Annotated in this window: 39 protein-coding genes (1 of these 39 only partly in view); 15 read left to right on the top strand and 24 right to left on the bottom strand. The window is 36.0% G+C overall.

Annotated elements, in window-relative coordinates:
* Nucleotides 1–453: 453 nt before the first annotated feature.
* From BW946_RS17475 to BW946_RS17440, 7 genes are all read left to right on the top strand, one after another.
* Complete coding sequence (locus tag BW946_RS17475) at nucleotides 454–1,929, top strand: hybrid sensor histidine kinase/response regulator (RefSeq protein ID WP_076597384.1); 1,476 nt, start codon at nucleotides 454–456, stop codon at nucleotides 1,927–1,929.
* A gap of 5 nt (nucleotides 1,930–1,934) precedes the next feature.
* Nucleotides 1,935–5,543 carry a response regulator gene (locus BW946_RS17470; RefSeq protein WP_076597383.1) on the top strand — a complete coding sequence of 1,203 codons (3,609 nt, stop codon included), beginning with the start codon at nucleotides 1,935–1,937 and terminating at the stop codon, nucleotides 5,541–5,543.
* 15 nt (nucleotides 5,544–5,558) lie between these two features.
* Complete coding sequence (locus BW946_RS17465) at nucleotides 5,559–5,924, top strand: response regulator (RefSeq protein WP_076597382.1); 366 nt, start codon at nucleotides 5,559–5,561, stop codon at nucleotides 5,922–5,924.
* The gene (locus BW946_RS17460; RefSeq protein ID WP_076597381.1) at nucleotides 5,925–6,755 is read left to right on the top strand and encodes a CheR family methyltransferase; all 831 of its coding nucleotides are present in this window, start codon (nucleotides 5,925–5,927) and stop codon (nucleotides 6,753–6,755) included.
* An 11-nt stretch (nucleotides 6,756–6,766) separates the two neighbouring features.
* Entirely contained in the window at nucleotides 6,767–7,336 is a 570-nt protein-coding gene (locus BW946_RS17455; protein WP_076597380.1) for a chemotaxis protein CheB, read from the top strand.
* A gap of 19 nt (nucleotides 7,337–7,355) precedes the next feature.
* On the top strand, nucleotides 7,356–7,727 hold the full coding sequence (locus BW946_RS17450; protein WP_076597379.1) for a response regulator: 372 nt from the start codon (nucleotides 7,356–7,358) through the stop codon (nucleotides 7,725–7,727).
* Nucleotides 7,728–8,167: 440 nt separating this feature from the next.
* The gene (locus BW946_RS17440) at nucleotides 8,168–8,848 is read left to right on the top strand and encodes a MarR family winged helix-turn-helix transcriptional regulator (protein WP_076597377.1); all 681 of its coding nucleotides are present in this window, start codon (nucleotides 8,168–8,170) and stop codon (nucleotides 8,846–8,848) included.
* 315 nt (nucleotides 8,849–9,163) lie between these two features.
* On the opposite strand, the gene BW946_RS17435 is transcribed toward BW946_RS17440, so the two are convergent.
* The 3 genes from BW946_RS17435 to uvrA all read right to left on the bottom strand — a co-directional run bounded on the left by BW946_RS17435 (nucleotide 9,164) and on the right by uvrA (nucleotide 13,686).
* Nucleotides 9,164–9,934, bottom strand: coding sequence for an alpha/beta hydrolase (locus BW946_RS17435; protein WP_076597376.1), 771 nt, complete (start codon nucleotides 9,932–9,934; stop codon nucleotides 9,164–9,166).
* A 99-nt stretch (nucleotides 9,935–10,033) separates the two neighbouring features.
* On the bottom strand, nucleotides 10,034–10,801 hold the full coding sequence (locus tag BW946_RS17430) for a methyltransferase domain-containing protein (protein WP_076597375.1): 768 nt from the start codon (nucleotides 10,799–10,801) through the stop codon (nucleotides 10,034–10,036).
* A 92-nt stretch (nucleotides 10,802–10,893) separates the two neighbouring features.
* Nucleotides 10,894–13,686, bottom strand: a complete 2,793-nt coding sequence (gene uvrA, locus BW946_RS17425; protein ID WP_076597389.1) for an excinuclease ABC subunit UvrA — start codon at nucleotides 13,684–13,686, stop codon at nucleotides 10,894–10,896.
* Between the two features lie 633 nt (nucleotides 13,687–14,319).
* Here uvrA and BW946_RS17420 point away from each other — a divergent pair.
* Entirely contained in the window at nucleotides 14,320–16,131 is a 1,812-nt protein-coding gene (locus BW946_RS17420; protein ID WP_076597388.1) for a TonB-dependent receptor plug domain-containing protein, read from the top strand.
* Between the two features lie 71 nt (nucleotides 16,132–16,202).
* Nucleotides 16,203–16,919 (top strand): DUF2490 domain-containing protein, encoded by a 717-nt coding sequence (locus BW946_RS17415; protein WP_076597374.1) that lies wholly within the window; start codon nucleotides 16,203–16,205, stop codon nucleotides 16,917–16,919.
* On the opposite strand, the gene BW946_RS17410 is transcribed toward BW946_RS17415, so the two are convergent.
* The 13 genes from BW946_RS17410 to BW946_RS17345 form a co-directional block, all read right to left on the bottom strand.
* Complete coding sequence (locus BW946_RS17410; protein WP_076597373.1) at nucleotides 16,916–18,964, bottom strand: M48 family metallopeptidase; 2,049 nt, start codon at nucleotides 18,962–18,964, stop codon at nucleotides 16,916–16,918. The genes BW946_RS17415 and BW946_RS17410 overlap by 4 nt on opposite strands.
* A 26-nt stretch (nucleotides 18,965–18,990) precedes the next feature.
* On the bottom strand, nucleotides 18,991–19,437 hold the full coding sequence (locus BW946_RS17405; RefSeq protein WP_034694511.1) for a phosphohydrolase: 447 nt from the start codon (nucleotides 19,435–19,437) through the stop codon (nucleotides 18,991–18,993).
* A 79-nt stretch (nucleotides 19,438–19,516) separates the two neighbouring features.
* Nucleotides 19,517–19,852: a YegP family protein gene (locus BW946_RS17400; RefSeq protein WP_076597372.1), complete on the bottom strand. Its 336-nt coding sequence runs from the start codon at nucleotides 19,850–19,852 to the stop codon at nucleotides 19,517–19,519.
* Between the two features lie 27 nt (nucleotides 19,853–19,879).
* The gene (locus BW946_RS17395) at nucleotides 19,880–20,194 is read right to left on the bottom strand and encodes a hypothetical protein (protein WP_076597371.1); all 315 of its coding nucleotides are present in this window, start codon (nucleotides 20,192–20,194) and stop codon (nucleotides 19,880–19,882) included.
* A 148-nt stretch (nucleotides 20,195–20,342) separates the two neighbouring features.
* A complete protein-coding gene (locus tag BW946_RS17390; RefSeq protein ID WP_076597370.1) occupies nucleotides 20,343–22,121 on the bottom strand; it encodes an acyl-CoA dehydrogenase family protein in 1,779 nt (592 codons plus the stop codon).
* 50 nt (nucleotides 22,122–22,171) lie between these two features.
* Entirely contained in the window at nucleotides 22,172–22,528 is a 357-nt protein-coding gene (locus BW946_RS17385) for a four helix bundle protein (RefSeq protein WP_076597369.1), read from the bottom strand.
* 36 nt (nucleotides 22,529–22,564) lie between these two features.
* Nucleotides 22,565–23,743 carry a thiolase family protein gene (locus BW946_RS17380; protein WP_076597368.1) on the bottom strand — a complete coding sequence of 393 codons (1,179 nt, stop codon included), beginning with the start codon at nucleotides 23,741–23,743 and terminating at the stop codon, nucleotides 22,565–22,567.
* A gap of 103 nt (nucleotides 23,744–23,846) precedes the next feature.
* Nucleotides 23,847–24,311, bottom strand: a complete 465-nt coding sequence (gene tnpA / locus BW946_RS17375) for an IS200/IS605 family transposase (protein ID WP_076597367.1) — start codon at nucleotides 24,309–24,311, stop codon at nucleotides 23,847–23,849.
* An 83-nt stretch (nucleotides 24,312–24,394) separates the two neighbouring features.
* Nucleotides 24,395–26,788: a 3-hydroxyacyl-CoA dehydrogenase/enoyl-CoA hydratase family protein gene (locus tag BW946_RS17370; protein WP_076597366.1), complete on the bottom strand. Its 2,394-nt coding sequence runs from the start codon at nucleotides 26,786–26,788 to the stop codon at nucleotides 24,395–24,397.
* Nucleotides 26,789–26,841: 53 nt separating this feature from the next.
* Nucleotides 26,842–27,294, bottom strand: coding sequence for a MarR family winged helix-turn-helix transcriptional regulator (locus tag BW946_RS17365; RefSeq protein ID WP_062671553.1), 453 nt, complete (start codon nucleotides 27,292–27,294; stop codon nucleotides 26,842–26,844).
* Between the two features lie 165 nt (nucleotides 27,295–27,459).
* On the bottom strand, nucleotides 27,460–28,383 hold the full coding sequence (locus tag BW946_RS17360) for an ABC transporter ATP-binding protein (RefSeq protein ID WP_076597365.1): 924 nt from the start codon (nucleotides 28,381–28,383) through the stop codon (nucleotides 27,460–27,462).
* A gap of 501 nt (nucleotides 28,384–28,884) precedes the next feature.
* A complete protein-coding gene (locus BW946_RS17350) occupies nucleotides 28,885–29,856 on the bottom strand; it encodes a FecCD family ABC transporter permease (RefSeq protein WP_076597363.1) in 972 nt (323 codons plus the stop codon).
* Between the two features lie 24 nt (nucleotides 29,857–29,880).
* Nucleotides 29,881–30,441 carry a TlpA family protein disulfide reductase gene (locus BW946_RS17345; protein WP_076597362.1) on the bottom strand — a complete coding sequence of 187 codons (561 nt, stop codon included), beginning with the start codon at nucleotides 30,439–30,441 and terminating at the stop codon, nucleotides 29,881–29,883.
* 33 nt (nucleotides 30,442–30,474) lie between these two features.
* Here BW946_RS17345 and BW946_RS17340 point away from each other — a divergent pair, with 33 nt between their 5' ends.
* Both BW946_RS17340 and BW946_RS17335 read left to right on the top strand, forming a co-directional pair.
* Entirely contained in the window at nucleotides 30,475–31,599 is a 1,125-nt protein-coding gene (locus tag BW946_RS17340; RefSeq protein WP_076597361.1) for a ferredoxin--NADP reductase, read from the top strand.
* A 56-nt stretch (nucleotides 31,600–31,655) separates the two neighbouring features.
* The gene (locus BW946_RS17335) at nucleotides 31,656–32,213 is read left to right on the top strand and encodes a SanA/YdcF family protein (RefSeq protein ID WP_410493465.1); all 558 of its coding nucleotides are present in this window, start codon (nucleotides 31,656–31,658) and stop codon (nucleotides 32,211–32,213) included.
* Here BW946_RS17335 and BW946_RS17330 read toward each other — a convergent pair.
* Nucleotides 32,210–34,819, bottom strand: coding sequence for a translocation and assembly module lipoprotein TamL (locus BW946_RS17330; protein WP_076597359.1), 2,610 nt, complete (start codon nucleotides 34,817–34,819; stop codon nucleotides 32,210–32,212). The genes BW946_RS17335 and BW946_RS17330 overlap by 4 nt on opposite strands.
* On the opposite strand from BW946_RS17330, the gene BW946_RS17325 reads away from it, so the two are divergent.
* Nucleotides 34,805–35,530, top strand: a complete 726-nt coding sequence (locus BW946_RS17325; RefSeq protein ID WP_076597358.1) for a TrmH family RNA methyltransferase — start codon at nucleotides 34,805–34,807, stop codon at nucleotides 35,528–35,530. The genes BW946_RS17330 and BW946_RS17325 overlap by 15 nt on opposite strands.
* 79 nt (nucleotides 35,531–35,609) lie before the next feature.
* On the opposite strand, the gene BW946_RS17320 is transcribed toward BW946_RS17325, so the two are convergent.
* From BW946_RS17320 to porQ, 5 genes are all read right to left on the bottom strand, one after another.
* Nucleotides 35,610–36,110 carry a phosphoribosyl-ATP pyrophosphatase gene (locus BW946_RS17320; protein ID WP_076597357.1) on the bottom strand — a complete coding sequence of 167 codons (501 nt, stop codon included), beginning with the start codon at nucleotides 36,108–36,110 and terminating at the stop codon, nucleotides 35,610–35,612.
* A gap of 3 nt (nucleotides 36,111–36,113) precedes the next feature.
* The gene (locus BW946_RS17315; RefSeq protein ID WP_076597356.1) at nucleotides 36,114–36,422 is read right to left on the bottom strand and encodes a phage holin family protein; all 309 of its coding nucleotides are present in this window, start codon (nucleotides 36,420–36,422) and stop codon (nucleotides 36,114–36,116) included.
* Nucleotides 36,423–36,502: 80 nt separating this feature from the next.
* Nucleotides 36,503–36,853 (bottom strand): YtxH domain-containing protein, encoded by a 351-nt coding sequence (locus BW946_RS17310; protein ID WP_034694334.1) that lies wholly within the window; start codon nucleotides 36,851–36,853, stop codon nucleotides 36,503–36,505.
* A gap of 96 nt (nucleotides 36,854–36,949) precedes the next feature.
* The gene (cmk, locus tag BW946_RS17305) at nucleotides 36,950–37,624 is read right to left on the bottom strand and encodes a (d)CMP kinase (RefSeq protein ID WP_076597355.1); all 675 of its coding nucleotides are present in this window, start codon (nucleotides 37,622–37,624) and stop codon (nucleotides 36,950–36,952) included.
* Nucleotides 37,625–37,708: 84 nt separating this feature from the next.
* Nucleotides 37,709–38,701: a type IX secretion system protein PorQ gene (porQ, locus tag BW946_RS17300; protein ID WP_076597354.1), complete on the bottom strand. Its 993-nt coding sequence runs from the start codon at nucleotides 38,699–38,701 to the stop codon at nucleotides 37,709–37,711.
* A 167-nt stretch (nucleotides 38,702–38,868) separates the two neighbouring features.
* On the opposite strand from porQ, the gene pyrH reads away from it, so the two are divergent.
* The 3 genes from pyrH to BW946_RS17285 all read left to right on the top strand — a co-directional run bounded on the left by pyrH (nucleotide 38,869) and on the right by BW946_RS17285 (nucleotide 41,789).
* Nucleotides 38,869–39,576, top strand: a complete 708-nt coding sequence (gene pyrH / locus BW946_RS17295) for a UMP kinase (protein ID WP_076355472.1) — start codon at nucleotides 38,869–38,871, stop codon at nucleotides 39,574–39,576.
* Nucleotides 39,577–39,975: 399 nt separating this feature from the next.
* Nucleotides 39,976–40,530 (top strand): ribosome recycling factor, encoded by a 555-nt coding sequence (frr, locus tag BW946_RS17290; RefSeq protein WP_076597353.1) that lies wholly within the window; start codon nucleotides 39,976–39,978, stop codon nucleotides 40,528–40,530.
* Nucleotides 40,531–40,727: 197 nt separating this feature from the next.
* The gene (locus tag BW946_RS17285; RefSeq protein WP_076597352.1) at nucleotides 40,728–41,789 is read left to right on the top strand and encodes a 3-oxoacyl-ACP synthase III family protein; all 1,062 of its coding nucleotides are present in this window, start codon (nucleotides 40,728–40,730) and stop codon (nucleotides 41,787–41,789) included.
* Between the two features lie 59 nt (nucleotides 41,790–41,848).
* Here BW946_RS17285 and BW946_RS17280 read toward each other — a convergent pair whose 3' ends face one another.
* Entirely contained in the window at nucleotides 41,849–42,493 is a 645-nt protein-coding gene (locus BW946_RS17280; protein ID WP_076597351.1) for a hypothetical protein, read from the bottom strand.
* Between the two features lie 84 nt (nucleotides 42,494–42,577).
* On the bottom strand, nucleotides 42,578–42,659 hold the 3' portion of the coding sequence (locus BW946_RS17275) for a hypothetical protein (protein ID WP_076597350.1). The gene runs 710 nt beyond the window's last position; only the last 82 of its 792 coding nucleotides appear in the window; its start codon lies beyond the right edge, outside the window; it ends in the stop codon at nucleotides 42,578–42,580.

The following is a 42,659-nucleotide window of genomic DNA, read 5'->3' as shown; positions in this document are numbered from 1 at the left end:
TAATAAAAAGTTATTTCCGTAAAATTTTTTGAGCTATGAGGGCTCAAAATTTTCCAGAATAACTTTTTAACTTACACAGTTAGTGAAACACTACCTTTTATATAGTTTATTTGTATTCTATATTCTGATGCGTTTTATCTTTCCAGCATTGTTATGCTAACCTGATATAAAATTTCACACTCTTCATAGAGTTTATCAATAAAAATAAGCGGATTCCCCAAAATTTGATTTTACCCCAAATATTTTGAATACATATTCTTTTGTTTTCATAAACTTCTTCTCTTTATCCTGCCAATTATAATCTGAAAAATGATAATGCGAATGCATAGTTTCCGGGGAAAAAATGTGGTATGAAATACTTACTCATAATCCTTTAAAAATTGCTATTTTTTGAAATATTGTGAGTATTTTTGAGGTTTAAATATCTGTAACTAATTATTGATTTTAACTTCTATGATTTTAATTGTTGATGACAATCAAAGTAATCTTTATTCACTGCAAAAATTACTTGAATCCAAGGATTTTCAGGTGGAAACAGCCAATTCCGGTGAAGAGGCTCTGGGCAAAGCCCTCAAAAACGACTATGCCCTCATTATTCTGGATGTTCAAATGCCTGATATGGACGGCTTTGAAGTGGCGGAAACACTGGCAGATTATAGCAAGACAAAAGAAGTTCCCATTATATTTTTATCGGCTGTCAGCACAGACAAAAAATTCATAACGCAAGGCTATGCTTCCGGTGCTAAAGACTATGTAACTAAACCTGTGGATCCTGAGATCCTTTTGCTTAAGGTGAAAACCTTCTACAATCTTCAGGAACAGAATATAGCCATGAAAAAGACCCAGCAGAATCTTGAACTGGAGGTTAAAGGAAGACGTGCATCACAAGTGACGATGAAGTCTCAGATAGACCATTTTCACTTAATGCTGGAATCGCTTCCACAAATTGCATTTACGCTGAATGAAGCAGGAGCCGTTGATTTTGTGAATGGTAAGTGGTACGAATATTCAAAAACCGAACAGAATTTCCCTGAAATACATCCGGATGATCCTGATATCACAGACGAGTTTGCAAGATGCAGGAAAAAAGGAAAAGCTCTTGAGCTGGAGATTAGAATTAAAAATGTCATTTCAGGTAATTACCGCTATCATTTGCTAAGAGTAACTCCGGTTTATGATGAAGGTCGTATTAAAAACTGGGTTGGAACTTTTACTGATATTGATGACCAGAAGAAAATCGAAAAAGAAAAGGACGAATTTTTAAGTATTGCAAGCCATGAGCTGAAGACACCTCTAACGAGTATTAAAGCATATGTGCAGTTATTAGAAAGAAAGTTGAAACTTGATAAAGAAAGCTCAGAAGCAGGATTTGTTATGAAAGTTCAGGGACAGATTGAAAAGCTGAATACCCTTATTACAGATCTGCTGGATGTTTCCAAAATAGAAAATGGTAAGCTTAAAATTAATAAAAAACCGGTTAACCTCGAAAATTTGATCAATAATGCTATTGAAACAATATTGCAAACCCATGATCAGCGCGAAGTGAAAATTGAGCGTCATGGAACAAAACCTGATATTTTAATTCCTTTAGATGAGATCCGTATAGAGCAGGTTCTCATTAATTTTCTCACAAATGCCATTAAATATTCACCAGATAACAATCAGGTTATAGTTACCACTTTTGTAGACAAGGAAGCGGAAGAAGTACGAGTGAATGTAACCGACTTTGGGATTGGAATTCCTGATTTTAAACAGGATGCTGTATTTAAGAAATTCTATCGTGTAGAAGAATCTTCATTGCAGTTTCAGGGTATGGGGATCGGATTGTTCATTTGTTCTGAAATCATCAAGCAGCACCATGGAAGTGTTGGCGTTTCCAGCATTCTAGATGAAGGCTCTACTTTTTATTTTACATTACCACTAAATTAATTTTAATGCCCAAAAAAATAATACGAAATCTTCAGTTTGGAGTAGGTCTTTCGCTTTTGATTTTAATCGCAAGTTCACTGGCTTCCTATTGGAGTATCCGGAACCAGATGAATCATCGGGAGAATCTTTCTAAAAGCAGACGTTCTGTAACAGCAGTGAAAGATGTGCTGGTTGCTTTACTGGATGCAGAAACCGGAAACAGAGGTTATCAGCTTACCGGAAGAGAAGACTTTCTTGAACCCTATAAAAGGGGATTGAAAGAATATCCTGAAGCTTTGATACGCGCTGAATCTTTGGGTATCAATGATCAGAATCAATTACAAAGACTTGCCGGTCTGAAAGCTGCAGTGGATCGGGTAATGGATAATCTGAAGCATTTGGTTGAGAGCAGACGAAGAGGTATTATAATGACTCAACAGCAGATTATTGAAGGCAAGGCCTATATGGATCAATCCCGGAAAATTGTTAATGATTTTGTACAATACGAAGAAAGGCAGCTGCAAATTAAAAATAAGGATCTTAACCGTTCATCCCAGACAACGGTTCTGTTTATCATTTTTTCCGCAATTGCTGCAGTTGTTGTAACTGCATTTTTCTATATAAAAATGCGCGCAGATCTTATCCGAAGAGATAAACTGGAAAAAATGCTTAAGGAGAAGGATGAAGAAACAACGCGTCGTGTAAGTGCTATTCAAAAAATTGCCAACAGAGTAGCTAACGGTGATTATAGTGAAAAAGTAGTGGATAACGCTCAGGATGATCTCGGAGACCTTGTTGAATCTCTGAATAATATGACAGAGTCTCTCAAAACCTCCTTTGATAAAATTAATAGAAGTGACTGGCGTCAGAAAGGTCTTGCTTTGCTGAATGAATCACTGGTAGGAAATAAATCGGTGCAGGAAGTTTCTGATAAAGCTTTAATGCAATTGATTGAATATGGAAACTGTATCAACGGTTCGCTGTATTTATATGATGAAGGCCTCTTAAAGCTTAATAAAGCTTACGGACTGGAATCCAATATGAAAAAATCTTTTGAACCTGGAGAAGGAATGGTGGGGCAGGCTTTTGTTAAAACTAAAACACAGGTTTATAATAATCTTCATGAAGATGATTTTGTAGTGACTTTTGCCAGCAGTACGATTAAAATTTATGGAATTATACTGCTTCCACTCTTTTCAGACGGTCATATAATCGGAGTTCTGGAACTTGGCTCCACTTCTAACTTTGATGAAGACAGAATAAGTTATTTTGAAGAATGTTGCGTTAATATAGGAATTGCCCTGAGTGCTGCAAAAGGCCGGGAAAAAGAACAACAGTTACTGGAAGAAACCCAGGCACAGTCTGAAGAACTGCAGGTTCAGCACTCTGAACTTGAAAATCTGAATACTGAACTTGAAGCACAAACACAGAAACTTCAGGCTTCGGAAGAAGAGCTCAAAGTACAGCAGGAAGAACTGATGCAGGCCAATGCAGAACTGGAAGAGCGTTCCAGATTGCTGGAAGAGAAAAATCATTTGATTGCTGAACGTAATAATGAGATTCAGAAGAAGGTAGAGGAGCTGGCATTAAGTACCAAATACAAATCTGAGTTTTTAGCCAATATGTCTCATGAATTGAGAACTCCGCTGAATTCAATCCTTCTTTTATCACGACTAATGACGGAAAATCCGGATGAAAACCTCAATGAAGATCAAGTAGAATCTGCAAAAGTAATTCATAGTTCCGGAACCAGTTTATTAACCCTTATTGATGAAATCCTGGATCTTGCAAAAATAGAATCCGGTAAAATGACTCTTGAATATCAGGAGGTGATTATCGAAGAAGTGGTAAAAGATCTAAAGAGTCTTTTTAACCCTGTCTTTCAGGAGAAAGCCCTTCCGTTTAACATTGAAATTGAAGCAGACGTTCAGAACGTTATCGAAAGTGACCGTCTTAGAATTGATCAGGTCTTAAGAAATCTATTGTCCAATGCTTTAAAATTTACCACAAAAGGGAGCATCGATTTACACATCAAAAAACATTCTGAAAAACCTGATTTCATAATATTTTCAGTTAAAGATACAGGTGTTGGTATCGCAGAAGATAAGCAAAAGATCATCTTTGAAGCATTCCAGCAGGCAGATGGTTCTACCAAACGAAAATTTGGAGGGACAGGCCTTGGTTTATCAATCAGCCGTGAAATTGCCAGGCTTCTGGGAGGAGAGCTGGCTCTGAAAAGTGAGGTAGACAAAGGAAGTGAATTCAGTTTTATCATTCCTGTACATGCCGTAACGGAAATTGCTCATTCTGAGACGGATCAGAATCTTGTAGAAGTGATACGTGAAGATGTGGAAGAAATCCAAAATATACTTGATGATGGAGAAGAAAAAAACACTCTGTTAAATACCCTTGAGATTCCTGATGATGTGGCGGATGACAGAGAAAATATTCAGGAAGGGGATAAAGTTATTTTAATTATTGAAGATGATATCAATTTTGCTAAAGCCTTATTGAAATATGCTCATTTGCAAAACTATAAAGGAGTTGTTGTAGTGAGAGGAGATTATGGTCTTTCAGCAGCTCAGAAGTACCACCCACATGCCATTTTACTGGATGTTCAGCTTCCTGTAAAAGACGGTTGGGAGGTAATGGACGAACTGAAATCTGATCCTTATATCAAACATATTCCGGTTCATATGATGTCTGTCCTTCATCTTAAAAAGGAAAGCCTGATGAAAGGTGCTGTAGACTTTATTAACAAGCCGGTAGCGCTGGATAAAATGACTGATGTATTCAGAAAAATCGAAGAAGCCTTAAAAAAAGGATCTCAAAAAGTGCTGATTGTAGAAGAAAACGCCAAGCATGCCAGTGCATTGTCTTATTTCCTGAGCAATTTCAATATCTCTTTATCAGTAGAACATACGGTGGAAGATAGTGTAAAAGCTCTGACTTCGGATCTTGTTGACTGCGTTATTCTGGATATCGGAAGCTCAAAAGGAAATGATTATCATGTAATAGAATCAATCAAAAGTCATGAAGGGCTGGAAAATCTTCCTATTATCATTTTTACAGAACACCATTTATCTAAAGAAGAAGAGCTTAAAATAAAACAGTATGCAGATTCAATTGTTGTAAAAACAGCACATTCATACCAGAGAATTTTAGATGAAGTAGGGTTGTTCCTGCATTTGGTGGAAGAAAAAAATAATTCCTCAGAAAATACCACAGGCAGAATGTTGGGATCTCTTACCGAAGTGCTGAGTGGTAAAAAAGTACTCATTACGGATGATGATGTCCGTAATATTTTTTCTTTAACCAAAGCCCTGGAAAAATATAAGGTGGAAGTGATTGTAGCCATGGATGGAAAGCATGCCCTTGAGCAAATTCACCACAATCCTGATATAGATGTGATCTTAATGGATATGATGATGCCGGAAATGGATGGCTATGAAACCATAAAGCAGATAAGAAAAATGCCGGCATTTAAAAAGCTTCCTATCATAGCCGTAACTGCAAAATCAATGATTGGAGATCGCGAGAAATGTATTACAGCCGGAGCTTCGGATTATATCTCAAAACCCGTGGATATTGATCAGCTATTGTCGCTTCTTCGCGTTTGGTTATATGAAAGTTAAACAGATAAAATTCTGATGAATAAGAAAATTTTAATTGTGGATGATGATCCACGCAATATATTCGCATTGAAGCTAACCCTTAAGGCTCGTGGATATGCGGTTGAAACCTGTACTATGGCTCAGGAAGCCTTAGATATGCTAAAGGCTGATGCTCAGTTTTCAGTGGTACTGATGGATATGATGATGCCTGGAATAGATGGCTATGAGGCGGTAAGGATTATAAGAAACACCCCTGAAATCAAAGATATTCCCGTTGTTGCCGTTACTGCACAGGCAATGCCTGAAGACCGTCAGAAATGTATTGAGGTAGGGGCTGATGATTATGTTTCGAAACCCATTGATGTAGACCTTTTAATAATGGCAATAGAAAAACTTTCATAGATGCTGGAACCAAGTATCATAAAAGATAAAGAAGTAGAATATCTGATCAACGATGTTTATGAGATGTATGGCTATGACTTTTCCGGTTATAGCAGGGCTTCGTTTAAAAGAAGGGTGAATCGTATATGCCTTTTAGACCGGTTTACCAGCTTCGCGGAACTGAGATATACCATCATGAATGATGCCGAATATTTAAAACGTTTTGTAGAGGAAGTTACAGTAAATGTCACAGAAATGTTTCGCGATCCTTCTTTTTTTAAAGCATTAAGGGAGAAAATTTTGCCTCAATTAGGAACCTATCCTTTGATCAGGATCTGGATTGCAGGATGCTCCACGGGGGAAGAAGCATACTCTATTGCTATTTTGCTGAAAGAAGCAGGTCTTTATCATAAATCCCTTATCTATGGTACTGATTTAAACCCTGCAGTTCTTGAGACGGCCAGAGCCGGAGTTTTTCCGCTGCAGCAGATGAAATTGTACTCCGAAAATTATATGCTTTCAGGTGGGAAAAGTGATTTTTCTGATTATTATACGGCCAATTATGACAGTGTAAAGTTTGATAAAAGCTTACAGGAAAAACTTATTTTGTCTACTCACAATCTGGTGTCAGACAGTTCTTTCAATAGTTTTCAGCTGATTATATGCAGAAATGTTCTGATTTATTTCGATAGAGACTTGCAGGAAAGGGTATTCAGCCTTTTTGACAACAGTCTGGAAAATTTAGGCTTTCTGGCTCTTGGAGCTAAAGAAACACTTAGGTTTTCTACCATTGAAAAGAATTATCATCAGGTGGAAGACCAGAAAATCTGGAAAAAGCTTGATCACCATTAATAAATACTGCTATGAAATCACTGACGAACATTGAACTCATTGTTATAGGAGGATCGGCAGGAAGTCTGCAGGTCATTATTGAAATGATCAAAAATCTTGATGATACTTTGAAAATCCCAATAGTTGTTGTGCTTCACCGTAAAGCCCAATCCGGAGATATTTTGCGGACTTTACTACAGCAGTTTACTAAAATACCGGTTATAGAAGCAGAAGATAAAACTGAATTAAATGATAACGCCATATATATTGTTCCTGCTGATTATCATTTACTGTTTGAGAATAAGAAAAATATGTCATTAGACAGCTCAGAAAAAATGAATTATTCCCGCCCTTCAATAGACGTTACCTTCAGATCTGCAGCGGAAATTTTTGGAGAGCATATGATTGGAATGCTTTTATCAGGTGCCAATGCTGATGGAGTAGAAGGTTTGTGCTACATAAAAAAAAATAACGGACAGGTGTGGATTCAGGATCCGGCCACGGCAGAAGTAGAATATATGCCCAAACATGCCGTAGAAGAAATTAATTATGATCTCATTATCAGACCGGATAATTTGGCAGATTATATCAATCAATTGTAATAAGAATAACCTAAATAATATGAACAAAAAGAAAATTTTAATTTTTGATGATGATGCTGCTATTTTGGAAGTAATTACCATCATATTTGAAGAGAATGGCTACGAAGTTAAGATTTCAGAAACTTCACATGACATTCTGGAGAAAGTAGCAGAATATCATCCTGATGTTATTCTGATGGATAACTGGATTCCGAAAATAGGAGGAGTAGAAGCTACAAAACTTCTTAAAAGCAGTGAAGAATTTAATCATATTCCTGTCATCTATATTACTGCAAATAATGATATCGCGGCTTTAGCTTCCGAAGCACAGGCAGATGATTATGTATCAAAACCTTTCAATCTGGATGACCTTGAAGAAATGGTGGCAAAACATCTAAAAGAACAGGTATAAATACCATATACTTTTCCAGGCATCAATAATCTCTCAAATTTTGAGGGATTATTGATTTTTCAGAGTAGAAATTATTTCATTTTTTGTCAGATAATAGCTGTTGATATTATGAATTAAAGAGCGTAATAAAAGATATAACTGCGGGTTGTCCATTATCGTATTTGAGAATGTCTGCACAAGAATTAATTTTTTTGAAACTATATTATGTGCAGTAATATATTCAGAACTAAGATCAATGTCGATATTCAATTCCCTCTTTATTTTGAAATTAAAATATTCATCTATTAAATGCTTATCATTAATCAGATCCAATAATTCTATTTTTGTTTCATCCATACTATTGATAATTATACTTTAAAGTACAAATGTTATACCGTATAAGGGGAAAATACTTAACATTATAATAAAATAAGGTATATTTGTATACTATTTTAATCAACATGAATTTTGCCCTTATTAAAGATTTTATGACGCTCCTCGAGCAATTTGAATCAGAAGCTAATATATATCCGGATGTCTATCCTGCTACAATAGAAGGCTTTAAGACCTGGATTTCTGATCAGGAGACTACCCAACAGACTGATACTTTTGATGAGCCTTATTGGGAAGGTAAAGAAAATGGAAGAACACCGGAAAGTGCAATCAATACATTACTTGTTCATCTTAACCGATATGCAAAAACTTACTCAAAATCTGCGATATCAGATTCTGAATTTTCTACCCAGGAAGACTTTATTTATTTAATCAATTTGAAGGCATTTGGTGAAATGACCAAAATGGCCCTTATCAAAAAGAATATTCATGATAAACCGGTAGGCATGCTTATCATTACAAGACTATTGCGTCAGGGGCTTGTTGAGCAAACAGATTCTGATCTGGATAAGCGAAGCAAATTAATCCGTATTTCTGAAAGAGGGTTGTTGACCCTTGAAAAACAAATGGAGAAGATCCGGCAGGCTACCAACATTGTGGCAGGAAATCTTAACCATAAAGAGAAGATGGATCTGATTCGTATTCTCAATAAACTGGATCGTTTTCATTATCCTATTTTTTCGCGAAACATCAACTCAGATCAGCTTATTAACACTGTTTATGACGAATATGCATTTGAAAATTCATAGTAAATTCTTACAAGTACTATTTGCAAAACTACCTAAATAAAAGAATCTGCCCTTTAGGGGCAGATCCAGTAGATAATACATCTCATTTTTTTAATTAGACAACAATAAAAAGCACAGCCGACAATGCTGTGCTTAAATTTTTATTTCAAATTTAATTGCAATTTCAAGAGTAGTAAGAAAAGCAAATAAAGTTTCCACTTCGATGTTTATTACATAGTAAATGTAGTAATAATTTTAATACGGAATATGAATTTAATGTTAAAATTCACAAGTTATCCACAAAAAAATGTGGATAACTTATTGGGTTTTCTGAAATCATGGTTCAGAAAGGTATTGTAAAACAAAATCATTCAAGTTTTTTTTCTCTTCATCAGTTCCTTTATCGTCCATATGTCCATGATTGATCTGCGTAGGCTGTACGGTGATATGGTACTTATCCCGGTTCTCTTCATCAGGCAGAACGCCTTCATCAGCAGGGTAATCATTGGAGCGTAATGTGTAAATCCTGGGAAGGGAAGTTCTCGGCAGGAACATTCTGCGGTTATCCATTGTAATCAGTTTATATACCAGGTTAGGATGCTGATTGGTGAATAATGCTGCCATATCCCCTCCATTAGAATGGCCTATAAGAGTCAGATGCGGGTAATCCAGTTCCGGGTGAGTCTTTTTGAGTTCATTCAGTACAAACAGAATATTATCAGAACCACTTTGCCAGAAAGGTCTTCTTACAATCTGCAAATTTCCTTCGGTTGGTAAAAGACTGTCTGTTGTAAGTTCATGTTGAATGCTTACTGTAAAATAGCCTTTTGAAGCCAGTTTTTTCGTTAAATAAGAATATACAAAATAATCTCCACCTTTGTTGGCTCCATATCCATGACTAAAGATAACGACTGGCTGATGTAGGATTTTTTTAACAATTTTAGGATGGTAAAAAGCAACAGGAATCTTCCGGTTTCTGCTCTGGTCAAATAAGGTTAATGTATCCAGCTTTACTTCATAATCATTATTTCCAGTATTTTTCTTTTGTACGGAACAGTTGAATATGAAGAGAGGAATGGCGCAAGTAATGATTTTAGAGTATTTCATGAATTGTTTTTTTATAATCCGGAATTTAGTTCATCTGCCAATATAGGAGGTAGTTCCGGTGAGGAAAATCATCTTCCTTTTTAGCTTTTTAAAGCTGTTTTATTTCTTACGGCCATACATCAGGATACGCTTAAATGCATAGATGGCCGGATATTTTGTAAATCTTTTTGCGATGCGTGATTTAAATTCTGAAATGAAATTTTCTTTCTGTTCCCCTTCCAGACGTTCTAAATAAGGTAACAATGCTGTTCCGGAAATAAAGGTGTATAAAGCCTCGGAATCATCTGCAATAATAGGGTATACCTTCTGAAATATTTCAATATCCTGAATTCCGTTATCAAATAATATCTGGGCATAATCATCCATTGAAAGCACCGGAGAATCACGGTTGAAATGATTTAACTGGGATACGTAGGGTTCTTCATCTGCCATTTCTGTAAGAATCTGATTGAGAATATTTTCTTTCTGAACAGGCATTTGTATGGCTAATTGTCCTTTTTGTGAAAGCAATCCAATAAGTTTAGGAAATAGGGCTTGGTGATCATCAGCCCATTGTAAAGCGGCATTACTGAACACAAGATCCCATTTCTGGTCAGACTGTGCTGTTTCTTCAATAGACTGAAGCTTAAAATGAAGGTTTTTATTTTCATACTTCTTTGATTTTTCAAGCATTTCTGCTGATGAATCAATTCCTAAGAATGTGGAACCTGTCAGTTTTTCCGTAAGGATAGAGGTTTGTTCTCCGGTTCCACAGCCTAAGTCAATAGCTTTTATATTGTTTCCGGGCTTAATCAATGCTGCTAGATCATAAAAAGGCTTGTAGCGTAGATCTTTGTACTGATCGTATAATTCAGGATTCCAGGGCATAAAGAATAATTTTGTAATGGTTTAATACGTTGAATAAATATAGAAAATCTCAATAAAAAATCGGCTGTTTCAAAACAGCCGATTGTATGTATTTATTGTTCCAGTTTTTCTTTGATGTATTTTGCCGTATAGGACTTTTTGTTTTTAGTCAGATCTTCAGGTGTTCCTGCAAATACAACTTCTCCACCGTGTTTTCCAGCTTCCGGGCCAATATCGATAATATAATCTGCACATTTGATGATATCTGGCTGATGTTCAATAACAATCACCGAATGTCCAAGATCAATCAATGCCTGTAATGATTTCAGTAATTTCTTAATATCATGGAAGTGAAGTCCTGTGGAAGGCTCATCAAAGATGAATAAAGTTTTATCTGTTGTAATCCCCTTTACAAGGAATGAAGCCAGTTTCACACGCTGCGCCTCACCACCGGAAAGGGTAGAAGAGCTTTGTCCCAGTTGTAAGTAGCCTAAACCTACTTCCTGTAAAGGTCTCAGTTTCGTTACGATCTTCTCTTCATTATTGTCTTTAAAGAACTCCAATGCTTCATCTACGGTCATGTGAAGAATATCAGAGATGTTTTTCTCATCAAATCTTACTTCAAGGATCTCATTTTTGAATCGTGTTCCTTTACAAACTTCACATTCAAGTTCAATGTCTGCCATAAACTGCATGGAAACGTTGATTATACCTTCTCCTTTACATTCATCACATCTTCCGCCATCTACGTTGAAAGAGAAATGTTTAGGCTTATAACCCATCATTTTAGCCACTTTCTGCTTGGCAAAAAGATCACGGATGTCATCGTAAGCTTTTAAGTAAGTTACAGGGTTTGAACGTGATGATTTTCCAATCGGGTTCTGATCAATCAGTTCAATATTTTTGATCATTTTCTTCGGGAATTCTACAGAGTCATAATCTCCTTTTTTACCGCCCATTCCAAGCTGGATCTGGATGTCATTGGTAAGGATTTCTTTCATCAAAGTAGATTTTCCACTTCCTGAAACTCCGGAAATGACTACCAGACTTTCCAAAGGAACGTCTACATCTATATTTTTAAGGTTATTCTGACGGGCTCCTTTAATGTGAATCCATTCTTTTCCTTTTCTTCTTTTCTTCGGAACTTCTATTTCAAGTCTTCCTGTAAGATATTCTGAAGTAAGCGTGTTTGCTTTTTTCAGATCCTTATAATCTCCGGCAAATACCAGTTCGCCGCCAAGATACCCCGCTTCCGGGCCAATATCAATAATATAGTCTGCCGCTCTCATCACATCCTCATCGTGTTCCACTACAATGACGGTGTTTCCAAGATCACGAAGATTTTTCAATACTTCGATCAGGTTTTCCGTGTCTTTAGAGTGCAACCCGATAGAAGGTTCGTCTAATATATAAATAGAACCTACCAAAGAACTTCCTAAACTGGTTGCCAGATTAATTCTCTGACTTTCTCCTCCCGACAGGGTATTCGATGTTCTGTTTAATGTTAAATATCCTAATCCTACTTTTAATAAAAATTCCAGACGGGTAGTGATTTCATAGATCAGTCTTTTGGCCACTTCTTTGTCGTGATCGGAAAGCTTTAATCCGTTAATTACCGGAGCGAGTTCATCCAAAGGCAGTTCGATCATCGACTGAATATTATGTCCGTCTACTTTTACCCAGCTTGTTTCTTCACGAAGTCTCAATCCTTCACATGTAGGGCAAAGTGTTTTTCCTCTGTAGCGGGAAAGCATTACTCTGTACTGGATTTTATAAAGGTTTTCTTCAAGCATTTTGAAGAAATTATTGATGCATGGGAAGTTACTCTTTCCGTCACCTTTCCAAAGGAAGTTTTTCTGTTCTTTTGTTAATTGATGATAAGGTTTGTGGATAGGGAAGTCACCTGCTTTTTTGATGAAATCTTTTTTCCATTCACTCATCGTTTCTCCTCTCCAGCAGACAACAGCATCTTCATAGATAGAAAGCGTTTTATTGGGAACTACAAGATCTTCATCAATCCCGATTACTTTTCCGTATCCTTCACATGCCGGGCATGCTCCGTATGGGTTATTGAAGCTGAAAAAATGAACGTTGGGTTCAAGGAATTCCATACCGTCCAGTTCGAACTTATTAGAGAATTCTTTTACTTTTTCGGTATCGGCGTTTTTTAATGAACAATATCCGCGTCCTTCATAGAATGCCATTTGAATAGAGTCTGCAAGTCTTTGTAAAAAGCTTTCGTCTTCTTCGTACGAGAAACGGTCTATTACAAGGTTGATCGTCATTCCTTTTTCCGGAGCAAAACCAAAACTTTCCAGATCTTCAATTCCGGCTACATTTCCATTGATTTCAAGTCTCGTGAAACCGGCCAGTTTTAAAACATTTAATGTTTCTTTAAAATTATTAATGTCATATTCCAAAGGAGCGGTCAATAGAAATGAAGTATCTTTTTTTGAAGCCTTGATGAAGTCAATTACATCAGAAACCAAATCTTTTTTCACTTCTTCTCCCGAAATCGGTGAAAAGGTTTTCCCAATCCTTGCAAACAGGAGTTTCATATAATCGTAGATCTCTGTAGAAGTTCCCACTGTAGAACGAGGATTGGAAGAAATTACTTTCTGCTGAATAGCAATAGAAGGAGCAAGTCCTTTGATATCATCTACTTTTGGTTTTTCTAATTTTCCCAAAAACTGACGGGCATAAGAACTTAAGCTTTCAACATATCTTCTCTGTCCTTCCGCATAAATAGTATCAAAGGCTAAAGAGGATTTTCCGCTTCCTGAAACTCCTGTGATAACAATAAGCTTATTCTTCGGAATCAGGACGTCTATATGTTTCAGATTATTAAGATGGGCATTCTTAACGAAAATCTGTTTTTTTATATCTATTTCTGTTGTGTTAGCCATATTTTGTTTATTCATAAAAAGACTGCACAGCATTAAGGCTGCCAGTAACGGTGTTTGGCTACAAATATTCTGCAGCCGGTATCAATTGAACTTTTACCTCTATTCTGAATTCATCCGAAACCTGTTGCTGCATTTTTATAAATGCGGACAAAAATCACTGTTGAAACAGAATACTTTCATCGTAAAATTAAGACCCACAAAATTACGAAATTTTAGCGAAAAATTTACGCTTATCTTATTGTTAAAAATTGTTATTATCAACATGAAATAAGAATTCAAAAAAAGAAAAAGACCTGTAGATAAATGATAAAAATAAATGTTTTTTGTGGACTTAATTTTGTTTTATTATTTGTTTTACAGTGTTTTATGTATATTTTTAAAATGTGTTGTGTTTTTTTATGTAACTATTGTTTTATGTTGTAAAATTATTTAAAATTGTAATTGTAAATATGTAATATAGAAATGAGAAAATTATTCAGAGATCTAGTTACACATTTAATGAAAAAAAGATAGAATTACTCCCTCACACAGATGCAGCATTACGCTGCATCTTTTTTTATGACAACTATCATTTGCCTGTCTTGGTGAACTCCCTTACTTTTGGACTCTGTTAAAAAAACTACGAAAACGGTTATGATCAAAAAGATAGGAAGTGCTTTTTTTCTGGGAACTTTACTTTGGGTAAATGCACAGGAAAAGACAACAGATATTGAAAGCATTGAATTTCAGGGAAAATTTATCTCTACACCTTATAAAAGCGCTAATCAGAACATCAGCGTTATCACCAGAGAAGACATTGTAAATTCTCCGGCTAAAAGTATCGATGAAATTCTTCAGCAGGTGCCAGGGATGGATATCAGAAGGAGAGGAGCTAATGGGGTGCAGAGTGATATCGGTTTTCGTGGAAGTTCTTTTGAGCAGGTTCTGCTGTTGTTGAACGGAATCAGGATGAATGATTCCCAGACCGGACATAATAGTATGAATATTCCGGTAGATCTTGATGACGTAGAAAAGATAGAGATCATAAAAGGCCCGGCAGCAAGACGTTTCGGACAGAATGCATATGCCGGTGTTATTAATATTATTACCAGGACTACACCAGGCAAGAAAGTAAAAATCAGTGCAGAGGGCGGAGATTACAGCACGTATGGTCTTGGATTTAATGCGCAGATTGGAAATGAGAAGTTCACGAACTCTCTTCAGGCAAATTCTGCCTCTTCAGAAGGCTATATGTTCAATACAGATTATGAAATCAGAAATGTATTTTATCAGGGAAAACTGAACATCAAAAACGGAGATGTAAGAGTACAGGCTGGCTTTTCGGAAAAGAAATTCGGAGCCAATGGTTTTTATGCTTCCAGTGCTGCTACAAAACAATATGAGGAAACACAAGCTTCTATCGTAAGTGTGGCTCATCAGCAGACTTTTGGAAAACTGAAACTTAATTCTAATGTATACTGGAGAAGAGGACAGGATATGTACCTTTATGACCGATGGAATCCTATTTTTTACCGAAATATGCATATTGGAAATAATGTGGGTGGAGAAGTGAATTCCAGTTACCAGTGGGGATTGGGAACAACCGGAATTGGAGTTGAGCTTAGAAAAGAGGTTTTGGTAAGTAGTAATTTGGGAGACAGAAATCGTTTTGTTTCTCAGCTTTTCTTTGAACATCATTTTTCATTGCTGGATAAAAAACTGAATATCAGTCCGGGAATTTCTTGGGCAAACTATTCGAAGGAAGGAAACTTTTTCTATCCTGGGCTGGATGTAGGGTATAACTTTAATTCTAATAATAAAATCTACGGAAATATTGCAAAAGTACACCGTATTCCAACCTTTACGGATCTGTATTATATAAGTAAAACTGAACAGGGAAATCCTGATTTACAGCCTGAAAATGCGCTGTCATCCGAGGTTGGCTACCAATATCAGGATAATAAAATTTTAGCCAAAGTAAGCGGGTTTTTAAGAAATTCCAGCAATTCTATTGACTGGGTTAAAAAAGAGCTGAGTGATAAAGTCTGGTATGCTCAGAATGTTGGAGATATCAAAACGAAAGGAATAGAAGCAGAGTGGAGCCACAGACCGACAGACTGGTTAAAATATACCGTTGGATATACTTATATTGACAGCAGATATGAAGAAAAAGCGGGTCTGGTTTCTCGATATATTCTGGATAATCTGAAACATCAGTTTGTTTCCAAATTAGAAGTAAAATTCCTGAAAAACTTTACCAATGAGCTTGTTTACCGTTACAATGAAAGAGTCAATCTGGGAACCTATAATCTTGTAGATGAGAAGCTGAGCTTTGCCAAGAAAGATTATTCGGTTTATGTACTGATTAACAACGTAACAAATACAAAATATACGGAAGCATTTGGAGTAGGAATGCCGCAAAGATGGTTCCACATTGGGTTTTCTTATACTATTAATATTAAGTAGCTGTTAATTTAATATTAATGAAAGTTAATATTAACAAATTGTTAAAAAATATACATTTGCAAAAATTTTTTATGAAACGTCTTATAGGCCTAGGTTTACTACTTGGAATTTCTTTTTTTAAAGCACAGGAACACATTTCCAGCTTCAATGCAGTAACTCTGACCTATAAGTTTCATCCGAAATTTTTCCTTTATGCAGAAGGTCAGCTGCGTGGTAACGAAGATTATACTTATCCCGATTATTATGAAATAAAAGGAGGATTAGGGTATAATCTTACCAAAAACCACAAACCTTTTGTAGGACTTGGAAGATATGTTAACTATAAAGAACACAGTCTGAGCAGAGAGGAGTTCAGAGTTTGGCTTCAGGACATTATAGATATCAAGAAAGGTATCGTAAAGTTTGAAAATCGTTTCCGTGCTGAAAAGAGCTGGTTCTATGAGCCGAAAACAGATCAGACTTCACAGAGAATGCGTTACAGATATCGTCTGAACGTAAGTGTCCCTTTAAACGCCAAAACCATTAAGAAAGGAACTGTTTTTGCCAATGCTTATGACGAAGTATTCTTTGTCTCTCCGATGAAGCCTACTTTTGCCAGAAACAGAGTCTATGGCGGTTTCGGCTATCAGATTGATGATTATTTTGGCATCGTGAGCGGATATCTGTGGCAGCGTGAATTTGAAGCAAAAGGAAACAAAAATTTACATTTCGTTTACCTTGCGTTAAACATCAATATCGACGGAACAGATCATCACACGAAGACTTACGATTTCCCGGGGGCGGATTAATTATTATTCAAACCGGCCTGAAAGTTTAAAAGCTCCAGTTTAGAATTAAGATAATAATCATTCAGTAATGTCTGATATTTTTCAATCACTAACGATATGGCACTTACTTCATGTTCAAGGTATTTGTCTTTATTGAAGTAGATGTATTCAGATTTTACAAATTCCTGTAAAATATTTTTATCATCAGGCTTTAAAGCTTCTTTGTAAGCCGAGTTTTCAATCAGTTGTTGCGTCTTCAGTTTAAAAGGTTCTTCTGCTTTCAATAGTTTAGCCCTGTGTTTACGGATTTCTTCAAAAGGTAAAGTGGCAGCCATAAACTGGAGGTATGGTGTAAAATCATTAAGACTTTTCTGAAAATCATCAAATTCTTTATCGATTACTGCAAAATTTTTGTACTTTTTAAGAAGGTCTTTTTTAATATCTTCATCGGAAATATGATAGTAGTATTGAAAAACAGCCTTGTCATTTTCCAAAAGTTCGTCTTTTACTCTTCTCAGTTCATTTTCTATTTGAGGGATAAGGCCTGCAGCATCTTTTGCTTTGTATAAAGTGCCGTCAAATCTGAATGTTTTTATTTCTTTCGGATGGGAAGCCAGGTATTGCAGGATCTGTATATCACCCTCTATTCCTGATTTTTCATAGACTAAAGATACCTTTTTGTCACTGAAAAGATCTCTATCATCATGAGCCGCAGCATCAGGAATACATGATTCAATGTTTTCTATAACAGGATTGTGCCTTTCGTAATATCCGTTAAAATTGGAACTGAAAGACTGATAGATATTATGATCCAGATAAAGCTTGATGAAAGTTTCATCCTCTATCACTTCACCCACGTTTTTCACCATGTGTAAAGTGAGGTATTTTGACGTCATAATTTCACAAATCTTATCAAACCCGCTGATAATTTCTTTTGCAAATCTGTGGTCTGCGGCTGTTCTTCTGGTTTCGTTTGTTCTAATTCTTTCAATTCTTTTTAAAATATCAGGATGTGAAGTCCACTGGTCTTCAATTTCTATTCTGGATTTGTTATAGCGGGTAAGATCTTCAGCATCAATTTTTGGAAATCCGTTGATATAAGGATGGTTATTCCTTTCAGATAGAATTTTCATTAAAGAGACCTGATTCTTGTACAGGTCTTTTGGAAGATATTTCTGATTACTTTCAATGTAAAAATTAAAGGAAGTATTAAAAGCAACATCACTCAATTCCAGTCTTAATAAAGATGAAGTCTGCTCATCAGGATTGGTTATATAGGTTGAAATAGCATCTGCATGGTATTCCATTTCTCTTTGCAGGGAAGCATGATTTTTGAAAAGAAAGCTGGACATGCTTTTAAGAACAGATTGAAATGCATTAATGAAACTAACTGAAATCAGACCGAAAATTTTAAAAATAGCATTCCCTCCCGAAAACTCCATGATAAAGTTTTCATAGTCTTTATTATTGTAAACGGTTTCAAAAATAATCTTTTCTGCCTGGCTTACATAACCGCCTATTTTCATGCTTTTTTGAGAGAAATGTCCAAATTCGTGAGCCAGAATTGTCCGCAATTCTCCTACACTTGTAGTGTTGATCAACCCAACGCCAATCGTCAGATTTTTCTTCACCGGCAAAAACATGCTCCAGAAAACAGAGTTATAGCTTACACTGGCATTTACATCCGGAGAAAGAAAAACTTTTTGAGGGGCTTTTACTCCTGTTTCAGCCACAATTTCATCAATAATTGCAAAAAGCTGAGGCTGGTGAGATCTGTTAATTTCCAGCAGGTGACGTGTACTGTAATGGTTTTTTCTGAAAATAAATTTGACAAGGAAAATAAAAACAAAAATCCCTACACTTAATAATCCTGCCGCACCAAAAACGGTAAAGTAATTGAGAGAAACACTCAGCATTTTTATGGCACCATATCCTAATAAGAATATCATGAGCAGAGACGCGAGAATAAGTATCAGATAGATCAGAAAAAAAACTGAGATGGATACAATAGCAGAAACCAGCTTAGATTGATAAGCCGATGAAATTTTAGGTAGGTTATTAGTCATGTGTGTTTTTATTAAATTTTTCTTGATTAATATTTCTCTATCAGGTAACGATAAGCTTTCAGATATTTGTTGAATCTTTTGATGTCTTTAGGAGTAAGCTCTCTGTTTACTCTTCTGAGATCCATATTGTCACGAAGGTCATTCAGTTTTACAGCAACGGAAAGGAGAGATCGTTCTGTTCTTTTGATGAATTCATCATAATCTTCTTCAGGATCAAGCTTTGTAAGACAGCTGATGGCAAAAATAATATATTCAGGAAACCCTTCCGATCTTAAATAATCCAGGCTGAATTCCAGTGGGTGATCCTCTACCACATCGTGCAGAACGCCAACAATCTTTTCATCCAGTGTTTTACCATAATTCATTACACGCATTACGTGGGCAATGTAGGGAGCATGGTATTTATCGGTTTGTCCTTTATGAGCCTTATCGGCAATTTTGATTGCTTTATTCAGTAATTCTTCTTTTGTCATTTTTTACGAAAAATAGATTACAAAAATAAAAAATGCCTTAAAAACTAAGGCCTTTTTATGAAGAATATTTCAGATGATTTTACAAGTTTGTTTCGTCCTCTACAGGAGCATGCGGAGCATTGTTTTTTACAGATTCTATCCCGTTTTCCATACCATTGTCAGATTCATACATCTGGCTGGTTCCAATGATCTGTCCGTTTCCTGCTTTTAAATTAAAGTAACACCTGCCGTCATTCACTGTATTTCTTTCAAATTTTGCATCTTCCTGTGCATTGATTTTTACGGATCCGATTCCGTTTTCACAGGATGGTTTGGTACTGTATCCCTGACTGGTTAAAATGATCTGTCCGTTTCCTGCTTTAAGATTAAACTGGAAGTCTCCGTTTGTTTTTTGAGAGATAATAAACTTTCCCATGGTAATAATTTTTATTTTGTATTGTGTTTATTTGGATGGTATTATCTTTTTCCTGCTTGGCTGAAGCTTATCAGAAGTAATTGAATTTAAAATTTTATATTGTGACTCATCCTTTGATGGTTCTTTTAAAGCAAGATATAGAGCAGTATCTTTAGGCTTAACTGTCAGTATTTTGTAAAGTTCTTTCTGAGCATGCTCAGGTTTCAGAGCAAAATATCCCGGGAATTTTCCTTTAGAAACTATTTTGGTTGTATCAACCTTGGGAACAGGGATTACATTTTCTTTTTTTTGTGCCGTAAACATGGCCGAAATGAAGACTAGGGGAAATAATAATTTCTTCATGTGTTATTTAATTTAGAATAAAAATAATGATTTTTTTTGAATATACTTATTGGCTGCCAATAAATCCAATGATAACCATAAGAAATGTGGGCTAAAAATAAAAGCGCCCCAAAATTGGGACGCTGAATCAAATTTATGGTATTAAAGACTAATAAGCTCCTTTCTCAATATAGTGAGCTGCCACTTTTTCAGTAAGTGCTACTACATTCGGATGGTTGGTATATTTAGTAAATCTTCTTAATCCTGAAAGCATCATTCTCTGCTCATCTCCTTCAGCGAAAGAAACAATTCCTTCTTTAGCTGCCGTGATGATTTTCTCTACAGCTTTGTAAAGGTTCAGCTGAGCCATAGCTGCTTCTACAGATTCAGGAGAGAAATGTTTCTCTGCTCTTAATACTGCAGATTCTGCCATGTAGATCTGGTTAAGGATTTCAGAAGCATTTAATAATAAGTGCTGTTGTTTTTCAATATCCATCATGTATTTCTGAAGAGCTGCTCCGGAAACCATTAAGAATACTTTCTTAAGGTTAGCGATAATTGCTTTTTCTTCACTCATGAATTCTGAATAATCAGGAACTTCAAATGAAGGGATACCCATCAATTCTTTGCTGATGGCCATTGCAGGAGATAAAAGATCAAGTTCACCTTTCATGGCTCTCTTGATAAGCATTCCTACAGCTAATAATCTGTTGATTTCGTTGGTACCTTCATAGATTCTCGAGATTCTTGAATCTCTCCAGGCAGCTTCCATAGGAGTGTCTTCAGAGAATCCCATACCTCCGTACACCTGAATTCCTTCATCTGCTGTATGCTGGGCAAGGTCAGAAACAAATACTTTAAGGATTGAACATTCTACCGCGAATTCCTCAACACCTTTTAATTCTGCTTCCTGATGGCTTAATCCTGCTGCAACAAGCTCATCAATTTTATCCTGAACGTTTTTAGCAGCTCTGTAAGAACCTGCTTCACTTACGAAAACTCCGGTTGCCATTTCTGCCAGTTTTTTTCTGATGGCTCCGAAAGTAGCAATGGAAACACCAAACTGCTTTCTTTCATTAGAGTACTGGATAGAGTGGTTTAAGATTCTTCTCTGTGCATCAAGACAAGCTGCTGCCAGTTTGATACGGCCTACGTTCAGTGCATTTAAAGCGATTTTGAAACCGTTGTTTCTTTCTCCTAAAAGATTTTCCACAGGGATTTTCATATCATTGAAGAAAACCTGACGGGTAGAAGATGCGCGGATACCTAATTTGTGCTCTTCCTCTCCGAAAGTTAAGCTTTCAGGATTTTCAAGTTCAGATCTGTTGATGACAAATCCTGTGATATTTTTATCATCATCAATTTTAGCGAATAATGTGAATGTATCAGCAAATCCTGCATTAGAGATCCACATTTTCTGGCCGTTGATGATATAATGTTTTCCGTCTTCGGAAAGTTTTGCTTTTGTTTTCCCTGAATTCGCATCAGAACCGGCATCCGGCTCTGTCAGACAGTAAGCCCCGAATTTTGTTCCTGTTGCTAAATCCGGAAGGTATTTTTTCTTTTGCTCTTCAGTTCCGTAAAGAACAATTGGTAACGTTCCGATTCCTGTGTGTGCTCCATACGCTGTAGCCAATGAACCTGTAGTTCCGGAAAGATAGTCGCAGGCAAGCATTGTAGTGACAAAGCCCATTCCAAGACCTCCGTATTCTTCGGGAACAGCGATTCCCAACATTCCCATTTCGCCCAGTTTACGCATTGTTTCTTCTGTAAATGCATAATCTTTCTTCTCAAAACGCTCTCTTTGAGGAACAACTTCTCTATCGATAAATTCCTTCGCAGAATCACGAAGCATCTTTTGTTCTTCATTCAGTTCTTCAATACTGAAAATTTCGTTTGCAGGAATTTGTTTGATCAGGAATTCCCCGCCTTTAAGTATATTGCTCATTTGTTATTATTTTAAATTTTAGATTATAAATTTTAAATTAGATTTTGTTGTTATAAATTTTCAGATGATGTTTTAATGATTTTAGTCAAAATATTAATGATCATTTCAATGTCTTTTAAATATGAATTGATCTCAATTTGAACAAGATTTGAAGAATCATAAAGCTTCAGCCAATATCTTGTTTCTCTCGCTTCTTTATTTGCAATAGAAAGCTTTGATATAAAATCTTTTTTAGATTGAGCAGCTATAGCTTCTTCTACATTTGCTCCAATAGAAGTTCCACAACGAAGAATTTGTTTTGATAGAATAAACTCGTTTTGAGATTTACACTCAGTATAAAATTTAATTATTCTTAAGGCAAAATCAAAAGTTTTTATTTGGATCAAATTATCTTCTTTGAAACCCATTGCATCTAAAATTTATAATTTAAAATCTATAATTGATTAAAGTAGTTCAAAAATAGAGGCCGCTCCCTGTCCTGTTCCAACGCACATAGAAACCATTCCGTACTTGTTACCGCGTCTTCTCATTTCATCAAGAAGCTGAACGGTTAGCTTTGTTCCTGTACATCCAAGCGGGTGTCCAAGAGCAATTGCCCCTCCGTTTACGTTTAGAATGTCAGGATTTAAACCTAATTCTTTTTTGATTGCAACCGATTGAGAAGCGAATGCTTCGTTAAGCTCGATCAAATCGATATCTTTTAATTCCAGACCTGCCTGTTTCAATGCTTTTGGAATAGCATAAACAGGTCCCATTCCCATAATTCTTGGTTCTAATCCTGCAGCAGCATAGGCTACTAATCTTGCTTCCGGTTCAAGACCTAATTCTTTTACCATTTCTTCACTCATTACCATCACAAAAGCAGCTCCGTCACTCATCTGTGAAGAGTTTCCGGCAGTTACGCTTCCTCCGTTGGCAAATACAGGTCTTAGTTTTGCTAAACCAGCTAAAGAAGTATCAGCTCTCGGACCTTCATCTACAGAAAAATCGAATTTTTTAGTCTGCATTTTCTGATTTTCGTCAAGGAAATTATATTCTACAGGAACCGGAACAATCTGGTTGGCAAATTTTCCTTCCTGATTGGCTTTTAGAGCCTTCATATGAGATTCAAAAGCAAACTGATCCTGTTCTTCTCTTGTAATATTATATTGTTTTGCCACTTCTTCGGCTGTGTAACCCATTCCCCAGTAATAATCCGGGTTTGTTTTTGCAATATCCGTTTCCGGAACCGGCTTATAACCTCCCATCGGAATATATGACATTGATTCTGTACCACCCGCGATGATACAGTCTGCCATACCAGCCTGAATTTTTGCAGAAGCAATGGCAATTGCCTCACTTCCTGATGCACAGTATCTGTTCACGGTTACTCCCGGAACTTTATCTGTATTTAATCCCATCAAAGAGATCAGACGTGCAACGTTCAGCCCTTGTTCAGCTTCCGGCATTGCATTTCCTACGATAAGGTCGTCAATTCTGTTTTTATCTAATTGTGGTAGCTCAGCCATTAATTTTTCAATAACGGTAGCTGCCATTACATCAGGTCTTGTAAATCTTAAACTTCCTTTTGGAGCTTTTCCAACGGCAGTTCTGAAACCTTTTACTATGTATGCTGTTTTCATTTTTTTGTTTAATTAAATTGTTTTAAGACTTTTTTGCCTCGTAGAGGTAAACTGTTCATAGATATTGTTTTTGCTTTTTGCGGAGCTCCGTAGGAGCGACCTGTTAATCATTAATCCATTCGAATAAATATTTTGGATCATATTCTATCTCAAATTTTGACATAAAATCCAGATATTCTTCTCTAAAAGTTTTCTTTTTATGATGTTCTTCCTGATATAAAATATATTTTACAACAGAATCAACACTGCTTTTAGAGTAAGAAAAAGCTCCGTACCCTTCCTGCCAATTGAATTTTCCATTGATCCATCCTTTTTCATTGATGAATTTTGAAGAACCCGCTTTAATATCTCTTACTAAATCTGAAACCGCAAGTGTCGGATTCATACTTACAAGAATATGCACATGGTCAGGCATTGCAAAAACTGCGAATAATTTTTGATTTCTATTGGAAATAATACCTGTAATAAACTGATGTAATTCTTCTCTGTTTTCTTTTGAAATCAGATTTTGTCTTCCTTTTACAGCGAAAACAATGTGAATATAAATCTGAGTGTAGGTGTTTGCCATACATTAACAGGTCGCCTCTACGAGGCTTTCCAACTTTTAAAATTATTCATGCTATTAACAGTTCGCTCCTACGGAGCTTCCCGTTAGTTTCTCAAAGGTTTCCCATTTTGCAACATATACTGAATTCTCTCTAAAGTTTTTCTTTCCCCACAAAGCTGAAGGAAAGTTTCTCTTTCAAGGTTCAACAGATATTGTTCTGTTACCACAGTTGGCTCGGAAAGGTTTCCGCCTACCATTACGTTGGCCAGTTTATCCGCAATTTTCTTATCGTGTGCAGAGATGAAGTTTCCGGTTAGCATCTGGTCTGTTCCTACGTAGAACATTCCTAATGCATCTTTACCAAGAACTTTTACTTTTTGCTCTATAGGTTGGGTATAACCTTGCTCAGCTAATAATTTTGCTACTTTTTTAGCTTCAGCAATCTGTCTGTTTTTGCTTACAGAAACGATGTCTTTCCCTTTTTCAAGGATTCCCATATCGTAAGCTTCATAAGCGGAAGTAGCTACTTTACCCATGGCGATGTTCATGAAGGCATCACGAAGTCTGTTATTCTTCACGTCATCGTTGTGGAATTCTCTGGAAGTTCTCAAAGTCAATTCTTTAGTACCACCACCACCAGGAATTACTCCCACTCCGGTTTCTACAAGTCCGATATACGTTTCTGCGGCTGCAACCACCCGGTCTGCATGCATTGTCATTTCGCATCCTCCACCTAAAGTCATTCCGTGAGGAGCAACTACTACAGGAATAGAAGAGTAGCGTACTCTCATCATTGATTTCTGGAAGTAAGCGATCGCCATATTCAGATCATCCCAATCCTGCTCGATAGCCATCATAAGGATCATAGCAAGGTTTGCACCTACAGAGAAATTAGTTCCCTGGTTTCCTACAACCAATCCGTCATATTCTTTTTCAGCTAAATCAATGGCTCTGTTTAATCCGTCAAGAACTTCGCCTCCAAGCGAGTTCATTTTTGAACGGATCTCAAAGTTGATGATACCATCTCCCAAATCTTCAATTGCAGCACCTGAATTGCTCCAAAGTGTTTTATTTTTTCTGATATTATCTAAGATGATAAATGCATCCTGACCAGGAATTTTGTTGTATTCTCCTGAATTTTTATCAACGTAAATGCTTTGTCCTTCGTCATTCACTTTATAGAAAGTTTCTACATTTTTCACCCATTCAGAAACTTCGTATCCTGCATCTTTTGCCAGTTCAATACCTTTCTGAACACCTACAGCATCCCAGATTTCAAATGGACCGTTTTCCCATCCGAAACCGGCTCTCATGGCATCGTCAATTTTATAAACTTCGTCAGAGATTTCAGGGACTTTGTGTGAAACGTAAGCGAATAATGCTCCTAAAGACTTTCTGTACAATTCACCTGCTTTGTCTTTACCTCCGATTAATACTTTGAATCTGTCGATTGGCTTATCAATGGATTTGGTTAATTCTAATGTCGGGAATGACGATTTTCCTTGAAGTTCATACTCTAAAGTGTCAAGGTTTAATCCATGAATTTCAGATTTTCCTTCTGCATTTTTCACTTTTTTATAGAAACCTTGTTCTGTTTTTGAACCTAACCATTTATTATCCATCATTTTCTGGATATAAGGAGGAAGGGCAAATACATCATTGAAGTCATTGGCTTCCGCACCGCTCTGGCGAACGCCGTTGGCTACCATTACCAAAGTATCAAGACCTACCACATCAGCTGTTCTGAATGTAGCCGATTTCGGACGTCCGATGACAGGACCTGTTAATTTATCAACATCAGAAACGGTAAGTCCTAATTTCTGTACATTATGAAGAAGATCCATCATAGAGAATACACCGATTCTGTTGGCGATGAAAGCAGGAGTGTCTTTAGCTAAAACAGTTGTTTTACCTAAGAATTTTGCTCCATAATTCATATAGAAATCAATGATCTCAGGATCTGTATCATTAGTTGGGATAATCTCTAAAAGAGGAAGGTATCTTACCGGGTTGAAAAAGTGTGTTCCGGCAAAATATTTTTTGAAATCCTCGCTTCTTCCTTCTGTAAGGAAATGAATAGGAATACCGGATGTATTGGAAGAAATTAATGTTCCCGGTTTTCTGAACTGTTCAATCTTTTCGTATACGGACTTCTTGATATCAAGTCTTTCCACGACTACTTCAATAATCCAGTCTGTATTTTTTATTTTCGGAAGATCATCATCGAAGTTTCCGATTGTAATTCTGTCTGCAAACTTAGGTGAATAAAGAAGTGCAGGACTTGCTTTTTTCAGTTTTTCAAAGTTTTCGGAAGCAATTCTGTTTCTTACTCCCTTGTCATCTTTGGTCAAACCTTTTTTCTGTTCAGCTTCAGTAAGTTCAAAAGGAACAATATCCAAAAGTGATACTTCAACGCCGATATTGGCGAAGTGAGCAGCGATACCGCTTCCCATAATTCCTGAACCAAGAACCGTTACATGTTTGATTCTTCTTTTCATATGTAAATTTTTATTTGTATAAGATGATATGAACCCGAAGGCTTCATCAAAATTTATTTTCTGTTATTTAATAATTCGTTGGCTATTTTCATGATTTCCCCCATTACATCCTTGAAAGCCTCCAGTTTTTCCGGAGAAATTTTTTCCATAACCTTCTTGTTGAAATTCACCACCACCTCTTTAGACATATTTCTGGAGTTTAATCCTTTGTCTGTAAGTTTGATGATAACCTCTCTTTTATCAGTGGTGGTCTTTTCCTTATAGATGTATCCATTATCCTCAAGAAGTTTAATGATTCTCGTTAATGAAGTGGGTTCAATAGCCATCTTCGGTCCAAGATTGGTACTTCGCGTTCCTTCTTTGGGATCTATTTTAAGAAGAGTGAGTGCCTGTACCGCCGTGGAATCATGTTCCTGAGCTAATTCTGTGTACATTTTAGAAACAGCCAGCCAGGTCTGCTTTAAAATTAAATCTACGTTTTCTATTTTTTCCTTATTATGATCCATCATTTTTGCGCCAATGGTTTTACCCAAATTTAATAAATATTATGCATGCATAATATTTATTAACGTTAAATTTTGTTAATAGACTGTAAATAAGCGGATTAAATTGTATGATTAGCATAATACTATGCATGCATAGTATGTAGATAAATCAAAGAAAATCAAGTATTAATGAATGTTTTTGACTAAATTGATAATTTCTTCAAAAGATTCACATTGGTAAGTCATAGAATCCTTAGCAATTACCCAAAATGGGGGCTGAAATTCGAAATTGAGGTCAGAAAGATCTTTTGGGAAGTTTTTTTGAAGCAGAGAATACAGCATTTCCTTGTGAAACTGCGGTGCTGAGATTAAAGGTGGAATAAAAGTCTCATTGATTTGAAATAACGAAGCATTAGTAAGTTCATCGTGCTGCAGCAAAATGTCCTCCACAATCCCTGAATACAGATGATTTTCTTTTACATACCATATTTTGTCTGCAAATTCTTTGGCGAGTCTCCAGTCGTGGGAAGAAAACAGAATAAGTTTGTTCTGTTCCTTAGCAAGCTTTCTTAAAGTTTTAAGAATAATAATTTTATTTTTTTCATCCAGATGGGTAGTCGGTTCATCCAGAATAATAATAGGGGAATTCTGGGTGATAGCCCGTCCGATAAATGCTTTTTGAAGATTTCCGTCAGAGAGGTTTTTCAAAAGAGTATATCTGTACTGATTCAAATTCAGTTCTTCAATAATATGAGCCACCTCTTCGCGGTCTTCTTTTTTCAGTTCAAAATAGAAAGGGTAGTAGATGTATTTTCCCAGAGAAATAAGATCCTCAACTGTATAATGCTGCGGAATAACAGATTTGGAAAAGACAATAGCAACATTCTCTGCAATTTCTTTTACAGAAAGATTTTTTATATTTTTTCCATTAATAGCAATCTCTCCATTCAGTAAAGGCATTTGATGCAGAATAGATTTGATTAATGTTGTTTTTCCTACACCGTTATTACCAATCAGCAGGCACACATCACCAAGCTTCAAATTTGCATTAGCATTGGAAATTAAAGTTGTTTTGTAGCCGATATCTGATTGTTTGATCTGTAGGTGCATAACTAAAATAAGAAAAGAATTATAAATAACAGAATAGGTAGAAAACTTAAAAATAAATATAAGAATTTATTTTTTTTGATTTTCCATAAAGTATAACTACCTAAGATAATAGAACCCCAAAAAGCAGAAGGTAGTGCAAAAAAAATCCACCAATTATGGCCCCAAGAATAAACCCAATGTAATTTCTGATTCATTCGAAACATTTTTGAATACTCCAGGATTGCAAAACTTACAACAAACAAAATGATGTGTGCAGTAATTAATTGTTTTTGTGTTATTCTAATGTTCATTACTTTATTTATAGTAAGATAAGTCGTGTTTAGTAAGTCATGCTGAAAGCATCTCTGCAAAGTTAGTATGGATTCCTTCGGAATGACACATTACGAATATTTTCTCTTTTATTTAATGAAGAAATTTAAGGATTTATTCTCAAAATCTGCTTGACCTATATAATCTGTTAGGAGCTTTATATTAACAATTCATTTTATTAATCATTGTATTTTAAACTTTATTCTGCTTCAACAGCATCATCAGAATGACAGGAATACCGAATACAGAACTTATCACATTCAAAGGGATCTGCGTTTTTTCTGCAATAACTGAGAAGAATAGCATGATCAGCATTCCCAGAAACATATTAAGAATCCATTGCTGCCATAATTTTGATGGATTATAAACGAGTCTGCAGAAGTGAGGAACAATAATTCCGATAAAGAGAATAGGTCCTAAAAATGCCGTAACAGAAGCGGATAGAATAGACGATGCTACTATTATTAAAAGTTTCAGCTGTTTCAAATTTACTCCCAAACTTTGTGCATAGGAATTACCAAGTGAATTACCAATGAGTGGCTTTATGGCTCTGAAACATATTGTCATTCCAATTAAAACTAAAATAAACAATATATAAATCTGGTTTCTCGTTACCATATTATTAGCTCCGAAAGACCATAAAATATAATTTTTCAGACTCTGGTTTTCCGCATAAAATTGTAACAGAGATACAATGGCACCAGCAAAAGCAGATATCAGAAATCCGAAAATAATAAGATAGGACTTATCCTGAAACCTATTGGACATGGAGAGCAGTATCAGCATTAACAGTAAACTTCCTCCAATAGCTGCTAAGCTGAGGAAACTGTTCTGTAAAAATTCAGGAAGGAAAATATCATGAGAAAAGAAGATGTAAAAGGCAACTGATAAACTGGCAACCGACGTTATTCCCAGTATATCAGGCCCTGCCAGCGGGTTTTGAAAATATTCCTGCATCAGGAAACCAGAAGTGGGAATTGAAATTCCAGCCAGCATCATCACCAGAACACGGTTGATACGGATCTCGGCGATTTGACTATGAGCAGAGTCCTGAAAAAAATCCTGGAGGCTTAAACTTAAAAATCCTGTGTTCAGATTAATGACAGCACTTATAATAATAGCAATCACAAATAATAAACACAGGATTTTAAACTTTTTTGACATGATTCAGAAAGAGTTCGGCCTATTTTATTTTAAGAAAGAATCAATTTTTGAATTCAATACATCTTCCGTCATCATTCCCAGATATTCATCGGTTTTATCACCTTTTCTCATGAAAGTAAAAGGAATAGAACCTCCGTCCCACTGTTTGAAATTGTTATGGAAAAAGTTTTGATCCAGTTTTTGTCCGTCCAGTAAGATAATATTTCCCCCCAGTTTGTTTTCTGTGGCAAAATTCTTAACAGCACCAGCCCATTCTGCCTTCTCGTCAAGGTTTACAAAAGTGAATTTTACAGGTTTTCCCTTCAACTCCTCCATTTTATTTTTAAAACTTGGGATTTCTCTCATACAAGGGCCGCACCATGTTGCAAAAAAATTGGTGACATATAATGTATCATTATTTTTTGCTAAATGCTGGCTTACATTTTCTGGAGAAAGTTCTTTGGGAAGAATGCTACTTTCTTCATTTTCTGTAGTTTGAGATGCCGAAAGGGAGTCTGCGGCTGCAGTGTTTTCAGTTTTCTGACCTTCTTTTTTACAGCTGTACAGTGCAGTAAGAAGTAACATGGAAAAAATTATCTTCTTCATAAATTATTTTTTATCTATTTTTGAATTGAAGTTATGGAACAACAAATCTATAAAGGGAAACTGATACAGTTTCATCCGTTAAAAATAGCGAAAAAGGAAGAGCTGACCAAAAATACTTTTTCTCTGGAGTTTGATATTCCTGAGAATTTAAAGGAAAATTTCAGATTTGAAGCAGGCCAGTTCGTCAGTATACGGTTTCATTCACATGGGAAAGAGGTTATTAATGATTATTCAATGACTTCAGCACCTTATGAAGGTAAAATATCTTTGGGAATAAAGATCAATTCCAATGAAGGAGCTACTTCGCAGCTATTTCAAAATTATAACGCTGGTGATGAGTTATGGGTGAGTGAACCTGCAGGGAGATTCACAATCGTATCCAAACCCAGCGAATTCAGGACTATTGTTGCTTTTGCTGCGGGTATTGGGATCACCCCCATTTTGAGTCATTTTAAAAATATTCTTTACAATGAACCCAGAACACGTCTGTTTTTATTTTTTGGAAATAAAAGTTCAGAAGATTTAGTCTATCGCGAGCAGCTGGATAATCTTGCCAGAACATGTGGAGACAGGCTTCAGATATTTTACTTTTTCTCACAGGAAAAAACAGCAGACCAGTTTTTCTATGGCAGGCTGGATGAAAAGAAACTGAATCTTATCATCAATCAGATCCTTCATTTAGACGATACAGATGAAGAATCTACCATCTGGGATGCGGTAGATGAAGTATTGATATGCGGTAAAGGTGAAATGATCAAGACATTGGCCAATGCATGTTATCACCACGGAATTCCGAAAAAGAATATTCATTTTGAGCTTTTTGAAGAATTTAATGATGATATTTATCCTGTAGAAAAAGAATTCCCTCTGATTGAAAATATTGAGGTAGAATTTACCATGCTGGGGAAAAAATATACAACTCAGCTCCCTGATAATAAGGATAAAATCCTTCAGCAGCTTCTGATGCAGAAATTTCCTGTTCCTTATTCCTGCAAGTCCGGAATCTGTGGAAGTTGTGAATGCTCTTTAGAAGAAGGAGAGGTGGAATTGCTGGAAAATGAGTATCTTACGGAAAAAGAGGAAGAGCAGGGACATATTTTAGCTTGTATGTCTATTGTGAAAAGTAAAAAAATAAAGCTTAACTTTGATCTTAGTTGAGAATTATTAGGAACATATTTAACCTTGGGTTTATATCACTGGAATTGGGAATTCTGATGATATGCTTCTGTAATGTGTGGGTTTTCGGGCTTACCAACGGGAGAACGTATACCAAAATTTCAAAAATTCCGCCAAGGGAAATTGCATTGGTTCTGGGAACATCTCCGAAAATGAGATCCGGAAAATCCAATCCTTATTTCACCAAAAGGATGGATGCTGCAGCACTTCTTTACCATCATGGAAAAATCAGGAAAATTATAGTGAGCGGGGAGAAGAGTAAGGGGTATAATGAACCGGGTGCAATGAAAAACTATCTGATCAATCAGGAAGGAGTGCCTGAAGATATTATTGTGGAAGATCCGAAGGGCTTTAACACCTATAAAAGTATTCTCCGCTGTAAGGATGTTTATAAGAAGAAAAATGTCATTATCGTATCTCAGGGATATCACAACCTGAGAGCATTGTTTTTTGCAAGAAATAATGATATGAATGCTTTGGGATTTGATGCGCAGGATGTCACAAGACCTGAAAGTTTCTACAGAAACCAGACGAGGGAAATCCTCGCCCGTGTGATTGCTGTAGTATATTTTATTCTAGGCGTTTCTCCGGATTAGAAAGGATACCCGAACGCGATATTAACTGTTGGCTTGAAAGGCTGGATGAATTTGAATCTCCATCGGTCGCCTTCAGGTTTATTTGGGTCATAGATCTTATACGCAAGGTCAATTCTCGCTGTTACGTAGGCAATATTTAATCTTAATCCGAATCCACTTCCGATACCTACTTGTTTCCAGAACTTACCGAATTTAAATTCATCTCCATATCCGTCGTTATAGTTACGAAGACTCCACGTATTTCCGATATCCGTAAATAAAGCTCCTTCATAGGTTTTATTGAAAGGAATTCTATATTCAATATTGGTAGTAAGCTTTAAATTATCAGTCATATAAGTACGAACTCTCTCATCCACCTGAGAATCAGCAGGACCTAATCCTCCAAAAGCTACCCATGCTCTGATATCGTTAGAACCTCCATTGAAGTAAGATTTGATAATAGGCATATCTTCAGAATTTCCATACGGAATTCCAACTCCGATAAACTGGCGCAGTACCAATGTCTGGTTACCATTAAATTTGAAATATTTTCTTGTATCAATATCAAATTTTACAAACTGTGCGTATGGCAGCCCAAAAATAGTTCCTTGTGGACCGGTAACAATACCTCCGCCATTATCTTTTTTATTAAATAAGCTTAAGATATTACCCGCAAGTTCTACTTTTCCATTAAAATAAAAAGCATTTGGATATTCTTTTTTTCCAATTTCGCTATAAACAAAATTGTAGATCATGGAAGAAATAAGGACATCCTGAGTTTGTCTGTCTTTGTTAACCAGTGTTCCGGTAAATGCCGTTAAAAGATCTCTTCCCTGCTGATTGAGACTTCCACGGTAAGCATCATTCTCAATAATCTTTTTGGAAACCTCATCCACACTAAGTTTTCCATCTTTGTAATCTTGTCCGGTTTGCGCAGTTTCTGGGTTAAACATAAAATAATTCCCGAATACCTCATCTTTTACCCTTCCGTCATTCACAAAGTAGTCATAGTAGGCATCTTTATTTTTCGTCAGACTGACCTGAGTATTGAATAATGTAAGCTTATGATAAACCTGATCATTCACACTTGCCTGATAGTTTAATCCCGTATTAAAAATTAACCTACCCAAACCGATGTTGTTCTGTATTGATGCCCCCAGCAAAATAGATGATGTAGGGGTATATCGTTTAGGAATGAATTTATAATAATTAAAAGGCAATAAAAGCCTTGGGAAATTCAGGGATGCCTGAGCTGATATTTCGTAGGCTGCAACTCTTTTACTGATATCTTTTGTACTTCTGATAGAACCAAATGTCCCTGAAAGACTGGTAGAAAGGTTTTCTGCTCCTCTGAAAACATTTCGGGTGGTAAGGTCCACAGAAGGGGAGATTCCCAGATTTAAAACCTGAGAATAATTGATATCTGTTCCCACTTTAAGTTCATACTTCGGAAGTGGTTTCAGTACATACAAAACATCTACAATACTGTCGTTAGGAGAGGCCATTCCGCCTTGTCTCAGAGAGTCTCTTGCTTTAACGATGCTAAAGTTATTCATCGATAAAATGTTTCTCTTGGTTACATCCAGCTTCGTTTGGTCAAAAACCTTTTTACTGTCCGGAATAATCGCTCTCCATACAGATGAAGGTTTGTATTTATCATTCATCGTATGAAATCTTATTCTCCTTAAGCTGTCTTTCATGGTATTTTTAGGATAGTCACCGGGTTCATCTACAATGGCAACGTCAATATTCCCAAAAGTAGCTATTTTATAGGGAGTATCCAGAGAATCTTTATGAATTTCCAGGGTTAAAGGAATCTGTTTTCTGCTTTTAAGAGAATCCGCAACGAAATAAACTTCATCATTGGAAGCATTGAACCTGTAGAAACCAAACTCCCTCATCAGATCCGTAATTCTGGTAACCTCTCTTTCAAGAACGGTTTGGTCAAGAATCTGTCCTGATCTCACAAGACTTCTGTTAAGATTATAGTTGTAATACCCTTTGATGCCCTGGTCCGGAATATTATAATAATAATCTTTAATGCGGGTAGGATCGTTATGCTTGATAGAATAATTAACAGATGCTTTTTTTGAAGCTGAATCCAATGTGTGTTTAAAATTTACATCAGCATCCCAATATCCTCTGTAGGTAAGTCTTTTTTTGATAGACTCAGCACTCTTTTCGCTTCTTGTCTGATCAAGAATTACCGGTGGTGTTCCCCAATTGTGCAATAAACGGTCAAAAAGCAGACTTTTTCCGACGCTGCTTTTCATATTATATTTAAGGAATAAAGAGTCTCTCAGTTTCTGATTTCTCATCTCACCGGGATAGGTCATGTATTCATTAAGTATGGTATCGTACTTCGGATCTGCCATATTGTAGAGCAGTAAACTCAATGGCATGAAAAGAAACTGCTTTTTATTAGGTTTCTGCTGGATGTAATCTTTCAGCTCTTCGTCGAAAAATTCTCTCTTATCCTCGAACTCTAAACTGTTTTTGGTGAGCAGATATTCGCCATCAGGAACTTTTTTTGTTGTACTACAAGCATAAAGGAGACCAACAAATGTTGCAAATGAGATAATTTTATAATATTTTTGAGGAGAATTCTTATAATGCTTACAGCTCATACAATAAAAGTTTTACAATCTTTAGATAAAAAGAAGTTCAGACAAAAATACAATTTGTTTTTGGTTGAAGGTAATAAAATCATTTGTGAACTTTCTAATTCTAACTTTAAAGTTAAAGAAATATTGTCAACCGATCCACAAAAATTGGACCGTACTGATATCCCTGTTACCCATATCTCTGAAAATGAATTAAAAAAAATAAGTTTTCTTAAAACTCCGAAAGATTCTGTTGCAGTATGTTATCTTGCCGGGGAGGAAAAATGGGAAGATAAGAATATACAATTGGTTTTGGATGGGATACAGGATCCGGGAAATCTAGGTACTATTATACGACTGGCAGACTGGTTTGGTATTGAACAGATCATCTGTAGTGAAGATACTGTAGATGTGTACAATCCGAAAGTGATTCAGGCAACGATGGGATCTTTTACCAGAGTCAATATTGTTTATACTGATCTGGTGGAATATCTTTCTACAACAGAGAATGTAAATATCGGAACCGATATGGAAGGAGAAAATATCTATACTTTTCAGAAACCTGAAAAGCTAAATCTGATTTTAGGAAATGAAGGAAACGGAATGAGACCGGAAACAGAAAAGCTTTTACAAAAAAGTATCAGTATTCCGCGCTTTGGAAAATCCCAGTCTACAGAAAGCCTGAATGTATCAATGGCGGCCGGGATTATTTTAGGGCAGTTATTCTCAAAATAGAAAATCAGAAACCAGAGGTTAGAAATTATTGTAAAATATTACTGAATATAATCCAGCATCTGGTTTCCAATATCTGATTTTATATCAATTGTTCCAAACTTGAAACACTTTTGTTTTTCTGATATACCTCCATCTTTTTTCTGACATATTTCAGCGCTATAGGAGCAAGATAAATCAATGCGGCACCAATCAGTTTTTTCTTCCAGTTGGAACTTTTCATATTCTTTTTGGCGTAGTTTCCTACGATGGCAGTAACACCCAGTTTAACAAGGCTGTCTGTAATATTTCCTCCCTTGAATGCGGAACTTGCAATTCCTACGGCGGTATTTTTGCTGATCAGGAGATCTTTCACCTCGGAAGTAAGCTGTTTGGCAATGACATCTTTTCTTAAAACTACTTTTTCATCACCGTCTTCATCAATCTTTTCCTGAAGATACTGATCACTCAAACCATTGGTAAATGCACTTAGGCTTTCTTTTGTATTTTTGAAGGTCAGAAGATTTTCCAGATCACTTATTTCATTCTGAAGCAGTTTTTTCTTTCTTCTTAATTCTTCTATGCTCTCGTATTTTATGCCCATAGTTTAATGATTTAAAAATTTAATGACCTGATCAGCAACGGTATTGACAATTTTATTCTTGAAGGCTACAACAAAGGCCATTATCAGCGCATAAAATGCAGCAACAATTAAGAATCCATATGAGTAATTATCCAGTGCTTTTCCGATAAGGAAAGCAATTCCAAAATTGAAAAGGATAATAAAAAAAGCAAAAGCAACAAGCAGTACTACAAAGTAAGTAATGAGCCCGGCAGAAAGTGAAGACTTTTCAGTCGCTTCAATTTTCAGAAGATCTATTCTCTTGGAGGCGTATTCTTTAATAGTTTCTATCATTGTTTTTTTTTAAAGTTACAAAAAAAGGAACTTTCACACAAAAGTTCCTTTCTGTAATTTACTTAAAAAAGATAAATTACTTATTTTTTCAGATCATTCAGTTCCGCTTCTACATCTTTTGCCAAATCTGCAGTTTTAGAAACAATCTGATCTTTGTATTTATCATATCCGTCTTTCACAGTATGTGCTACGCTGCTTGCCGTTTCTTTGAAAGTAGAAGAAATATTACCATATTGGTCTTTTACTTTTTCTGAAACCTCTCCGTATTTATTTTTAGCCTGATCTTTAAGATCGTTTGCTTTAGTTTTAATTTTTTTTCTGGTTTCTTTACCTTCTTCCGGTGCGTATAACATTCCTAAGATTACACCTGCTGCAGCACCTGCAAGAAGTCCTGCCAATATACCTGCTGTATTATTTCCTTTTCTAGACATTTTAAGTTTTTTAATAATTAATAATAGATTAGTTTTTTACAGTAATAAAACTTACAATTTGTATACCAAAGGAGGCCTGAAGCCTATTAAAAATTGTTAAATCTTTTTGATGTGAGATAAAATAAGCTGTATGGTTTCCTCTTTTGTTAGTTCAGAATTATCAATAACGATTGCATCTTCAGCCTGCTTCAATGGGGCTATTTCACGTTCGCTGTCGATCTTGTCACGTTCTATAAGATTTTGTTTTACCTGTTCTTTATCTGCTTGTATTCCCAGACTTTTCAGTTCCAGAAATCTTCTGTTGGTTCTTTCGTCAATACTGGCAGTAAGGAAGAATTTATAGTCCGCATTTGACAGAACTACTGTCCCAATGTCACGTCCGTCCATAATAACGCCTCCTTTTTCTGCCAAACTGCGCTGCGACTGCAGCAGGAAGTCTCTTACTTCTTTCTGTTTGGCAACAAGGCTTACATTGTCCGATACTGTATTGGTACGGATTTCTTTAGAGATATCGGCGCCATTAAGGAATAAAATAAGTGTTCCTTCGTTGTTTTTAAATTCAAGTCTGATCTGATTAAAAGAAGAGAACAGCGTATTCAGATCAATCTCACCGTTTTCATTCAGACAATGCTGCAAAGCATACCAGGTAACTCCTCTGTAAAGCGCTCCTGTATCCATATGAATAAGTCCCAGCTGATCAGCAATGATTTTTGAGATAGAACTTTTTCCGGTAGACGAGTACCCATCGATAGCAATTACAGGTTTTTTCATACTGCAAATTTCAAGATTTTTTTTAGAAAATCAAGAATAAGTAGGAAATTTTCGGAATAATTAAGAAATTTCCGGTCAGGAAGATTATTCCCCTCTATGGCTGGAAAGGTCCATAGAAATTCCTATCTGGTTGACGTTCGAAGAGTTGTGGTATCTCACGTGGGCATAATCAATACGGAATCTGGAAACTTTAACTCCAAATCCTGCAGAAAGTCCTGAGAAGTTTCTTTGGTCCGCAACTGCCAGCTCATTTCCTCTTTTTACATTATAGCCCAGCCTGATATTGAAATTCTTTTCCGGAAACAATTCTGCCCCCAACGAAAAGTGATCTGCGATTTTTCTGCCGGTACCCACTTTCTGCCCATCCAGATTCTCTTCTGAAGAAATATCAAACTTCTGAAGATCATGTGCGGTAATGGTGATGGCAAGAGGGAAGTTCTTGATGGTCTTGGTATAGCCCAGATCTATTCTGAAAGGAAGATTTTCTCTTGTTCCGTTAAAAGATTTCAGCTGAAACCCAAAGTTTCTCATGACCAATGAAACTACTTCTTTACTTTTTTTATTATGATAGGTAATTCCCGCTGTTCCTGAGATCGCGGAAGAAGTATAGTTGTCGATTTTTGAGGTAATAAAATTAAGTCCTCCACCAATCGTCCAGTCTTCTTCAAACTGGTAAGCATAGCCCGCACCAATAGCGACATCTGAAGCTTTGAATTCTCCGTTTTCAAAACCGCTTTCATCCGTCCTTGGAATACTTCCGTAGCTCATATACCTTGCATTGATGGTAGCCATGTGGCCATTTTCAAAGTCTTTGGCATAAGCAATAGTTCCGTATTTCGAGTCGGCAAGATAAGCCGTTGCGTTTACAGAAAGCTGTTTGTCAGAATCTTTATTTAACAGGGCAGGGTTTGCAATAGCAAAGGAAACATCATAATCTCTTACTGAAATTGCATCTCCGCCCAAAGCAGCCTGTCTTGCAGATACAGGTACATTTAAGAACGGATAAACATTTGTTCCTGTTTGTGCATAAGAAACAATTCCTGATAGAAATAATGAAAAAATGATAATTTTCTTCAACTCAATTTATAATTAATGCAAAAATAATCCTTTTTCGTACTTTTCAAAATATTTCTGACATTATTTCTATTTAAATATTTTTCTTTCATCAATATCTTTAATGATTATATTTGCAAAATCAAATTCAGGGGAAACCCATACTAATAAAAAGTTATTAAAAATAAAAGATGAAATATAAAAGAATCCTTCTGAAACTAAGCGGTGAGGCCTTAATGGGAAACAGACAATACGGTATTGACAATGAAAGACTGCAGGAATATGCAGCTGAGATCAAAAAAGTAGTTGAAAAAGGCTGTGAAGTTGCGATTGTAATTGGAGGAGGAAACATTTTCCGTGGTGTAGCAGGAGCTGCCAAAGGAATGGACAGAGTGCAGGGAGATTATATGGGAATGCTGGCCACTGTAATCAATGGAATGGCTTTACAGGGAGCATTGGAAGATGCAGGAATCAAAACAAGGCTTCAGTCTGCTATCGAAATGGATAAAGTAGCTGAACCTTTCATCAAAAGAAGAGCGGTAAGACACCTTGAAAAAGGAAGAGTAGTGATCTTCGGTGCGGGAACAGGAAACCCTTATTTTACTACTGATACAGCGGCTACCTTAAGAGCCATCGAAATCGGTGCTGATGTGATCTTGAAAGGAACAAGAGTAGACGGAATCTACGACAGTGATCCTGAAAAGAATGCAGATGCTGTAAAATACAATTCATTATCTTTTGATGAAGTATTTGAGAAAAACCTTAAAGTAATGGATATGACAGCCTTTACTTTGAGCCACGAAAACAAATTGCCAATCATTGTATTCGATATGAATAAAGATGGAAATTTAGAAAAAATCGTAGACGGAGAAAATGTAGGGACTTTGGTTGATTTATAATTAATTTAACTACTAAAAAATATAAAAACACCTGTTGCAGTACTGTGACAGGTGTTTTGTTTTATTTTAATAAGCCTGATCTAAACAGCGAACTTTTATTATTGTAAAAGGATTTATAGAATAAACTAATTAATCTAATCGTCAACTATTTCCAAAACATTAAACACACAAAATGTATATGTTAAAGTAATCACATTTTAAAATATTATAGTTTTCTTAAAATACAGAATGCAGTCTTACCAAAATATGGAAATAATCACTATTTTTGCAGCACTGAATAGTAAAAAAATAATTTAAAACAATAAGAAAACACTGATGTTTACAGCGTTTTTTTAGTTTTAATTAACTGATATTCAGATGGATTAATAGATGTGTAATTTATCAAACTTTAATATAATAATGGAAGAATTAGATCTTATATTAGAATCTGTAAAACAAGACATGGATGCAGCGGTAAAGCACCTGGATCACGCATTTCAAAGAATTAGAGCAGGACGTGCTTCTACATCAATGGTTCAGGATGTAATGGTAGAATATTACGGAGCAATGACTCCTATCAACCAGGTTGCGAATGTTTCTGTTCCGGATGCAATGACAATCTCTATTCAACCTTGGGACAGAACAGCAATCAACGCGATTGAAAAAGCAATCATCAACTCAAACTTAGGTTTTGCCCCTTCTAACAACGGAGAAAACATTATCCTGAATGTTCCGCCTTTAACTGAGGAAAGAAGAAAGGAACTTGCAAAGCAGGCTAAAGCAGAAACTGAGAACACTAAAGTGACGGTAAGAAACGCAAGACAGGATGGTTTAAAAGAACTTAAAAAGCTGGAAGGAGTTTCTGAAGATGTAGTAAAAGGAGTGGAAGAAGAAATCCAGACTTATACTGATAAATACGTTAAGCTTTGTGATGAGCATCTTAAGACAAAAGAGGCTGAAATTATGAAAGTATAATTCTAAAGCTGTTGAAAATAAAGAAGAGGTTTCCGATGGGACACCTCTTTTTTTATTATTTTTCTGCTATCACATTTAATTTTTTATAATGCAATGCATTCTTGTTCTATACTATATTGAGAAGTATTTACGTTCATTCATTATATTTAATAAATCATTCCTGAGGTCTAATTAAAAAACAGGAGCCAAATACTAAAATGATGACAAAAATAATCGGGGTAGGAAATTATATCCCATCAGAAACAATAACCAATTTATTTTTTGATAAACATGTTTTTCTTAATGAAGAAGGGATTTTATTAAAAGAGAATAATGCTTCCATTACGGACAAGCTAAAGAAGATTACAGGTATTGAAGAAAGAAGATATGCGCACAGTACACAGGTTACTTCAGATCTGGGACTTATTGCAGCGCGTTCAGCCATAGAAAATGCAGGAATCGATCCTGAAACATTAGATTATATTATATTTGCCCATAATTTTGGGGATGTTCGTTTTGGAACGGTTCAGTCTGATACCGTGCCCAGTCTTGCTGCAAGGGTGAAACATTTATTGGGAATCAGAAATAATTTCTGCGTAGCCTATGATGTTCTTTTTGGATGCCCGGGATGGATTGAAGGAGTCATACAGGCTCATGCATTGATCAAGTCTGGTATAGCCAAACGATGCCTGGTTATTGGGGCAGAAACACTTTCCCGTGTAGTGGACATCCACGACAGAGACAGTATGATCTATGCAGATGGAGCAGGAGCGGCTGTTCTGGAAGTGAATGAAAATGATGATTCCGGGATCAGGTCTCATTTATCAGCTTCTTATACACTTGAAGAAAAAGACTATTTGTATTTTGGAAAGTCTTACAACAACGAAAGCTGTCCGGATACCCGATACATCAAGATGGATGGCAGAAAAATATATGAATTTGCCCTCATCAATGTTCCGGATGCGATGAAAAAATGTCTTGACAACAGTGGGTATTCCATTGATCAGTTAGATAAAATTATCATTCATCAGGCAAACGAAAAAATGGATGAAGCCATCGTTAGCAGGTTTTATCAATTGTATGGAAAGCCAGTTCCGGAAAATATTATGCCTATGGTTATTCATAAATTAGGAAACAGCAGCGTTGCAACTATTCCTTCTTTGCTGACGATGATTTTAAAGGATGAACTGGAACATCATAAAATCAAAAAAAATGATGTAGTCTTATTTGCATCCGTAGGCGCAGGAATGAATATTAATGCTTTTGTTTATCAGTTTTAAAATACAGGCTCTCCCAAAATATAAAAAAGAGATTGACTTTTGGGCAATCTCTTTTGTTTTTACAAACATTGTATGGAGCCTTTCTGGTCTTTATGTTTTAATAGAGATTGGTAGCTCTTAACGATTTCCTCCATGTTACACATAATTTTTTTACCAGGAATTGTATCCGGAGCTGTTTTTTCTTTCTGATGGGATTTTATACTGTATTTCTTTTCAAGACATTTGAGTAGCTGATTATTTTGAAGATACATACGGGTTTCTGTAATTTCATCTTTGGTAACCGGTTTTTCGGGAGTGCCGCCATCAAAATTCCATACGGTTTCCTGTCTGAAAATAAAGAAAGGCTTTCCCTCTTTGATAAAATACTTTTCAGATGCCGAAAAATGACTGTGTTCTGCATAAAAATGCTCTATTACTTTAATCCCTTCCTTGTCAGAATGAAAAATAACTTCTCCTGAAGGTTCATCATTACAGTCATAACTGAATTTTGAAGAACTTAGCTTCTCAGCTTCCAGCTGAGCCTGAAGCACAGCATATTCTTTTTTGATCTGATCAATGGGGTTTTCTGTTATGTCTGCTTTTACAGAATCCTTTTTTACAACAGAATTATCTATGAAAGCGGATTCTTTGGGAATGGTTTTATCTTTTTCATTTTTACAGGAAACAAAAAGAAGCAGGCCGGCTGTCAGAATTAGAATTTTCATAGAATTAAGTGTTTGGTGGTGTATAAGAATATAAAAAATTTAATGACATAAAAAAAGGCTTCCAACAGAAAGCCTTATATTGTTTTATTTGCAGTTTTCATTATAATCGTAGATCACTTCATTGATGATTGAAAGTTTATCCACTGTTGAATTGCTGATTTCATCC

The sequence above is a fragment of the Chryseobacterium sp. RU33C genome (genome assembly GCF_900156015.1).
GTDB classification, from domain to species: domain Bacteria; phylum Bacteroidota; class Bacteroidia; order Flavobacteriales; family Weeksellaceae; genus Chryseobacterium; species Chryseobacterium candidae.
This window is presented reverse-complemented; position numbering and strand designations above follow the sequence as displayed.

What these genes read in the sequence shown, in the direction of transcription:
- BW946_RS17350 (WP_076597363.1), bottom strand. Translation starts at nt 29,856, where the DNA reads ATGTCAAAAAAGTTTAAAATCCTGTGTTTATTATTTGTGATTGCTATT.
- cmk (WP_076597355.1), bottom strand. Translation starts at nt 37,624, where the DNA reads ATGAAAAAACCTGTAATTGCTATCGATGGGTACTCGTCTACCGGAAAA.
- BW946_RS17410 (WP_076597373.1), bottom strand. Translation starts at nt 18,964, where the DNA reads ATGACTAATAACCTACCTAAAATTTCATCGGCTTATCAATCTAAGCTG.
- BW946_RS17390 (WP_076597370.1), bottom strand. Translation starts at nt 22,121, where the DNA reads ATGAGCAATATACTTAAAGGCGGGGAATTCCTGATCAAACAAATTCCT.
- BW946_RS17455 (WP_076597380.1), top strand. Translation starts at nt 6,767, where the DNA reads ATGAAATCACTGACGAACATTGAACTCATTGTTATAGGAGGATCGGCA.
- BW946_RS17415 (WP_076597374.1), top strand. Translation starts at nt 16,203, where the DNA reads ATGAAACGTCTTATAGGCCTAGGTTTACTACTTGGAATTTCTTTTTTT.
- BW946_RS17470 (WP_076597383.1), top strand. Translation starts at nt 1,935, where the DNA reads ATGCCCAAAAAAATAATACGAAATCTTCAGTTTGGAGTAGGTCTTTCG.
- BW946_RS17405 (WP_034694511.1), bottom strand. Translation starts at nt 19,437, where the DNA reads ATGACAAAAGAAGAATTACTGAATAAAGCAATCAAAATTGCCGATAAG.
- BW946_RS17365 (WP_062671553.1), bottom strand. Translation starts at nt 27,294, where the DNA reads ATGGATCATAATAAGGAAAAAATAGAAAACGTAGATTTAATTTTAAAG.
- BW946_RS17330 (WP_076597359.1), bottom strand. Translation starts at nt 34,819, where the DNA reads ATGAGCTGTAAGCATTATAAGAATTCTCCTCAAAAATATTATAAAATT.
- uvrA (WP_076597389.1), bottom strand. Translation starts at nt 13,686, where the DNA reads ATGGCTAACACAACAGAAATAGATATAAAAAAACAGATTTTCGTTAAG.
- BW946_RS17430 (WP_076597375.1), bottom strand. Translation starts at nt 10,801, where the DNA reads ATGCCCTGGAATCCTGAATTATACGATCAGTACAAAGATCTACGCTAC.
- BW946_RS17370 (WP_076597366.1), bottom strand. Translation starts at nt 26,788, where the DNA reads ATGAAAAGAAGAATCAAACATGTAACGGTTCTTGGTTCAGGAATTATG.
- BW946_RS17320 (WP_076597357.1), bottom strand. Translation starts at nt 36,110, where the DNA reads ATGGGCATAAAATACGAGAGCATAGAAGAATTAAGAAGAAAGAAAAAA.
- BW946_RS17280 (WP_076597351.1), bottom strand. Translation starts at nt 42,493, where the DNA reads ATGAAAATTCTAATTCTGACAGCCGGCCTGCTTCTTTTTGTTTCCTGT.
- BW946_RS17340 (WP_076597361.1), top strand. Translation starts at nt 30,475, where the DNA reads ATGGAACAACAAATCTATAAAGGGAAACTGATACAGTTTCATCCGTTA.
- BW946_RS17400 (WP_076597372.1), bottom strand. Translation starts at nt 19,852, where the DNA reads ATGGGAAAGTTTATTATCTCTCAAAAAACAAACGGAGACTTCCAGTTT.
- BW946_RS17395 (WP_076597371.1), bottom strand. Translation starts at nt 20,194, where the DNA reads ATGAAGAAATTATTATTTCCCCTAGTCTTCATTTCGGCCATGTTTACG.
- frr (WP_076597353.1), top strand. Translation starts at nt 39,976, where the DNA reads ATGGAAGAATTAGATCTTATATTAGAATCTGTAAAACAAGACATGGAT.
- BW946_RS17420 (WP_076597388.1), top strand. Translation starts at nt 14,320, where the DNA reads ATGATCAAAAAGATAGGAAGTGCTTTTTTTCTGGGAACTTTACTTTGG.
- tnpA (WP_076597367.1), bottom strand. Translation starts at nt 24,311, where the DNA reads ATGGCAAACACCTACACTCAGATTTATATTCACATTGTTTTCGCTGTA.
- BW946_RS17450 (WP_076597379.1), top strand. Translation starts at nt 7,356, where the DNA reads ATGAACAAAAAGAAAATTTTAATTTTTGATGATGATGCTGCTATTTTG.
- BW946_RS17465 (WP_076597382.1), top strand. Translation starts at nt 5,559, where the DNA reads ATGAATAAGAAAATTTTAATTGTGGATGATGATCCACGCAATATATTC.
- BW946_RS17345 (WP_076597362.1), bottom strand. Translation starts at nt 30,441, where the DNA reads ATGAAGAAGATAATTTTTTCCATGTTACTTCTTACTGCACTGTACAGC.
- BW946_RS17380 (WP_076597368.1), bottom strand. Translation starts at nt 23,743, where the DNA reads ATGAAAACAGCATACATAGTAAAAGGTTTCAGAACTGCCGTTGGAAAA.
- BW946_RS17310 (WP_034694334.1), bottom strand. Translation starts at nt 36,853, where the DNA reads ATGTCTAGAAAAGGAAATAATACAGCAGGTATATTGGCAGGACTTCTT.
- pyrH (WP_076355472.1), top strand. Translation starts at nt 38,869, where the DNA reads ATGAAATATAAAAGAATCCTTCTGAAACTAAGCGGTGAGGCCTTAATG.
- BW946_RS17285 (WP_076597352.1), top strand. Translation starts at nt 40,728, where the DNA reads ATGATGACAAAAATAATCGGGGTAGGAAATTATATCCCATCAGAAACA.
- BW946_RS17315 (WP_076597356.1), bottom strand. Translation starts at nt 36,422, where the DNA reads ATGATAGAAACTATTAAAGAATACGCCTCCAAGAGAATAGATCTTCTG.
- BW946_RS17335 (WP_410493465.1), top strand. Translation starts at nt 31,656, where the DNA reads ATGATATGCTTCTGTAATGTGTGGGTTTTCGGGCTTACCAACGGGAGA.
- BW946_RS17460 (WP_076597381.1), top strand. Translation starts at nt 5,925, where the DNA reads ATGCTGGAACCAAGTATCATAAAAGATAAAGAAGTAGAATATCTGATC.
- BW946_RS17475 (WP_076597384.1), top strand. Translation starts at nt 454, where the DNA reads ATGATTTTAATTGTTGATGACAATCAAAGTAATCTTTATTCACTGCAA.
- BW946_RS17385 (WP_076597369.1), bottom strand. Translation starts at nt 22,528, where the DNA reads ATGGGTTTCAAAGAAGATAATTTGATCCAAATAAAAACTTTTGATTTT.
- BW946_RS17360 (WP_076597365.1), bottom strand. Translation starts at nt 28,383, where the DNA reads ATGCACCTACAGATCAAACAATCAGATATCGGCTACAAAACAACTTTA.
- BW946_RS17435 (WP_076597376.1), bottom strand. Translation starts at nt 9,934, where the DNA reads ATGAAATACTCTAAAATCATTACTTGCGCCATTCCTCTCTTCATATTC.
- BW946_RS17440 (WP_076597377.1), top strand. Translation starts at nt 8,168, where the DNA reads ATGAATTTTGCCCTTATTAAAGATTTTATGACGCTCCTCGAGCAATTT.
- BW946_RS17325 (WP_076597358.1), top strand. Translation starts at nt 34,805, where the DNA reads ATGCTTACAGCTCATACAATAAAAGTTTTACAATCTTTAGATAAAAAG.